Below are 53,956 nucleotides of genomic sequence, written 5' to 3'. Positions count from 1 at the left end.
GCATCCTGCACTGGGAACAGCTGGACGCCCTGTGGGCCACGCTGCGTGCCGGTGCCCGCGACGGCGAGTGGTACGTCTACGCGGTGGGGGAGGCGGTGCCGCAGGCGCCGGTCCGTGCGGCCGAGCTGGACCGTTTCCTTACCGAGGTCGATGCCCTGCTGCGCGCCGATCACGACGAAAGCTACTGCGGCATCGTCTACGTGGACGACCGCGAGAATCCTCGCTTCGTGAAGATCTTCGACCCCAACAACCTCGGATCCTCCTGCGGATCGTCGGGCCTGCGGGTACTGCCGGGCTGGATCCTCTCGACCGTGCCGCCGGAAGACCTGCAGGCGGCGATGCCCCCGCCGAACAGCCGCCGCCGCTGGTGGCAGCGGCTGTTTTCCTGAGGTTCTTTCCTCAAGACGCTGTTCTCAGGAGGAAGCGCTGAACACGTCGTCGATGTGGCGGGCGGTCAGGACGCGTTCCGACCAGATCAGCAGGGTATCGGCATCGGCGGATTCGATCCGCTCCCGGTGTTTTTCCGCGGCGTCTGCACCGAACTTGCGGCCGATCAGGCGCAGGAGGACCGCGGCTTCACCCTGCGTGACGCCTTCCTGAAGTCCCTGCTGTCGCCCCTGTTCCAGCCCCTGTTCCAGGCCCTGCTCAAGGCCCTTCTGCAGTCCTTTCTGCAGCCCCTGCTGCTCGTAGCGTCGCTGCCATTCCTTTACACGTTCGGCCAGCATGGTTTCCATCTCCCGCAGGTCGTTGTTCGGAGGCGCCAATGTTTCGCCGAAGCGGCCGGGGATGACCACTCGGCCCAGCCAGACGCTGAAGGCCCGTCGCAGGGATCGTTGCTCCGGGTGTTTCAGCCATTGCACCAGACGCCCGACGACCGCCTGCAGATCCTCGGGCTCGCGGCTGTGCTCCAGCCGGAAGACGGCCGCGGCCAGGTTGCGTGCCGGCAGATCGGCGTCCGCGAAGGCCCCCTCGTCGAGCAGAAGATACCGGAAATCCGGGCGGTAGGCCTCCAGTCCTCCGGGGATCGGTGCGATCAGCTCGCGCACTTCGATCGGGGCGCTCCAGCGTCGTTCACCATTATAGAGCACCAGTGGCAGTACTGGCGGCAACCGTCCGTCGGGGGTCAGTTCGCCGGTGCGCACCAGATCCTGGTAGAGCAGGCCGAGATAGGTCAGCAGGCGTACCGCCATGAAGCGGTCCACCGATGACTGGAATTCCAGAAGCAGGTAGACGTAACACCAGCCATCGCCCCATCGCAGGCGCCAGACGATGTCGTCCTCGCGCTCGCGCAGATCGTCGGAGACGTAGTGACCGTTGACCCGCTCCAGCGAATCCAGGTCGACCTGTTCGATCCAGGGTTCGTTGACGAACCCGCGCAGGAGATCGGCCACCAGTTCGGGGTGACTGAACAGGTGCTTGTAGCCGTGATCATGTTCCATGGTCCCTCCCTGGACCCGTAATTTATGCCCCTATGATGCCCTCCAGACGCTTCAGGCATTCGAGGTACTGCGCCTCGTCCGGTGGCTGGCCGCTGCGCTGGCTCTCCCACAGGGCCTGACCCAGACACTCCATCATCCGGTGTTCGGCGTCCAGTTCGCCGTAGCGGGCGCACAGGCGGCGGTGCAGGTCGCGGATGCCGGCCGGACGGTCCGTGGCGGCCTGTTCGCGCAGGCCCATGTGCATGGACATGTGCAGGAACGGGTTGGTGGTCCCCGACTCCGGCGGGAACTCGGCGGTCAGGGCCTTCTCGCGGTCGTTCAGCAGGGCATGGTATTCGGGGTGGTCGCGGATGATGCCGACCAGCACCTGTTCCATGTCGCTCAGGGGTTCCTCGTTGCGGGCCTTCTGCCAGGCATCCAGGAACTGGGTTCGCATGCGGTCGCGGTCGCCGTACATCGCATCAGGCCTCGGTCTTGTCCTTGTATTCGCACAGATCGCGGATCACACATTGCCCGCAATCCGGCCGGCGTGCGCGGCACACGTACCTTCCGTGCAGGATCAGCCAGTGGTGGGCGTCGCGCAGGAACTCCTTCGGGGTGAACTTCAGGAGCTTCTTCTCGACCTCCAGCACGTTCTTGCCGGGGGCCAGTCCGGTGCGGTTGGCCACGCGATAGATGTGCGTGTCCACCGCGATGGTGGGTTCGCCGAAGGCCGTGTTCAGGACCACGTTGGCGGTCTTGCGACCGACCCCGGGCAGGGCCTCCAGCGCCTTGCGGTCGCGCGGCACCTCGCCGCCGTGCAGTTCCACCAGCATACGGCAGGCCTTCATGATGTTCTCGGCCTTGGCGTTGTACAGGCCGATGGTGCGGATGCATTCCTTCAGGCCGTCGAGTCCCAGGTCGAGGATGGCCTGCGGGGTGTTCGCCACCGGAAACAGCCGCCGGGTCGCCTTGTTCACGCCCACGTCGGTCGCCTGCGCGGACAGGATGACCGCCACCAGCAGCTCGAACGGGGTGTTGTATTCCAGCTCGGTGGTGGGCTCGGGGTTGGCCGCCCGCAGGCGTTCGAAGATCTCGCGGCGCTTGGCGGCATTCATGGGGCGGGGCTTCCGACGGTTTCAGGGGTTGCAAACGAAACCGGCCCCGCGAACGGGGCCGGACGAAGCGCGGGATTGCGGCGCGATCGTGCTCAGACGTGGCGGTATACGCCCACTTCCGGCGCCGGCTCGCGCGGCTTTTCTTCCGCTTCCTTCTCGAGGTCGGCCAGCAGCTTCGAGTGCTTTTCCTCGAGATCGTGCATCGCCTTCTCGTCCATCTTGGGGAAGATGATGTCACGGATGAACGAGCCCAGCTCGGCCAGGCACTCCGCCCAGTACTTGTCGTTCAGATGGAACGAATGCTCGGCGTGGGTACCCATCGGGTAGCTGTTGAACCGGGTGATCATCGTGACGGACAGATCGCTGTCCTTCTCGACGAAATCCTTGGCGAAGTCGTACCACCACTTGTAGTACTTCTCCTGCAGCTCCTCACCAAAGCCGTGATTCTCGAAGAATGCGGCGATGGTGCCGCGCGGGGCCTGGCCGTAGCGCGTACCGCGCTTGCCGGCGAACGGGAAATGTCCAGCCATGCCTGCTCTCCTGGGACGATTGGAATTTTTGTAGCGGGGGCAGTGTACCCGCTGGGCGCCGGGAATCAAGGCCGGGGCCGCGTTACACTGCGCCCGAACACGCCCGCATGGAGTCCGCACCATGGCCGAACCCGACCCGGTCCGTCCCCAGGACGGCGACACGGGCCCCGAACCCGCCGAATATACCCCGCTGCCGCGCAGCTTCCTGATTGGATCGCTGATCGCGCTGGCCCTGTTCATCTGGGGCGTGAGCCTGCTGTGGCCGCACATGGAGGACTGGCTGGGCGAGCTTTCGATCCTGCAGATCGGGCTGCTGGCCAGCTTCGTGGCCGGGTTGTTCACCGCGGTCGGGGCCATCCCCATCTTCTTCCTGCGCCGCCTGAAACAGTCGGTGGAGGACGCGATGATGGGCTTCGGCGCCGGGGTCATGCTCTCGGCGACCGCCTTCGAGCTCGCGCTGCCGGCGGTGGAGCAGGCCGAGGCCCAGCACGGCAGCGTGGCCATGGCCATCTTCGTGATGGCCGGCGGCATTGCCCTGGGCGGGGGCTTCCTGCTGCTGCTGCACAAGGCCGTGCCGCACGAACACTTCGTGATCGGCCCGCAGAGCGGCGCCGACCCGGCCAAGATTCGCCGGGTGTGGCTGTTCATCTTCGCCATCGCCCTGCACAACCTGCCCGAGGGCCTCGCGGTGGGCGTGGGCTTCGGCGGCGACGACGTCAGCGACGGCATCGCCCTGGCCGTGGCCATCGGCCTGCAGAACATGCCCGAGGGGCTGGTGGTGGCCATTGCCCTGCTCTCGCTGGGCTACAGCCGCGCCGCCGCCTTCGGCGTGACCCTGCTCACCGGCCTGGTGCAGCCGATCGGCGGGCTGATCGGCGCCGGGGCCATCACCCTGATGGAGTTCCTGCTGCCCTGGGGCCTGGCCTTCGCCGCCGGTGCCATGCTGTTCGTCATCAGCCACGAGATCATCCCCGAGTCCCACCGCAAGGGCCACGAGGCCCAGGCCACCGCCGGGGTGCTGGTCGGGTTCGTCACCCTGCTGGCCATCGACCTGGCGTTGTAGGATCGTTCAGAGGAGGGTTCGCCATGCGTCTGAGTCCCGAACAGCAACACGCCATCCACCGGGCCGTGGGCGAGACCTTCGGTCCGGAGACCACGGTGTGGCTGTTCGGCTCCCGGACCGATGACTCGGCCCGGGGCGGCGACATCGACCTGCTGATCGATACCCCGATGCGCGATCCGGACCGCATCGTGCAGGCGGAAATCGCCCTGCGCGCACGCCTGGAGGCGGAACTTGGCGAGCAGAAGATCGACCTGCTGGTCGACTATCCGGGCCGGCGCCGGCATCCCTCCATCTTTCAGGTCGCCCGCGAGGAGGGCATCCCGTTATGAATTCGACCGCCACCGCCATCCAGCGCCTGCGGGATGCCATCGAGGAATGCCGTCGGCACCGCCACCACATGCGCCACGCCCTGTCTTCGCTGGAACCGCGCCTGCCGCTGGACGGCGAAGCGATCTTCGACCGCATCGAACAGCGGCCGGGCGCGGAGACGGAGTGGGGGGCAGGTCCATCGGGCCCCTCCGTTTGGAGGGGGCGAGGCATGCGGAAAGGCGGCACCATGCCCGGCCTACGGGGTCCGGCCCCGCTTCACGCCTGCGCGGGGATGGCCTACATTGAGAAGTGGTTGGCAATCCGCGACGATGGATGCCGCGCCTTTACACCATGACGTCCGATCCGGAGGAACCTTATGCGAAATCTGAAACGCTCCATCCTGCTGGCTATGGGCGGTGCTTCGCTGGTCGGGGCGGGACCCGTCCTCGCGGATACTACCGAGGTCGAAGTCAACGGCGAGCGATGGACGCTCGGTACCGAAATCACCTCGTATTCGGAAAATCCGGATCTTCTTGAGGACCAGCCGTGGTGGAACGACCCGGATCTGGCGCTGGAGCTCGCGGAAACCGTGGAATATGACCTGGGCCTGGCTTTTGAAGGAGAGGGCGGCGGACCGGGCGCGTTGTTCGCGTATGGACTGAGCGTTGAATACCCGGACCGTGAAGGCAATTACTACAACGGCGAGAACGGGGAACCTGGCCCGACGGAGGGTGACGGCAGCCTCGAGGTAGGAAATGGCGAGGTGCGTAACGGTGAAATAACGGATCCTGAGACGGGGGAGTTCGTCGCGATCACATTCTGGGAAAACGGTGACGTGTATGACTGCCCGCGTGGTTGTCCGCGAGTGGAGGATCCGTATCGTTATGCCATTCTCAAATCCGTCCAGCGGATGATGTCGCTGGCGTCGGTCTCCGAGAGCCTCGAGTCCAGCAGCCGCGCGGTGGGAGCCGCGCTTTCCACGACCACGCTGCATGTCCATGGTGCGCACGGGCGGCCGATGTCCCGCTACGTGGACGAAGGTGAGAGCACCGTGTGGGTGCTGGGGGACTACGGCGTGCGCCGCCATGGCGACCAGGACGGCAACACCGGCATCGCGGGCGTGGGTGCGGGGCACAACTTTGGCCTCATGCAGTTCAACTATTCCCTGGGGCGCACCTGGACCGAGGAGGATCTGGTTCAGGGCGGTGAAGTCGACACCGATACGTTTTTCCTGATGCTCGAAGGCATTGTGCCGGTTCATGAAGAAGCCGGTCTGTTCCTCACCGTCGGGGGCTTCCACCAGTGGGGTGAAGCGGACATCCGCCGCGGCTACCTCAATTCGAGCGGTCAGCGCGATTTCTCCACGGCGTCCCCTTCGATGCACGGCCAGGGCGCCCGGGTGCGCATGGACTGGGTGGATGCCTGGAGCGCTTCCCGCGTCAGTCTGAGCCCCTATGCCGATCTCAGTTACTCGCGGATCCGCATGGAGGGGTACGAGGAGAGCGGGGGTGATCTGCCCGCGCGTTTCAGCAGCCGCAGCGACAGCGTGACCGAACTGCGCGTCGGTTCGGAACTGGCCATGCCGATCGCGGAATCCGGGTTTGATTTCGTGGCCACCGGTAACGTGACGCATCGTTTCGACAGCGATGGCGTGCGCACCCGCGGTCGCATGCTGAACGATCCGTTCACGGTCAACCAGTTCAACATCGACGGCCGGGACTACGACCAGACCTGGGTTCGCGCCGGCGTGGGCGTCGAAGGCGCTGTGGGCCCCGGAGATGTTTCGGTGATGCTGAACGGCACCTCCAGGGGTGAAGAAGAGGCCGGCTGGCTGGCCGCCTCCTACAGTGTGACCTTCTGATCCAGCCCCTTCGCCCCTGCCTTGTGTCGCGGCCCGGCGCTCGTTACGAACGCCGGGCCGCTTGCTGACCGGCCCCTGCCGAACCGGGCGGCTTCCCGGTCGCGGTCGCTCGCGATCCGTCGCAGCCGTCTTCGTCCCCCGGGGGCGTCTCTGCCCCCTGACCGTCTTCTCGAATGCACCGCCCCGTCCGTCCCCGGACGTGCCGGGTGTTGTATCGTGGCAACACCGCCTTGCTGAACGCCGCCATTGGGAAGCGTGTTGCATATTCGCAACGTTCACCGGTCCGCATCCGGACGCGGAAATCCGGCGCAGCCGCAGCGGCCCCGGCCATGTGGAGGGGCGAGAAGACGATCGGCGTCCCGGTGTATTCGGAATTTCTAAATGCCCATGTTGTCAATGGCTTGCGATCGCTCCGGCGTTTTCGGTGGGGCTGTCTCGGGAGATCGCGTGAAGACCGAAGTGTATAAGCGTGATCGAATACGGGTTTTTTTCCGCCACAAGGGTTGAAATACGACACCGTGGCGTATATAAAACACAGGACATCGCGGGGCCGACGGGCTCCGGGGTGCAACAGACAGCAAGAACTCACCTCCTGGGAGAAAGCATCATGCAGAAGAAGATTCTCGCAATGGCCGTCGCCGGCGCCTTCGCCGCCGCTCCGGTCTTCGCCTCCGCCGACGATTCCGTGACCCTGTTCGGTCAGCTGAAGTACGAAGTGGGTGCCGTCGACGGTGCCGGCACCGCTACGCGTTCCGGTAACCGTGACCTGGTCCACTCCAATGCCGGCAGCCGGTTTGGCGTGCGTGGTTCGGAAGACCTGGGTGGCGGTCTGACCGGTATCTTCCGTCTTCAGGGCAACTTCGGTGGCGCCGGGGGTGTCTATGGTGGCCCGCTGACCACCAACGAAGAGACCTGGGTCGGTGTTGACGGCAATTTCGGTCAGGTCCGTCTGGGCCGCTCCGACACCGCGATGAAGAACGCGATGAAGCCGTTCCGCGCCTTCACCGACACGCTGGCGGACAACGCCACCCGTCCGGGTACGTTTGTTGGCGTGAACAACGGGATCAACAGCTGGTCGCGTGCGGATGGCATCCATTACCAGAGCCCGGACTTCCAGGGCTTCACCTTCGGGGCCACGATTTCGCCGGTGGGTGAAAAGACGGACAGCTACTACTCCATCAACGCCATCTACGAGATGGGCCCGATGAACTTCTCGGGTGCGTATGAATCGCAGACCAGCACCAGCGACGGCTACGGGATCCTGGATACCGGCATTCCGACCTTCTTCGGTGCGGGCACTGCTGCAGACATCGACTCCTGGCATGCCGGTTTCAGCTTCGACTTCGGTCAGGGTGATGTCGGCGTGAAGTACCACCAGTGGGACTACGACGGCAACATCGAAGAGAAGCTGGAGCAGGTCGTGGTGCCGGCCAACTTCCGCGTGACCGACCAGATCAACCTGCGTGCTGCGGTGCAGTACAACACGCTGGATAACCGTCGTGCCGGTCTGGGCAGCGGCGAGTCCTCCTGGACCAACGTGGCGTTCGGTGCGCAGTACCACTTCAGCAACCGCACCGAAGCGTTCGTGAACGTCTGGAACGATGGCATCGAAGGTGTGACCGCCAACAACACGAATGATGACGTGTCCGACGACGGCACCCACATCGGCGTGGGCCTGCGTCACAGCTTCTAAGCGCGATTGCGCATGAAGTGATAACAACGGGCGTAAGCCCGTTTTGCGGGGCCCTCCGGGGCCCCGTTTTTTATTGGGGGCCGCGCATTTGGTGTGCGGCCCTTTTCGTGGGTGCATGCGGTTGGGTGGCGCGGCCGGCGGGGCTACGATGGCCGTCATCCGCGTTGCAGCATTCATCCCGACCGATCAGAACGATCGAAACGATCCGAGGAGGCAACATGAAGATCGAAGTGGAACATCGGCCGGAGCGCGACCGGCTGGAGGCACTGGGCGTGTTCGACTGGCCGGTGTGGGAAAAGGAGGCGTCCCGCTTCCCGTGGCATTACGACGAGACGGAGACCTGTTACATCCTCGAGGGGCAGGTGACGGTGACGCCGGAGGATGGCGAGCCGGTCACGGTCGGCGAGGGTGATCTGGTGACCTTCCCGGCAGGCATGGGCTGCACCTGGGAGATCCACCGGGACATCCGCAAGCACTACCGCTTCGGGTAGCCGGCTATCGCTTCGGGTAGTCGGCACGTAGGAGGCCAGCCCCCTGGCCGATCCGGCACGCTGTCGGAGTGTGAAAAAGAGAAAAGACCGAACAACATCCCTGTTGATCGGCCCTTTCGGTTGGAACTTCCCTGTTCCTGATTGGGGATATTATCGGCGCCCCCGGGCTGAAACAATATCGATTATGTGTTTTTGTGATGAAAACCACAAAAAATGGATTGGAATCAGTCTAAATCTTCGGCAGAATCAGAGAGATTGGGTCGAAAAGTGCCGAATAAACAGGTCTTTATGAAGGTTCGTCGGGCCTCTGGTGGGAGTTGTGGGAGTTGTGGGAGTACGGGGTGGGCGGGGAAGAACGCCGGGGTGAGGGAAGCCAATTGTTCGCGTGCGAGCACGCTCCCACCAGGCCCCGGGCCCACCAGGCCCCGGGCCTCCGGGTCGAGTGAAGTGCGGGTGGGGGCGTCAGTCGGCCCAGAGTCCGCCGAGGGGGATGGGGACGGCATCGAAGGGGGCGACGGACACGGGGTCGTCGTTTTCGAACGCATTGAGCAGGAGCCAGTGCCCTTCGTGGTTGGCATAGGCCTCCAGGGTGCGGAGCATGGGGTCGACGAGCCAGACGTGGCCGACACCGTGGGCGGCGTACACGGGCAGTTTTTCCACCCGGTCGACCCGGGCGGTGGATTCGGAGAGGACTTCGCAGACCCAGTCGGGGGCCAGCTCGAACCAGGCGGTCTCGGGCAGGGCGGGCATGCGTTCGCGGCGCCAGCCGGCCAGGTCGGGGACCAGCACATGGCTGCCCAGGTGCACTTCGGGTTCGTCGAAGATCCACCAGCCGCCAGGGCCGCCATGCCCCTTGTCGTATGGTCCTCCGAGCTCTACGCCCAGCAAGGAGCTGGCGCGGGCATGACGCGGCGCTGGTCGGGGGGTGGTGACAAGCTGCCCATGAATGAGCTCCGCCACCAGGTGGTCCTCGACCTGGAGGAGGTCTTCGTAGGTTGCGTCTCGGGTAGCCGGGTCCGGCATGGGTGTCTGCCTCCTGTTTCCGGGTGACGCCGCGCTTGTTGTTCCATCGTACGGGTTGCGATGCGGGGCGGGAAGACGGGGTCTTCGCGTGCGAGCACGCTCCCACAGGGGTGGGGTGTCAAGGAGTGGGCGGGCACCGGTGCTGTGGGAGCGGCCCTGGCCGCGAAGAGGGCGGGGCGGGGTGGTTCAACGGGCGAGCCACTGGGCGTCGAGCCGGGTGGCTTAGTCGCTCCGCCAGGAGCGCGCCCCGGTGCCACCGGCGACGCAGTGCGCCTCGCTGTCCCCGAGGACGGACCAGTCAGCGACCAGCGCCCCTGCCCTGTTCGCCTTCGCCGACGCGGTCAAGCACCGTGCGTATGACGTCGGCCGCGATGCGGAACTCCGACTGGTGAAGCCGTTCGAAAACCGCGCGTGCGGACGGGATCAGACCCTGGCGGCGCGCCATCCCGATCACGGCGGCGGTCCCCGCCACACGAATACCGGCCTCAAGGGCAAGGGCGCGGCCCATCCGTTCATCCATGAGCACCAGGGCGGGTTCATCGTGGCCGAGGGCCATCCGGATACAGGCTGCTTCGCCTTCATCCAGTTCGGGTAACGGTGTTGATGAGCGCGGCCCTTCCCGGAGGCACAGCCAGCCGGCGTCCATCGCGGCGGCGATGGCGGATTCCCCGGGCCTTCCCTGGCCGGGCAGCACCTCGCGGGCGACCTCCTCCGGAATCCCGACCGTCCCGAACAGACGGGGCAACCATTCCAGCCCATCGACGAACGAAAGCCCGATCAAAGGGCTGGCGTCGCTCAGGACGAGGCGAGCCATTCGTCGAGGGTATCCATATCGTGGTCCGCTTCCGTGCCATTCAGGTCCACGACGGGAATCCCGAGCCGGGAAAGATGGCGCGCGAAGTCGGCCGTGGCGAACTCGGCGAGACGCGCCGCACGCGCCAGGGAGAGGTGCCCGTCACGGAACAGGGCGGTGGCCAGGGCCACCTTGACACCCGGCGCGTCGAGTTCCCCCGCATCGTTCAATCCCAGGATGAGGGCATCGGGACGGTCCCGGTTCATGACCACCACCGGCGTTTCGTGGGACTTGCGCAGGGCGCCGGTGGGATTGTTCTTGAGGCCGCTAACGTTCACGACTTCCATGGGAATCCTCCATGGGAATGGTAGTCAGGATCAATACTAGTCCTGTCCATGCTTCCCGGCAATCCGCTCAGCTTCTCGCTGTGGTAGTCCTCGATGGCGAGGTTGCGCACCCGGGAGCTGGCGCGGAAATGACGCGGCGCTGGTCGGGGTGGTTCAGCGGGCGAGCCACTGGGCGTCGAGCCGGGTGGCGAAAGTCTCCTCGACCCGGCGCAGGTAGTACATCATGTCCACCGGCAGGTTGATGCCGTCGTGCATCTGCAGGGGGTAGAGGTCGGCGGCGATCACGCAGTCGGCGATGGACGGGTGGCCGAGATAGAAACCATTGGCGGCCAGGTGGCGGGCGAGCTCGGGCAGGCGGCTCAGCCGGGCCAGCTGCTGGTAGCCGTCGTAGCGGTCGTTGGCGAGTTCCTCCACGCTCATGCCGAAGCGGTGTTCCACGTTCGCCTTGAAGTCGGCGAGGGCATCGGCGTCCTGGCCGATGCCGTGGTAGCCGGGGGCCAGCGGGGCGTACAGGCGTTCGAGCACGACGTCCACGCGGGCACGCCAGTCGAGCAGGGCCTGCCAGGCGTCTTCGGCGATGATCCCCGCGGACAGCGGTTCGCCGCTCGGGAACAGCTCGTCGATCGCGCGCAGGGCCGCCGTGGTGTCGGTATGCAGGGCGCCGTCGTCGGTGGCGAGCACCGGGGACTGCCGCGCGATGCCCAGCTCGAAGAAGGTCTCGTCGTCGAACCAGTCCACCGCGCGGGTCTCGAGCGCCGCGCCCTTGTACCCGCAGGCCAGGCGGATGCGGTCGGCCTTGGGGTCGTGGGCGAAGTGGTAGAGCGTCGCCATCAGGCGGAGCCCCGGTTTGTTCCACCTCGGGTCTGTCCGCGTTTCGCGTTGGCGAGGATGAAATCCCACTGATCCTCGGTCAGCGGCATCACCGACAGGCGGTTGCCGCGGCGCACCAGCGGGCAGTCGGCCAGCTCCGGCTGCTGCTTGAGCCAGTCGAGGGTGAGGATGTCGTCGAATTTCTCCTCGAAGGCGACGTCCACCCGCAGCCAGCGCGGGTTGTCGGGATCGCTCTTCGGGTCGTAGTGCTTGTCCTCGGGATCGAACGCGCAGTAGTCCGGGTAGGCCTCGTTCTCGATGCGCATGATGCCGACGATGCCCGGGGGTTTGGCATTGGAGTGGTAGAAGAAGGCGAGATCGCCCTTCTTCATCTCGTCGCGCATCATGTTGCGCACCTGGTAGTTGCGGATCCCGTCCCAGGGCTCCACGCCCACGCGTTCGAGATCGTCGATGCCGAACTCGTCGGGTTCGGATTTCATCAGCCAGTAGCCCATGTCGTCGCGTTCCTTGAATCAGTCGTTGTCAGGTGTCTGCAGGGTAGCAATGGCCTGTCCGTGCCGGGGGAATACATGCCAGCCGGTCTCGGTGACCACGGCATCCAGCGGCACGTCCCAGGGCTGCACCGGCAGGGCCTCGACCTGCTGCAGGCCATGGGCCACGCCGATCAGGCGCGGGCGGTGGATGCCGAAGCGCCGCCGGGCGAAGTAGCGGTCGTAGTAGCCGGCCCCCATGCCCATGCGGTTGCCGTGGCGGTCGAAGGCGACCAGCGGCATCAGCACCACCTGCATCTCGCGGCGCCAGACCCGCGGCGCACCGGGGCAGGGCTCGGCGATGCCGAAGCCGTTGTGGCACAGGCGGTCTTCGGGGTGCCATTCGTGGAAATGCATGCGGCCGTCGCGGCGGGTGTCCATCACCGGCAGGGCGATGCGCGTGCCGCGCCTGGCCAGGGCGCAGGTCAGCGCGGTCAGGTCGACCTCGCCGCGCAGGCCGCGGTAGGCGCCGATGCAGCGCGGTTGCCAGCGTTCCAGCCATTTCAGCAGGTGACCGCTGATCGCGCGGTTGTGCGAGTCCAGGCGAGTGTCGGACAGCGCGGCACGCCGACGGCGCAGTTCGCGCCGGAGCCGGCGGGCGTCCTCGCGGGCGAGGGCGTCGATATCGGGGGCGTGCGCGGTGGTGGACATGGCCGTGAGGGTCATGGGGATGGGCAGGAAAAAAGAGGACGCGCCCCGCGGGCGCCGTCGTGGCCTTCGACCTTGAACCAGCGGTTCAGGTGGGAGAAGTCTCCGAATCTTTAGGCTTTCCGCTCGGGGGCGGACCTGCACAGCGAAACGGAAGAACTCGGTCCCTGGGTGTTGCATTAAGGCTCAAGGGTACCACCCGGCCACGTTCGAACGCCGCAGCGACGCGTCCGGGATCATTATGGACCAGATGCCCGGGGCGTGCTCAACCCGGCCCCGCGGAAGGGGAATCCGGTGGCGGGAATCAGGGCTCCGAGCGGGTGGTGCCGGTCTCGGCCTGACTGCCGGTGCCGGCGTCCGTGCCACGGTCCAGGTTCTGTTCGATGCGTTCGGCCAGCGCGTGCAGGCGTTCGGGGGCGTCGGCCCCGCCCTTTTTCATCCGTTCCAGCTCTTCCTGGCACTCGAGCTTTTCGTGGGCGAGGTTGAGCGCGACCATCACCGCGATGCGCTCGGCCCCGACCACGCGCCCGCCGTCACGCAGTTCGCGCATGCGCTCGTCGATCAGGGACGCGGAGGCGAACAGGTCGGCGCGCTCCTCGGGCGGGCAGGCGACGTGGTACTCCTTGCCCATGATGGTGATGCGGACCGGCTCGGACTGGCTCATTCGGACTGCTCCATCGCCCGCAGGCGGGCGATCATGGTCTCGACCCGGTGGCGGGCCTGCTCGTTGCGTTCGCGGTAGGTCGCACGTTCGGTACGCAGCTGGCGCACCTGTTCGTGCAGCGCCCGGTTTTCCTCGCGCAGTTCGGCGTTGTCGTCCAGCAGGCGCAGGATCGCGGCCTCGAGACGGTCGAGGGCATCGGGCGCGTGGCTGCCGGAAGAAGCGCTGTCGGACATGGCGGGGCGGGCCTCGGGCTTGAAAAACGGGAGCGAAGTCCCTGAATCCCGGAGTCTAGGAGGGGGTCGGCGGAACCGTCAACCGAAACACCGGCGGGTTGTGTTGCGACCCGCGCAGGGGGTGGCCAGAATATGACCCATGACACAGCCTCCCGAACCCGCACCCGACGCCACGATCATCGAAGGCACGGCCCACAACGGCAAGCCGTGCCGGGTGGTGGACAACACCGGCACGATCCCGCGCGGCGAGCTGGAACAGCTGCTGGAGGACCTGATCCGTGACAAGCGCTTCGGCCTGACGGCGCTGTCCGCGACCGGTTCCAGCGAGATCCGCCTGGGTGAGCCGCAGTTCACCCATCTGCAGCTGGGCGATGATCTTTACCGCTTTCTGCTGTTTCCTTACGAAGCCCGTCTGGAGGCCTTCTGATGGCGCAGTCCTGGGAAGAACGTCTGGCCCACGGCCTGCGCACCATGGGGTTCGCGCAGACCCCGGCCTCGGCCCATGGCCTGATCACCGGCTGCCTGGTGGCGGACCCCGAGGCCGGCAATGACCTCCTGATCAAGTCGCTGGGCGAGGCGCTGCCGCTGACCGAGAACCCCGCCGAGGCATTCGACCGGCTGGTGGACGAGCTGCGCCGGCATCTGCTGGCGCAGCTGTACGACATCGAGCTCGGTTTTGCTCCGCTGGTGCCGGAGGACGCGGAGATCGAGACCCGCGCCCAGGCGCTGTCGGAATGGGCCGACGGTTTCATCAGCGGGCTGGGGCAGACGCCGCGGCTGGGCGGGCTCAAGCCGTCGGCAGAGTCGGCGGAGATCCTGCGGGATCTGGCCGAGATCGCGCGCATGGATCCCGAGCCGGAGGACAGCGAGGCCTCGGAGAAGGACTTCGAGGAGCTGTCCGAATACGTGCGCGTGGGCGTGCTGCTGATCGCCGACGAGCTGGCCCCCGAGAACCCGACCCGGATCCCGATGCAATGAGCCGCGCGCCGCAGATCCCCGCCGGTGAACTGGCCCGTCGCCGCCAGCGCCTGATGCGCGCGGCCGGGCGCGATGCCCTGATCGTGATCCCGGGCGCGGTGGAGACCACTCGCAACCGCGACGTCGAGTACCCGTTCCGGCAGAACTCCGATTTCCTCTATCTGACTGATTTCGAGGAACCGGACGCCATCGCGGTGCTGGCCCCGGGGCGCGAGGCCGGGGAATACATCCTGTTCTGCCGCGATCGGGATCCGAAGATGGAGACCTGGACCGGGCGCCGCGCGGGGCCCGACGGGGCGATGGAGCACTTCGGGGCCGACTGCGCCTTCCCGGTGGACGACATCGACGAGATCCTGCCCGGACTGATGGAGAACCGCCGCGAGCTGTGCGCGCCGTTCGGCCGCGACGAAGGCTTCGACCGGCGGCTGTTCGGCTGGTTGCAGCAGGTGCGCCGGCGCGCGGCGCGCAGCGGGGTGCGGGTGCCGCACGAGTTCGCCGCGCTGGAACACCACCTGCACGAGCAGCGCCTGTTCAAGAAGGCCCCGGAACTGAAGATGATGCGCCACGCCGCGGCGATCTCGGTGGGGGCGCACAAGCGCGCGATGCAGGCCTGCCGCCCGGGCATGACCGAATACCAGGTGGCCGCCGAGATCACCCACGAGTTCCATCGCCACGGTACCGAGGCGGCGTATCCGTCCATCGTCGGCGGTGGCGAGAACGGCTGCATCCTGCACTACATCGAGAACCACGACGTGCTGCGCGACGGCGATCTGCTGCTGATCGACGCCGGTTGTGAGCACCGCGGCTATGCCTCGGACATCACCCGCACCTTCCCGGTGGGCGGGCGCTTCGGCGGGCGCCAGCGCGAAGTCTACGAGATCGTGCTCGACGCGCAGCGCGCCGCCATCGACGCGGTGCGGCCCGGGCATCACTGGAACGATCCGCACGACGTCGCGGTGCGCGAGCTGACCCGCGGGCTGCGGGATCTGGGCGTGCTCGAGGGCGAGCTGGATGCGCTGATCGAGGACGAGGCGTATCGCCCGTTCTTCATGCACCGCACCGGCCACTGGCTGGGGCTGGACGTGCACGATGTGGGCGACTACCGCGTGGGCGAGGCCTGGCGGCAGCTGGAGCCGGGGATGGTGATGACCGTCGAGCCCGGGCTGTATTTCGGCCCGTACTGCGAGGCCCCGGAGGACCTGCGCGGGATCGGCGTGCGCATCGAGGACGACGTGGCCGTGACCCGCGACGGGCACGAGGTGCTGACCGAGGCCTGCCCGAAGACCGTGGAGGCCATCGAGGCCTGCATGGCCGACGGCGCGGCCGGGCGTCGCTGAAACCGGGGCAGAGGGACGCGCATGGAGGCCACCGTGAATCGCGGAACGCAAACTCAAACGCAAACCGAGACCGACATCGCCGTGGTCGGTGGCGGGCCGGTGGGCGGGCTGGCGGCCTGTACCCTGGCGCGCGCCGGCTACACGGTAAGGCTGTTCGAACGCGGCCCGGCGCCGGATCCGGCCGTCCCGCGCGAGGACACCCGCGGCTATGCCCTGGCGGCCGGCTCGGTGACCCTGCTGGACGATCTCGGCTACTGGGCGGAGCTGGCGACCACCGCCGCGCCCATCCGGCGCATCGTGGTCAGCCGCCGCGGCGGGCTGGGCCGGGTGCGCATGGATGCCGCGCAGATGGGCCGCGAGGCCCTGGGGCAGGTGGTGCCGGCCGCGGCGCTGGATCCCCTGCTGGCGCGGGCCCGGGATGCGGCGGGGGTGGCCAGTCATCACGCCACCACCCTGGCGGGCGTGGAGGCGGCCGCGGACGGCGCGCGCCGCCTGCACCTGGAGGGGCCCGACGGGGCGTGGTCCTGCCGCGCGCGGCTGCTGATCGCCGCCGACGGCGTGGGCTCGCCGACCCGCGAGGCGCTGGGCATCCCGGTGCAGCGCCACCGCTACGATGCCGATGCCCTGGTGTTCGACGTGCGGCCCTCGCGTGCGCACGACGGCGAGGCCTTCGAACGCTTTACCGACGAGGGGCCGGTGGCGCTGCTGCCGCAGGCCGACGGGCGCATGAACGTGGTCTGGGTGGCCCCGCCGGAGGTCTGTGACGCCCGCCTGGAGCTGGATGAATCGGCGCGCATGGCGGCGTTGCAGGGAGGCTTCGGCTGGGCGCTGGGGCGGCTGCACCCGGCGGGGGGCGTGCTGCGTTTCCCGCTGCAGCGGATGCATGCGCCGCAGCCGTTCGCCGAGCGCGCGCTGCTGCTGGGCAACGCGGCTCACTCGGTGCATCCGGTGGCGGGGCAGGGGCTGAACCTGGCGCTGCGCGACGTGGCCGATCTGCTGGGCGTACTGCGCGAGGGCGCGCAGCCCGACGGGCGCCCCGCGTTCGTGGCCGATCCCGGCGGGCGGCACGTGCTGGAGGCCTGGGCGCGCCGGCGCGAGGGCGACATCCGCCGCATCGTCGGGGTGACCGATTTCCTCGCCCGCGGGATGCGCCATGTTGACGGGCTGCTGGGCCATGCCCTGGGGCTGGGCATGATGACGGTCGACCGGGTGCCGCCGCTGCGCGATGCCTTCGCGCGCGGGGCGATGGGGCTGCGGCCGGTGCCGCGGCATACCCTGTCGCGGCTGCCGGAGACGCGGGCATGACGCGCGCCGGCGAACCGCTGGACGTGCTGGTGGTAGGCGGTGGCGCCACCGGCCTGGCCACCGCTCTTGGTTGCGCCCGCGCGGGCATGCGGGTGGCGGTGCTGGAGCGCGGACCGGCGCCGGCGTTCGATCCGGCGACCGCGCCGGTGACCCGGGTGGTCACGCTCAACGCCGCCGCCATGGGCCTGCTGGATTGTCTGGGGGTGCAGGAAGCCCTGGCGGCGAACCGCGCCCATGCGTTCTCCGGCATGCAGGTGTGGGACGCGCACGGCCCTGCGCATATCCGCTTCGACGCGGATGACCTGGGCGTGCCCGAGCTGGGCTGGACGGTGGAGAACGCGGCGCTGGAGGCGGTGCTGTGGCAAGCCCTGCGCGAGCGCGGCGTGGCGCTGTGGTCGGAGACCGCGTGGCGCAGTGTGGACCTGCGGCCCGATCGGGTGGATGTCTACGCCGAGGGCCATGCGCCGCTGGCCTCGGCGCGCCTGGTGGTGGCGGCCGACGGGGCTCGTTCGGCCCTGCGCGAACGCGCGGGCATCGCGGTCAGCGAACGCCCGTACCACGCGCGCGGGGTGGTGGCCACGGTGGAGACCGCGCAGGGCCATGGTGACACCGCCTGGCAGCGCTTCGACGACGAGCGCATCCTGGCCTTCCTGCCGCTGGGTGACGGGCGCTGTTCCATCGTCTGGTCGCTGCCGGAGCCCGAGGCCGATGACGTGATGGCGATGGATGATGCGACCTTTATCCGCGAGCTGTCGAACGCGATCGACGGCGGTCCCGGCCCGGTGACCGGCACCTCGCCGCGCGCCAGCTTCCCGCTGGTGGCGCGCCATGCGCGCGACTATTTCGCCGGGCGGGTGGTGCTGGCCGGGGACGCGGCGCACACCATCCATCCGCTCGCGGGGCAGGGGCTCAATCTGGGGCTGGCCGATGTCGATGCGCTGCTGCGCCAGCTTGCCGGCCCCAACCGGCGTGATCCCGGCGATCCGCGCGGGCTGCGCGCCTACACCCGCGCGCGGCGCCCGGAGAACGCGATGATGCAGCGCGCGATGGACGGCTTCCGCCTGCTGTTCGGCACCCGCCGTGCCGGTCTGCCGGAGCTGCGCGGCGCCGGGGTGCGGCTGGTGAACGGGCTGGTCCCGGTCAAGCGCCAGCTCGCGCTGCGCGCGTTCGGGCTGGACGGCATCCGCCGCTGATCCATGGACCCGATCCCATGGACCCGGCGTGAATCGGGGCATTGGGTTCCGGCGCCGGATCGCCTATAATTGATCTTACGCCAGCGGGGCACGAAACGCTCCGCACATCATCCTGGAAGAGTTCTGCCGCGCCGCGCCTCGGGCGCGCGCCGCAGACGCCGAAGGCGCAACATCCGCCCGGAATCGCTCAGGCTTCAGGACCGGGATGGTGAAACGGCGAACTCTGGAGAGCGGCCGGCAGACGGCCCACCGAAGGGGGCGATCGCCCGGGTCCACAGGACCGCGGGGCGCGCAAACTCTCAGGTTTCAGGACAGAGGGGCGGCTGGCAGTTAATCCTGTCGGCCGCCCTTTTTTTATGCGCGGATGACCGCGACGCCATCGACGCCGGAACAACTGCAGGACGAAAAGCATGACGCTGAAGAAAACCCCGCTCCATGCCGCCCATGAACGTGCCGGCGCCAAGCTGGTCGATTTCGCCGGCTGGGAGATGCCGCTGCATTACGGCTCGCAGATGGAAGAGCACAAGAAGGTTCGCGCCGGCGCCGGCATGTTCGATGTGTCGCACATGCGCGTGGTCGACATCCACGGCCCGCAGGCGCAGGCCTTCCTGCGCTATCTGCTGGCCAACGACGTGGCCAAACTGAAGACCGAAGGCCGCGCGCTGTACAGCTGCATGCTGAACGAGCGCGGCGGCGTGATCGACGACCTGATCATCTACTGGCTGGGCGGGGATGCCTACCGCGCGGTGGTCAACGCGGGCACCGCCGACAGCGACATCGCCCACATGCAGGCGGTGGCGCAGGACTTCGATGTCAGCGTCGAGCCGCGCCCGGAATTCGCCCTGATCGCGGTGCAGGGTCCGCAGGCCGTGGACAAGACGCTGCCGCTGCTGCCGGAAGACCTGCGCGGCGCGGGCGAGCTCAAGCCGTTCTCCGCCGTGTGGAACGACGAGTGGTTCGTTGCGCGGACCGGCTACACCGGCGAGGACGGCTTCGAGGTGATGCTGCCGGCCGCGGAGGCCGAGGGCTTCTGGCAGGCGCTGCTGGACGCCGGGGTCGACCCCATTGGCCTGGGCGCCCGCGACACCCTGCGTCTGGAGGCCGGGATGAATCTCTACGGTACCGACATGGACACCGAGACCAGCCCGCTGACCGCCAACCTCGGCTGGACCGTGGCGCTGAAGGATGCCGAGCGTGATTTCATCGGTCGTGCGGCCATCGAACGCGAGAAGGCCGCGGGCGTGCAGCAGCGCCTGGTGGGCGTGGTGCTGGAAGGCCGCGGCGTGCTGCGCGGCGGGACGCGTATCGTGACCGACGCCGGCGACGGCGAGGTGACCTCGGGCAGCTTCGCGCCCAGCCTGGGCGTGTCCGTGGGCTTCGCGCGGGTGCCGGCCGCCGCGGCCGATGCCGAACGCCTGGAGGCGGAGATCCGCGGGAAGCACCTGCCCGTGCGGGTCGTGCGCCCGGGCTTCGTGCGCAACGGCGAACCGCTGATCGAACTGCCCTCCGGCTGATGCGAGCCATACGATTTTAGTGCGCTACACTGCGTACCGGGTTTCAACGCTATAAGGAAGACGCCATGAGCGAAGCACCGAAGGATCTGAAGTACACCAGGAGCCACGAATGGGTTCGTACCGAAGACGACGGCACCGTGACCGTCGGCATCACCGATCACGCGCAGGAGCTGCTGGGTGATCTGGTGTTCGTCGAGGCCCCCGAGGCCGGCAGCAGCCTGGAGGCCGGCGCGGCCTGTGCCACGGTCGAGTCGGTCAAGGCCGCCTCCGACATCTACGCCCCGATCACGGGCGAGGTGACCGAGACCAACGCGGAGCTGGAAGACAGCCCCGAGAAGGTCAACGAGTCGCCCTTCGAGGATGGCTGGCTGTTCCGCATGAAGCCGGCGGATGCCGGCGAGCTGGACGGCCTGATGGACGCGGACGCCTACGCCGCGCACGTCGAAGCCGAATCCTGAAGCCACCGGTGGCGGCCGTACCCCGGTGTCCGACTGGCACCGGGGCGCCGCCGAAGAACTTCGCGTCAGCGAAAGCGAGAAAGTCATGCCGTTTATCCCGCATACCGAAGAAGACATCCGTTCGATGCTCGAGTCCATCGGCGCCGATTCCGTGGAGGATCTGTTCGACGAGATCCCGGCCGGGCTGCGCGCGCCACCGCTGGAGGGCATCCCCGAGGGTCTCAACGAAATGGGGATCTCCCGCCTGATGCAGGAGCGGGCCGCCCGCGACGGCATGCCCTCGAATTTCATTGGCGCCGGGGCGTACGAGCACCACATCCCGGCGGCCGTGTGGCAGATCGCCACCCGCGGCGAGTACTACAGCGCCTACACGCCCTACCAGGCCGAGGCGTCGCAGGGCACGCTGCAGCTGATTTACGAGTACCAGACCATGATGGCCCGTCTGACCGGCATGGAGGCCTCCAACGCCTCGCTGTATGACGGTGCCTCCGCGCTGGCCGAGGCCGTGCTGATGGCAGTGCGCGTCAACCGCCGGTCGAAGAGCAAGCGGGTGCTTGTCCCGGGTGCGCTGAATCCGGTGTACCGCCGCGTGATCGACACCCTGATCGGCAATCAGGGCATCGAGCTGATCGAGGTCCCGTTCGACGAGACCACCGGACAGACCCCGGTGGAGGCGCTGGCCGCGTACGCCGACGACGACATCACCGCGATGATCATCAGCCAGCCGAACTTCTTCGGCATCCTCGAGGACGTGGATGGCCTGACCGGCTGGGCCGAGGAGCGCGAGATCCCGGTGATCGCGGTGGTCAATCCGGTCTCGCTGGCGCTGCTGAAGCCGCCGGGCGAGTGGGGCGGCAACGGCGTCGACATCGTGGTCGGCGAAGGCCAGCCGCTGGGCGCGCCGCTGTCCTCCGGAGGGCCGTATTTCGGCTTCATGACCACGCGCAAGAAGCACATCCGGCAGATGCCGGGGCGCATCGTCGGGCGCGCCGAGGATGCCGACGGCAAGCCGGGCTTCGTGCTGACGTTGCAGGCCCGCGAGCAGCACATCCGCCGCTCCAAGGCCACCTCCAACATCTGCACCAACCAGGGGCTGGTGGTGACGGCCGCGACCATCCACATGTCCATGCTGGGTGACGAGGGCCTGACCCGCGTGGCCGAGGCCTGCTACGCCAACACCCATGCCCTGGTGGAAAAGCTCGCCGCCAAGGGCATCAAGCCGCGCTTCACCGGCGAATACTTCCACGAGGTGGCGCTGGACTTCGGTGGCAATGGCGCCGGGCAGCTGCAGGCGATGGCCGACGCCGGCGTGCTCGCCGGGCACGACCTGGGGCGCGACTACCCGGCGCTGGATGGCTGCGTGCTGGCCTGCGTCACCGAGACCAAGAACGAGAACGATCTGGAGCAGTACGTGACTGCCTGCGAGCAGGCCCGCGCGGCCTGAGCGGGGAGTCACTCCACGCGACGTGCCATACCCCAACCGCCGAGGAGGCTGACATGGCCGAGACCAAGCTAGAGGGCAACACGATCCACACCAACGGCGACCTGCCCCACGTGGGTTCGCCGGCTCCGGACTTCAACCTGACGGGCAAGGACCTCAATGATGTCTCGCTCGCCGATTTCGGCGACAAGCGCAAGATGATCTACATCGTGCCCAGTCTCGACACGCCGGTGTGTGCCGAGTCGACCAAGAAGATCAACCAGTTCGTCGAACAGCGCCCCGACGTGCATGCACTCATCGTCTCCGCCGATCTGCCCTTCGCGATGGACCGTTTCTGCTCCGTGGAGGGGCTGGAGCGCGTCACGGTGCTGTCGATGATGCGCGATCGCAATTTCGCCAGGGACTACGGCGTGCTGATCCAGGACGGACCGCTGGCCGGGATCACCGCCCGCGCGATGCTGGTGCTGGATGCCGACAATCTGGTGATGCATGCCCAGCTGGTCCCCGAGATCGGCGACGAACCCGACTACGACGCGGTCTTCGCCGCGCTGGACGACCGGGCGACGCTGAGCCCCACCCAGTAACGCGACAGGCCTCCGGCGGGCCCCGCGCGGTGCAGATCCGCCGGGGCCCGCCGTCTACCCGAATACCGAAGCGAGAAACCGCCATGAACACCACGGAAACCAAGCTGATCTTCGAACATTCCCACGCCGGTCGCTCCGCCGTGGCCCAGGCGCCGCAGGAACACGCGGCCACGGCCATCCCCGCGAACCTGCGGCGGAAGTCGGCGCCCGGCCTGCCGGCCGCCTCGGAGCTGGACGTGGTGCGTCACTACACGCGGCTGTCGCAGAAGAATTTCTCCATCGACACCGAGTTCTATCCGCTGGGCTCGTGCACGATGAAATACAACCCGCGCGCCTGTAACAGCCTGGCGATGCTGCCCGGGTTCCTGAACCGCCATCCGCTGGCCCCGGCCAGCCACAGCCAGGGCTTCCTGCAGACCATGTACGAGCTGCAGGAGATGCTGCGCGAGGTCACCGGCATGCAGGGCGTGTCGCTGGCGCCGATGGCGGGCGCGCAGGGCGAGTTCACCGGCGTGGCCATGATCCGCGCCTACCACGATGCCCGCGGCGACACCGAGCGCCGCGAGATCATCGTGCCCGACGCCGCGCACGGCACCAACCCGGCCACCGCGATCATGTGCGGCTACGAAGTGCGCGAGATCCCCACCGATGCCAGCGGCGACGTGAACCTCGAGGCACTCAAGGAGGCCGTCGGTCCGCAGACCGCCGGGATCATGCTCACCAACCCGTCCACCGTGGGCGTGTTCGAGCGCCGCATCGAGGAGATCGCGAAGATCGTGCACGAGGCCGGCGGCCTGCTGTATTACGACGGCGCCAACCTCAACGCCATCCTCGGCAAGGTGCGCCCGGGCGACATGGGCTTCGACGTGATCCACATGAACCTGCACAAGACCTTCTCCACGCCGCACGGCGGTGGCGGTCCGGGTTCCGGCGCGGTGGGCGTGGGCGAGCGGTTGCTGCCGTACATGCCGGTGCCGCTTGTGGAAGAAGACGGGCAGGGCGGCTACCGCCTGGCCGACGAGGCCGACCGGCCCGAGACCATCGGGCGGCTGTCCGCGTTCATGGGCAACCCCGGCGTGCTGCTGCGTGCCTATGTGTACATGCGCATGCTGGGTCGCGAGGGCATGGTTCGGGTCGCCGAGTTCGCGACCCTCAACGCCAACTACCTCGCGAGCGAGCTCAGGGCCGCCGGATTTGATCTGGCCTATCCGGAACGCCGCGCGACCCACGAGTTCATCGTCACCCTGAAGAAGCAGGCGAAGGAGACGGGGCTGACCGCCGGCGACGTGGCCAAGCGGCTCCTGGATCACGGCTTCCATGCCCCCACCACCTACTTCCCGCTGCTGGTGCCGGAATGCCTGCTGGTGGAGCCGACCGAAACCGAGGCGAAGGAGACCCTGGACGCCTTCGTCGAGGCGATGGCCTGCATCCTCGCCGAGTCGGCGGACGACATCGACACCATCAAGTCGTCGCCGCACAACCTGCCGAACCGCCGTTTCAACGAAGTGGCGGCGGCCAAGGCGCTCGACCTGGTGTACCAGGAACCGACCGGCGACGCCGCCGGCGCGCAACCGCGCAGCGGCACCCACGGCTGACGCGCCATCCGGGCGGGCCTGCTTTCGGGCCTGCCCGATCCGCCCGCCCAGGGAACCGGTCCGGAGGTTGTCACGTCGCCTTCGGCTCCTCGCAACGACGAGCACGAATTCCCGTCATCGCGAGCAGGCCGGACGAACGAGGACGGCGAGACGGTGATCACCTCGCAACGACGAGCATGGATTCCTGTCATCGCGAGTCGCGCAGCGACGTGGCGATCTTCGGTCGCAGCCCCTGATCCTGCGTGCAGGCCGCTTCGGCGGATTGCCACGTCGCCTTGCGGCGACTCGCAATGACGGGGGCGATGGCTGCGCGACTCGCGAATGGCTGGGTGAGCGGCCCTGGCGGATGGGGCTTATTCGCGCTTCATGCAGTCGAGGAAGCCGTCGGCCAGGTCTTCCATCAGTTCGAACCAGGCGTCCGGGCCGGGCCGGATGTCGACACCGACCGGGTCCAGTTGACCCAGGCGCGTCGCGTGTCCTTCCACGATGGTCTCGGCCAGCGCCGGGCGGAACTGCGGTTCGGTGAACAGGCAGGTGACATCGTCCGCGGACAGGCGATCACGCAGTTCGCTGATGCGCCGTGCCCCGGGACTGCGGGACGGGTCGACGGTGATGGAGCCGGCTGCGTTCAGGCCGTAATGGGCCTCGAAATACTGGTAGGCGTCGTGGAACACTACGAAGGCCTCGCCGCGCACCGGTTCCAGGCGCTCTTTCAGTTCGGCATCGAACTCGTCGATGCGTTCCAGCATGCGGTCACGGTTGTCTTCCAGGGCGCTGGCCTTGTCGGGGAAATTCTCCCCGAGTCGGTCCGCAAGCTGCGTCACGATCGCCCGGGCGTTGTCGGGCGACAGCCAGATGTGGGCGTCCTGGTGGCCATGTGCGTGCTCCTGGTCATGCCCGTGCTCCTGGTCATGCCCGTGGTCATGGTCATGGCCGTGGTCGTGGTCATGTCCGTGGTCGTGGTCATGTCCGTGGTCGTGGTCATGTCCGTGGTCGTGGTCATGTCCGTGGTCGTGGTCGTGGTCATGTCCGTGGTCGTGGTCATGTCCGTGGTCGTGGTCATGGCCGTGGTCGTGGTCATGGCCGTGGTCGTGGTCATGGCCGTGGTCATGATCATGCCCGTGCTCGTGGTCATGCCCGTGGTCGTGGTCATGGCCGTGGTCGTGGTCATGGCCGTGGTCGTGATCATGCCCGTGCTCATGGTCATGGCCGTGGTCATGCTCTCCGCCATGTCCTTCTTCGCGGGCCTCTTCATGCGCCGCATCATGATCGTGACCGTGGTCGTGCGGTTCCCAGACCCCGCCCGAGCGCGTGGGCAGCAGATCGAGGTCCATGTCCTCCATCAGGGTCACGACCGTGGTACCTTCTCCCCGATTGCGCAGGGGTGATTCGAGGAAGGTCTCCAGGTCGGGCCCGACCCAGACCACCACGTCCGCATTCTGCAGACGCCGGGCTTCGGACGGGCGCATGGAGTAGCCGTGCGGTGAGGCATCCGGCGGCAGCAGGACATCGGCCTCCATTACGTCGTCCACCAGGCCCGCGACCAGGCCGTGGATCGGGAGGATGCTGGAGACCACCCGCGGGTCGTCCGCCTGTGCGGGTACGGCCAGCGTGGCGATGGCAACCAGGGTGCCGGTGAGCAGGGGGAAACGTTTGCGCATCATGACCGGGGCTCCGTCTGGGATCTGGATGTTATACAATACCATCATGTTCGCGAGCGTCCACAACTGGTTACGCGGTCACCGCGCGGGCCGCCATCCGCGGCCGCGCCCGGAGCGGGGTTCCGGGCCGCTGGTGGCGGCCCGCGAGGTGACGGTGGAGCGGGGCGGACGGACGATCCTCGACCGGGTGTCGATGGCGGTGCACGCGGGCGAGGCGGCGATGATCATCGGCCCCAACGGCGCGGGCAAGACCAGCCTGCTGCGTGTGTTGATGGGACTGTGGCAGCCGGACGGCGGCCACGTGGAACGCGCCCCGGATCTGCGGGTCGGTTACATGCCTCAGCGGCTGCAGATCGAACCGGTGCTGCCGCTGTCGGTATATCGTTTTCTGCGCATGCGCCAGCGGCTGCCGCGGCGTGAACTGCTGGCCAAGCTGGAGCGGGTGGGGGTCGGCCACCTCATCGATTCGCCGATCCAGTCGCTGTCCGGCGGCGAGACCCAGCGGGTGCTGCTGGCGCGGGCATTGCTGGGCGAGCCCGATCTGCTGGTGCTGGACGAACCGGCCCAGGGGGTCGACGTGGTGGGGCAGGGCGATGTGTTCGCGATGCTGGACGACATCCGCCGCGAGTCCGGCTGCGGGGTGCTGATCGTCTCGCACGACCTGCATTTCGTGATGGCCGGTGCCGAGACGGTGATCTGCCTGAACCAGCATGTCTGCTGCACCGGAAACCCCGAGGAAGTCTCGCGCCATCCGGAATACCGGCGCCTGTTCCCCAGCGTGGATCTGCGGGGTCTGGCGGTCTACACCCACGATCACAATCACGTGCACGGCCTGCACGGCGAGGTGCGCCCGCTGGATGGAGAGGGCACGGACACCTCCTGCAACGATCCGCAACACGGTCCGGGGTGCCGTCACTGATGGACATCGCCGGCTGGCTGGACGACTTCCTGGTGCGCGCCGTGCTGGCGGGCCTGATGGTGGCGGTGGTCGCGGGGCCGCTGGGCGCCTTCGTGGTGTGGCGGCGCATGGCCTATTTCGGCGACACGGTGTCGCACTCGGCACTGCTGGGGGTGGCCCTGGGCTTTCTGCTGGGGCTGAATCTCAACCTGATGGTGACGCTGGTGTGCATCGCCATCGCGGTGCTCCTGGTGATCCTGCAGCGCTATCAGGAGCTGGGCTCGGACACCCTGCTGGGGATCCTCGCCCACAGCGCGCTGTCGCTGGGGATCGTGGCCGTGGCCTTCGTCGAGGGGCTGCGGGTGGACCTGATGGCCTATCTGTTCGGCGACATCCTCGCGGTGGGGCGTGACGACCTGCTCGCGATCGCCATCGGCGGGCTGATTGCGCTGGTGCTGCTGATCGCGCTCTGGCGGCCTCTGCTGGCGCTGACCGTGCACGAGGAACTGGCGCGGGTGGAGGGCGTGCGGGCCCTGCCGGTGCGCCTGGGCATGATGCTGCTGATCGCGCTGGTGATCGCGGCGGCGATGCAGGTGGTCGGCGTACTGCTGATCACGGCGCTGATGATCATCCCGGCGGCGACCTCGCGACGCTTCGCCCGCACCCCGGAGCAGATGGCGATCCTCGCCGGGGTCCTGGGCATGCTCGCGGTGGGCGCGGGGATCGCGGGGTCGTTCCAGTGGGATACCCCCACCGGGCCGAGCATCGTGGTCGCGGCCCTGCTGGGCTTCATCCTGGTGCAGCTGCTACCCGCGCGGCTGCTGCCGCGCTTCGGCACGCGCTGATCCGGCTCAGCGCCGCTCCAGACGCTCGAAGGTGAACGCGCAGGCGTGCTGCTCGTCGGCCGGGTGGTATTCCGACTCGGTCAGCGTCCATTCTGCGGGATCGATGGCGGGGAAATACGTATCGCCGGGATGGCGTTCGTGCACCCGGGTCAGGTGCAGGACCCCGGTGCGCGGCAGGGCCTCGGCGAACAGCCCGGCCCCGCCGATGACGAACGCCGGACCCGAATCGATATTCGCCAGCGCTTTGTCCAGGTCGGAAAAGACCTCGACGCCCTCGGGCTGCTGCCAGTCGGTCTGCCGGGTCAGGACCAGGTTGCGGCGCTTCGGCAGCGGCCGGCCGATGGATTCGAACGTGCGCCGGCCCATGATCACCGGATGGCCGGCGGTCACCCGCTTGAAATGCCGCAGGTCGTCCGGCAGCCGCCAAGGCAGGTCGTTGTCGCGCCCGATCACGTGATCCGGGTCCAGCGCCACGATGATATGGATCTCGGGTCCCCGGGCTTCAGGCTGCATCGATTCGCACGGTTTCGCTGGAATGGTGCGGTTCGGGAATCGGCTCGCCTTCGTCATGCAGGGCTTCCAGGTGCATGGTGATCGCCTCGCGAATCGCGGCCATGACTTCCTCGCGGCTGTCACCGGTCGCAATGCAGCCCGGGAGGTCCGGAACATAGGCTCCCCAGCCGCTGTCGCCCTGCTCGATAATGACCGTGTATTGCTTCATGGTCGCCTCCCGGTCCTCAGAACCAATCTAGCGCATGGCGGGCTAGATGGCGATGGGGGCGCGGATGGCGGGGTGGGACTGGTAGTCGCGGACCTCGATGTCCTCGAAGCGGAACGCGAACAGGTCGCGCACCTCCGGGTTGAGGTGCAGGGTCGGCAGCGGCAGCGGTTCGCGCTCCAGCAGGGTGTCGACCTGCTCGGCGTGGTTGGCGTAGAGGTGCGCATCGCCCAGGGTATGGACGAATTCGCCGGGTGCCAGGTCGACCACCTGCGCGATCATGTGCGTCAGCAGGGCATAGCTGGCGATGTTGAAGGGCACGCCCAGGAACACGTCGGCGCTGCGCTGGTAGAGCTGGCAGGACAGCCGGCCGTCGGCCACGTAGAACTGGAACAGGGCATGGCAGGGGGCGAGGGCCATAAGGCCGGCGGCCGCGTTCTCCTGCGGGGCACGGGTCTCGTCCGGCAGGTCGGCGACGTTCCATGCGGAGATCACGTGGCGGCGCGAGTGCGGGCGGGTGCGAAGGTTGTCCAGCAGCTCCGTCAGCTGATCGTGGGTGCCTCCGTCGGGCAGTGGCCAGGAACGCCACTGGGCGCCGTAGATCGGGCCCAGTTCACCGCCCTCGGTGGCCCATTCATCCCAGATGGTTACCTTGTTGTCGCGCAGGTAGCCCACGTTGGTGTCCCCCGCGAGGAACCAAAGCAGCTCGTGGATGACCGAGCGCAGATGGGTCTTCTTGGTGGTGACCAGGGGGAAGCCCTGCGCCAGGTCGAAGCGCATCTGGTAGCCGAACACCGAGCGCGTCCCGGTGCCGGTGCGGTCCGGGCGGTCGCTGCCGTGGTCGCGGATGTGGCGGACGAGATCCAGGTATTGCCGCATGGTGCGTCCTCAGGGCTTCCCGGAGGTGTCCGGGCGGGGTTCGGGCAGGGGGTTGCGGCGCGACCAGACGATCAGGCCGAGGCCGAACAGAATCACCGGCAGCGACAGCACCTGCCCCATGGTTACCCAGCCGAAGGCGAGATAGCCGATGTGCGCGTCCGGTTCGCGCACGAATTCCACCACGAAGCGGAACGCGCCGTACAGGGTCAGGAACAGGCCCGAGACCAGGCCGGTCCGCCGCGGCTGGCGCGACACCAGCCACAGCACCACGAACAGCACCACGCCTTCGAGAAAGGCCTGGTAGAGCTGCGAGGGATGCCGGGGTACGTAGTCGGCCGCGGGGAAGACCATCGCCCACGGCAGGTCGGTGGGCTTGCCCCACAGCTCGCCGTTGATCCAGTTGCCCACGCGCCCGGCGCCCAGGCCGATGGGGATCAGCGGGGCGATGAAATCGGTCAGGCGGAAGAACGGCTGGTGCAGGTGCCGGGCGTACAGCCAGGCGGTGACCAGTACGCCGATCAGCCCGCCGTGGAAGGACATGCCGCCCTCCCACAGCCGGATCAGGCTCAGCGGGTCGGCCAGCACGCCGTCGAAGTTGTAGAACAGCGCGTAGCCCAGGCGCCCGCCGATGATCACGCCGATTGCGCCCCAGAACAGCAGGTCGCCGACCTGGCGTGGCTCCAGCGGATCCCAGTTGCGCGCGCGCGCGCGCCAGACCCCCAGCCCCCAGAAGGCCAGGAATCCGATGACGTACATCAGCCCGTACCAGTGGATGCTGACCGGGCCCAGGGAGAGTGCGACCGGATCGATAAACGGGTGAACAGGCATGGGCGCTTGCGGTGGCCGAAACAGCCGCACATCCTACCGGTCCTGCAAGGCATTCGCACGCATCGGGACCGTCTTCGTCCCGGCTTTCGCCACCCACGTTTCCAGGGAGGTCGCCATGAACCGTCTCGCCGGCGCCAGCAGCCCGTATCTGCAACAGCACGCGGACAATCCGGTCGACTGGTATCCGTGGGGCGAGGAGGCCCTGGAGCGGGCGCGGACCGAGGACAAGCCGATCCTGCTGTCGATCGGGTACTCCGCCTGCCACTGGTGCCACGTGATGGCGCATGAATCCTTCGAGGATCCGGCGACCGCGGAGGTGATGAACCGGCGCTACGTGAACATCAAGGTGGATCGCGAGGAGCGGCCCGATCTGGACCGCATCTACCAGAACGCGCACATGCTGCTGGCGCAGCGCCCGGGTGGCTGGCCGCTGACGGTGTTCCTGACCCCGGACCAGGTGTCGTTTTTCGCCGGGACCTACTTCCCGAACACGCCGCGGCACGGCCTGCCGTCGTTTGTCGACCTGCTCAACCGTGTGGCCGATTTCCTCGCCGAACACCCGGAGGAGATCCGGCGCCAGAACGATTCCCTGCAGCAGGCGCTCACGCGGATCTACAACCCGGAGGGCGGCAGCATCCCGGCGCTGAGCGTGGTGGACAAGGCCCGCGCGGAACTGGCGCAGAGCTTCGATGCGGAGCATGGCGGTTTCGGCGATGCGCCCAAGTTTCCGCATCCGGCCTCGCTCGACTGGCTGGCCTGGCATGCGGCGCGCCACGGCGACGGCGAGTCCCGGCGCATGCTGGACGCCACCCTGGACGCGATGGCCGCCGGCGGGCTGTTCGACCAGGTCGGCGGCGGGTTCTGTCGCTATTCGGTGGACACCCGCTGGATGATCCCGCATTTCGAGAAGATGCTGTACGACAACGGGCCGCTGCTGGGGCTCTACGCCGAGCGCGCGGCGCGCGGCGACACCCGTTCGCGGCGGGTCGCGGAGCAGACAGTGGCCTGGCTCGAGCGCGAGATGCGGGATGCCAGCGGCGCCTTCTGTTCCAGCCTGGATGCTGATTCCGAAGGCGAGGAAGGGCGCTTCTATGTCTGGGACCCGGAGACCGTGGAGGCGCTGCTGCCAGCCGAGGAATGGGCCGTCGCGGCGCGCGTGTGGGGCCTGCAGGGGCCGCCCAACTTCGAGGGTCGCTGGCACCTGCACGAAGTGGTGCCGCCGGACACCGTCGCGGATGCCCTCGGAATCACCCCGGAGGAGGCGGCGTCCCGCCTGGACCGGGCGCGCGAACGGCTGCTGGAGGCACGCGAACAGCGCGTGCGCCCGCACCGCGACGACAAGCTGCTGGCGGGCTGGAACGCGCTGATGATTACCGGCCTGGCACGCGCCGCCCGCGCGCTGGATCGTCCCGACTGGCTGGCGCTGGCACAGGACGCAATGGCGGCGGTGCGGCGCCTGCACTGGCACGATGGCCGCCTGTACGCCAGCTATCGCGAGTGGGCGACCTCGGCCATGCCGCGCGCCTGCCTCGACGACTATGCCGCGCTGCTGGAGGCGACCCTGGCGCTGCTGGAGACCGAATGGGACAGCGAGCTTCTGGACTGGGCCGTGACCCTGGCCGGGGCCCTGATGGAGGATTTCCACGATGATGCCAGCGGCGGCTTTTTCTACACCGCGCGCGACCACGAGGCCCTGATCCAGCGGCCCAAGGTGTATTCCGACGATGCCATGGCCGCGGGCAACGGGATCGCCGCGCAGTGCCTGATCCGGCTGGGCCATCTGCTGGCCGAGCCGCGCTATCTGGAGGCGGCCGAGGGTACCCTGGCCAATGCCGGGCCGATGATCGAACAGGCCCCGATGGGCCACATGAGCCTGCTGGTGGCGCTCGACATGCATTATCACGCCCCGCCGCTGGTGGTCCTGCGCGGGCAGGGCGAGGCGCTGGCCGACGCGCGCCGGACGATCGCTGCCGCCGATGGCGCGGCGCGGGTCTTCCCCGTGCCCGACGATGCCCGCGATCTGCCCGACGCCCTGGCCGGCAAGGCGCCGCGCGAGGGCGGACCGCGCGCCTGGCTGTGCCGCGGTCTGCATTGCGAACCCCCGGTGGACGACCCGGCGGCGCTGGCGGAACGTCTGGCGGCGGGCGAATGACGCCCCCGAAGAAACACTGAGCCGGAGAAACACTGAGCTTGAAATCGGCGGCGAAGCCCTCAGACTGCAAGGGTTATCCGTTCAACCATCGAAACTTCACCGAACAAAAGGAATGCCCCATGAGCGAAAAGCTGATGAAGGATTTTGTCGCCGCGGCACGCGAGAACATCCGCGAGATCTCCCCGGAAGAGCTGCACGAGGCGATCCAGAAGGGCGAGGACTGGACCCTGGTCGACGTGCGCGAGCCCTATGAATACGAACGCGCCCACGTGCCGGATTCGCTGCTGATCCCGCGCGGTCTGCTGGAAGGCGCGGCCGACCCCAATACCCCGCATCGCATCGAGGCGCTGTACTCCGCGCGCGAGAAGCCCGTGGCCATCATCTGTGCCACCGGTGGTCGCGCCGCCCTGTCGGTCCTGCGCCTGCAGGAGATGGGCTTCACCAACGTGGTCAACGTCGCCGGCGGGATGAAATCCTGGGAAGGCGAGGACCTGCCGGTCGAATCCGGCGCCTACACCGGTCAGCTGCCGTAGGCCCGAGCCGCCCCTTCCTGCCCGACCGGGCCGCTGCCGCCAGCCGGCGGTTGCCTCCGGCCCGGTCACTCAAACGTCACGCGCCGGTCAAGGCGCTGCAAGCCGATGGCCGTAGTCTCCCGGGATATGACCCGTGGAGACTTCGCCATGTCCGATTCGTCCCTTCATGCGACACATTCCGCCGACCCCGGTTACGAGTGGCGCGTGGCCAGCGACCGCGAAGAACTGCGGGCAGCCCAGCGTCTGCGCTTCCGGATCGCGGCGGAGCATCGCGGTCGCTGTCTGCCGGCGCGTCTGGCCGGGCTGGATCGTGACCCGCTGGATGCCTGGGGCCACCATCTGCTGGTATTCGCTCGCGGCACGCGCGAACCGGTGGCCTGTGCCCGTCTGCTGGTGGAGGAGACCGTGGCTGCGGCTGGCGGCTTCCCGGGCCTCGAGGACTTCGATCTCGGCCCGCTGATGGCCCTGTCCGGGCGCGGTGCGGAGCTCGATCGCGTCCGTTTCCTGCCCGGGTTCGAGGAGCGTGAAGCGGCGGTCGCCGCGCTCTGGCGCGGGGTGACCCGTCTGCTGGAAAGCCTCGACTGCCGCTACCTGATCGCGCGCACGTCGCTGCCTCTGGATCGCCATACGCCGGCCAGCCTTGCCTGGTTGCGCAATTTCCGTCGCACCCCGTCGCGGTGCCGCGTGAGCCCGCGCAAGCCGCTCCCCAATGCCCTGACGATCTGGCACGGCATGCCGTCGGCGGAGGGCCTGCCGCCGCTGGCCCGGTCGTGGCTGGCGTTCGGGGCGAAGGTCGCCGGCGAGCCGTCGCATGACGTCAGCGGGGATGCGGCCAGCCTCCTGATGCTGCTGCGGCGCGCGGACATCCCGGCCCGCTTCCGCTCGGCGGAGCCGTGGCATTCCGGGGCCGGCAGCGACGCCGCCGGCCCGGGTCGCTTCGCCTCGGGGGAATGGTGATCATGGCGGCGAGCCCGCGCGTGGCCGTGGTGACCGAGACCTGGCCACCCGAGATCAACGGCGTGGCCCTGACCCTGCACCGCCTGGTGGAAGGGGTCCGCGAATGTGGCTGGCAGGCCGAGGTCGTGCGTCCCCGTCAGGCGGTGGACCGGGCGCGCGGTCCGCAGCCGATGGCGGAGGAAGACGAATACCGGGTACCGGGGCTGCCGCTCCCGGGCTATCCGGGCCTGCGCATGGGGTTGCCGGTGCGTCAGCGTCTGCTGCGACGCTGGTCACGCCTGCGGCCCGATGTCGTGCATGTGGCCACCGAGGGCCCGCTGGGACACGCGGCAGTGAGCGCCGCCCGCCGCCTCGGCATCCCCGTCAGTTCGGCCTTTCACACCCGATTCGATGGCTACGCCCGGCATTACGGCATGCGCTGGGCCGAGCCTCTGGCGCTGGCGGTGCTGCGGCGCTTTCATAATCGTTGCCATGCCACCCAGGTCCCGACCCGGACCCTGGCCAGAGAACTGGATTCGTACGGCTTTCACGGTGTCCGGGTGCTGGCGCGGGGGGTGGATTCTGCGATGTTTCACCCCGGCCGGCGGTCATGGCCCCTGCGCCAGGAATGGGGTGGCGGCGTGGACGCGCCGGTGCTGATGAGCGTGGGCCGGCTGGCGCCGGAGAAGTCACCCGAAGACGTCATTCGCGCCTGGGAAGCGGTCCGCACCCGCCTCCCGAATGCGCGTCTGGTGATGGTCGGGGACGGACCGTCGCGTCCCGCCCTGGAGGCCCGCCACCCCGAGGTGATCTTTGCCGGCATGCGTACCGGCGAGGACCTGGCGGCCCATTACGCCAGCGCCGACCTGTTCGTGTTCGCCTCGCGATCCGAAACCTTCGGCAACGTGGTGATCGAGGCGATGGCCAGCGGTCTGCCGGTGCTGGCCTTTGACCGCGCCGCGGCGCGCGAACACCTGCGCGACGGCGAGAACGGTGCGCGGGTGCCGGTCACCGGTCATGCGGATCGGGACAGCGAGGCGTTCGCCGGAGTGGCACTGCGTCTGGCGGAAAAGCGTCGGCGTGACCGCCTGGCCTGGAAGGGCATGGGCGAGGCCGCCCGCCTGCGGGCCGAGGGACTGGACTGGTCCTGCATCGTGGCCCATTTCGCCGCCCAGCTGGAAGAACTCCTTGCGGAGGAGGGGCGGCATGCGTCTGCTGCAGCGGGTTGACCATCTCGACGGCCGTGTCGCTCGCCACTGCAACCGGCTCGCGCGGCATCCGCTCGTCAGTCGGTTCTTTGCCGTCGTCTCGCGACTGGGCAATGGCGGGGCCTGGTACGCGATCATGCTTGCACTGCCGGCGATCCACGGGATTTGGGCGTGGACGGTCAGCCTGCACATGATGGCCGTGGGTCTGGTGTCGATGCCGCTCTACCGGGTACTCAAGCAGGGGGCCGGCCGGGCGCGGCCTTACCGGCGCCACGACGACCTGCTGCCGGGGGTGCCTGCGCTGGACGAGTTCAGCTTTCCGTCCGGGCACACCATGCACGCCGTGGGTTTCACGGTCGTGCTGGTGGCCTGGCTGCCGGCCTGGGCCTGGCTGGTGGTGCCGTTCGCGCTGCTGGTGGCCATGTCGCGCCTGGTGCTGGCGCTGCACTACCCCAGCGACGTGGCGGTGGGGGCCCTGATCGGCGCATTGATCGCCGGTGCCAGCCTGGCGCTGGTTCCGTGGTTGCCCCTGCCGCTTCGGGTCTGAAGCGCACGGGCGAGCGCGCTGTCCAGCGACACCAGCAGGGCCGTCAGCGCCAGTGTCAGGCCGGCGCGTTCCAGGACCGGGGCCGCGGCCAGCGCAAGTCCCGGGTGGCCGCGCAAAACGAGTCGTTCCATCCAGTCGAGCCCGCCGCACTCCCTGCCGCTTCCGCGACGGGATGCCGGGATCGGGTCCTTCCTGAACCGCTTCGATAACGCCTGCAGTCCACCGGTACGGCAGGTCTCGTTTACCATGAGCGGCGCGACCCGGGCGCACGCCATCCGGCCGTGGCCCCGCAACACAAGGGAAGGGCATGACAGGTACCGCAAGAGGGATATTCCGACTCGTCCGGATTCTGGGCCATCTGCTGGTCGGGGTCTGGGTCACCTGGCGGCTGCAGCGACAGGGCGCCGGCCCCGAGGCGCATTCGCAGGTGCGGCGCGCCTGGTATCGCAGGGCACTGCAGCTGGCGGGCGTGTACTGCGAGGTCGCGGGGGAACCACCCCGCGAGGCGTCGCTGGTGGTCGCCAATCATGTGTCCTGGCTGGATATCCCGTTGCTGGGCGCGGCGGTGGACCCCTGTTTCCTGTCCAAGGCCGAGATCGCCCGCTGGCCGATCATTGGCTGGCTGGCGCGACGCCACGGTACGCGCTTCATCCGTCGCGGCGGACACGAAGCATCGGCGCACGTGGAAGCGATGCGCGAAGGGCTGGACGCGGGGCGGCATTTCGTGGTGTTCCCCGAGGGCACGACGACCCGGGGACACGGGCTGCGCCGCTTTCATCCACGGCTGTTCGCCGCGGTCACGGGGACCGCGCATCCGGTGCAGCCGGTGGCGCTGGATTACGAAAGCTACAGCGACGGTACGGTGCCGGTGGCTTTCGCCGGACATGATCGTCTGGTGCCCAACGTGTGGCGGCTGCTGTGCCGCCCGCGCACGCGGGTGAGCGTGCATGTGCTGGAGCCGCTGCAGGGGCATGATCGCCCGCGCCGCGAGCTCGCCGAGGCGGCGCGTTCGCAGATCGTGGAGGCGCTGGGCGTGCCCGCGGAGCCGGTCGACGATCCCCGCCCCGGGCGGGGCTGACGAGGTCTGTCCGGGGCTTCTCAGGTCCCCGGGCAGGAGACCTGTTCCACCGCAGCGGTCTGCGGCGTGGCACCGTCCAGGCGTGCCAGGCTCATCGCATTCCCCCAGACGCAGCCGCTGTCCAGCGCCAGCCAGTCGGGGCCGCGGCGGTGACCCAGCGCGGCCCAGTGGCCGAACACCACCGGGGTGCCGCGGCTGCGGCGTGCGGGGTGTTCGAACCACGGGACCAGCGTCGCCGGGGCTTCTTCCGGCGGGCCGTTGCTGGCGAATTCCAGCGCGCCGCCGGGACCGCCGCCGACCATGCGCATGCGGGTGAAGCCGTTGATCGCGAAGCGCAGGCGATCGTAGCCCTGAAGGGCCGGATCCCATTGCGCCGGCGTGTCGCCGTACATCACCTCCAGCAGGGCACGACGCCGGCGCGGTTCGCCCAGTTCGGCCTCTACTCGCCGCGCCTCGGCGGCGGCGGTGTCGGTGTCCCATACCGGCGGGATGCCGGCGTGGACCAGCGTCCAGTCGTTGTCGGGATCGCGATGCAGCAGCGGCTGGCTGGCCACCCATTCCAGGAGCTCCGCGGCATCCGGGGCGTTCAGCACCTCCTGCAGGGTGTCGCGTCGACCGGGTTCGCGCAGGCCCTCGCTGGCAGCCAGCAGATGCAGGTCGTGGTTGCCGAGCACGGTGGTCGCGGCCGCGCCCAGCGAGCGCACCCGCCGCAGGCAGCCGGCCGAGTCCGGCCCGCGGTTGACCAGGTCCCCGACCAGCCACAGGCGATCGCGGGACGGGTCGAAGCGTACGCGTTCCAGCAGGCGCTCCAGCGGATCCAGGCAGCCCTGCAGGTCGCCGACGGCGTACAGTGCCACGCCGGCCTCAGTGCAGCGTGCGGGGAACGGACAGGGTGAACGGCGGGATGGTGGCCTCGAAGGTGTGCCCCTTCTCGTCGCGCATCTCGTAGCTGCCTTCCATCATGCCCACCGGGGTCTCGATCACCGTGCCGCTGGTGTACTCGAAGGAGTCGCCCGGGGCGATATGGGGCTGCTCGCCGACCACGCCCTCGCCGCGCACTTCCTGGGTCTGGTCGCGCCCGTCGCGGATGATCCAGTGGCGGTTGAGCAGCTGCACGCTGCGCTCGCCGGCGTTGCGGATCACCACGTGGTAGGCGAAGACGTAGCGGTCCTCTTCGGGTTCCGACTGGTCTTCGACATAGGCGCTGGAGACCTCGATCTCGACGGGATTTTCCTGCTGCATGGTCATGGGGCGGATGCTCCGTGGGGGCCGGCCCGGGAAGCGGCGACCGCGGCTCCCAGCAGGCCCGGTTCGGGATGAATGATCAGTTCCACCGGCAGGCGTTCCAGCAGGTCTTCCATCGGCGGGCGTGCACGGAAGGCCTCGCGGAAGGCCGGGGCGAGAAAATGGTCGGCCCAGCGCGGGGCGATGCCGCCGCCGATGAAGACGCCACCGCGCGGCAGCGCGGTCAGCGCCATGTCGGCCAGCTGCCCGGCGTACAGGGTCACGAAGCGGCGCACCACCCGCAGTGCGGCCGGGTTACCGGTGTCCGCCAGCGCGCTGATGGCGGCGGCGGGTTCCGCGGCGGCCAGCGCGCGCCCGAGTTCGGGGTCGTCGCGGCGCTGCAGCTCGAAGCGCCCGATGCGCGCGATGCCGCGGCCGCTGAGCAGGTGTTCGCGAGTGCACAGGCCGGCCTCGGCGGTGACGAAAGCGGCCAGTTCGGTCTCGTCGGCGTCGGTCGGAGAAAAACGCGCGTGGCCACCTTCGCCGGGATGGATCGCCGGCGGGGCATCTGTGCCCGCGGGCGGGGTGACCAGGCAGGTGCCCAGCCCGGTGCCGGCCCCGGTGACCAGCCTCGGTCCCGCGGGATCCGCCTCGCCGTCCTGCAGGATCAGGCGGTCTTCCGGGGTCAGGGCCTCGAGACAGGCGCCCACCGCGGCGAAATCGTTGAGCAGGGCGACCGGCACGCCGGCCACCGCGGCCAGTTCGGCGGTCGCGAGTTCGGGCCAGCGCAGGTTGGTGACCCGGGCGCGCCCGGCGTGCACCGGCCCGGCGACGGCCATGCCCGCGCCGCTGAAGCTCATCCCGGACTGTTCCGGGCGCGCCAGCCAGTCCTCGAGGATTGCACCCAGGCCGGCGTACTCGCGGCTCGCATAGCGGGTGGTCGCGTGCAGTTGCCACGTACCCCGGGCGTATTCGGCCTGCGCCAGGCGGGTGTGGGTCCCGCCGACATCGGCGACGATCAGCTGCATGCGGTCCCTGCCAGTCATGTGCCCATGGTAACGCGAGCGGGGCGTGGAGGGAGAAAAACGGACCCGGCGCGGGGCCGTGCCCCTGCCCGGGTCACTCCGCGCCGGCGGATTCGGGGATCCGCCGGGCGAGGGCGTCGAAACCGGCGACGTCGACGGTCTCCGGACGCTGGCCCGGGTCCAGGCCGGCGGCCTCGATATCGGCCGCCTCCAGCAGGCCGGCAAGCCCGCGCCGCAGGGTCTTGCGCCGATTGGAGAACGCGCGGTTGACCAGCGCGGCGAAGGCGGGCAGCCGTGCAGCGGGTACCCGCGGCTCGGCATCCGGGACGATGCGGACCACGGCCGAATGCACCTTCGGCGGCGGGTGAAATGCCCCCGGCGGGACTCCCAGCAGTTCGGTGGCGCGGGCGCGCGCGGCGACCATCACGCTCAGACGGCCGTAGCGCTTGCTGCCCGGCACGGCGGTGATGCGTTCCACTACCTCGCGCTGCAGCAGGAAATGCATGTCGCGGATGTGCTCGCTCTGCGCCAGCAGGTGGAACAGCAGCGGGGTGGAGATGTTGTAGGGGAGATTGCCCACCACGCGCCAGCCGGCGGGCGGGGTTTCGCCGACTGCGGCCAGGTCCAGTTCCAGGGCGTCGCCGGTGTGCAGGGTCAGGCGTTCGGGCGGGAAGTGACTGCGCAGCGCTGCGGCCAGATCACGGTCGATCTCCACTGCGTCCAGTTTCTGCAGGCGGTCCAGCAGCGGGGCCGTCAGGGCGCCGCGCCCCGGGCCGATCTCCAGCATGCGATCGTCCGGCTGCGGGTCGATGGCCCGCACGATGCGATCGAGGATGCCGGGGTCATGGAGGAAATTCTGGCCGAAGCGGCGGCGGACCGGGCCCGGTCCCTCGTCGGCTGCGGCCGGGCGCCGGGTGCGTCGGGTCATGTCGGGATCCCCGCCGGGGGTGCCCCGCGGTGGCCCGCGAGACGGGCGGCCAGGTTCTCCGCCGCGGCCAGACTGCCGACCTCGGCGCGTCCGCTGCCGGCCAGATCCAGCGCGGTGCCGTGATCCACCGAGGTGCGCACGAAGGGGAGGCCCAGGGTGACGTTTACCGCCTCGCCGAAGCCGGCGTGCTTGAGCACCGGCAGGCCCTGGTCGTGGTACATGGCGAGCACCGCGTCGACCCGGGCGAGGGCACGCGGGGTGAAGGCGGTGTCGGCCGGCAGCGGCCCGGTCAGGTGCATGCCGCGTTCGCGCAGGCGGGCGAGCACCGGTTCGATCACGAGCTCTTCCTCGCGTCCCAGCACGCCGCCCTCGCCGGCGTGCGGGTTGAGCCCGAGCACGGCGATGCGCGGCCGCGCCAGGCCGAAGTCGCGGCGGAGGTCGTGATCCAGGATGTGCAGGGTCCGTTCCAGCACCGGCGGGGTAATCGCGTCGGGGACCTCGCGCAGGGGCAGGTGAGTGGTCACCAGGGCAACGCGCAGATCACCGGCGACCAGCATCATCACCGGTCGGCCGGAGCCGGCGCGCTCGGCCAGCCATTCGGTGTGGCCGGTGAAATCGTGGCCGGCCCGATGGATCACTCCCTTGTGGACCGGGGCGGTCACCATGGCGTCGAAGTGCCCGTCGAGGCAGCCGTCGGCGGCCGCGGCCAGCAGGTTGAGCACGTGCCCGGCATTGGCCGGTTCCAAGGCCCCGGGGGTCACCGGTGCTTCCACCGGGACCTCCAGCAGCTCCAGGGTGCCGGCAGGTGTAGGTTTGCGCGGTGCATCGGGGTCGTGCGCGCGCAGGGTGAGGGCGATGCGCAGATCGCGTGCGCGGCGTTCGAGGACGCCCGCATCGCCGATCGCGACGCGCTGGGCCGGACCGGCGTGGCGCGCCAGCATGGCCAGCAGGTCGGGTCCGATTCCGGCGGGTTCGCCGGCGGTCAGCGCCAGACGCGGAACCGGCTCCCCGGCCATCGGTTCAGGGCTCGAGGCCGTCGACGCGGTATTCGACATAGGCGCCCTCGCGCAGGCGGCGCAGCCACAGCTCCATCTCGTCCTGGCGCTTGCGGTTCTGCAGGACTTCGCGGGCGCGGGCGCGGATCTGCTCGCGGGTGGTGTCGACTTCGCGGCGGTCCAGCACCTCGATGATGTGCCAGCCGAACTCGCTCTGCACCGGCTCGCTGATCTCGCCCGGCTCGAGCCGGTTCATGGCCTGTTCGAAGCCGGGCACCAGCTCCCCGGGACTGATCCAGCCCAGGCGGCCGCCCTGCGCGGCAGACCCCGGGTCGTCGGAGTTGCCGCGGGCGAGATCGCCGAAGTCCTCGCCCTCCTGCAGGCGGTTGTACAGGGCGCGGATCTGGCGCTCGGCCTCTTCCTCGCTGCGGACCTCGTCGGGACTCTTGAGGATGTGACGGACTTCGGTCTGTTCGACCAGGGTCTGGTCACCGCCCTCGCGGTCCTCGAGGCGGATGATGTGGAAGCCCTGCGGTGAGCGCAGGACGTCGCTGACCGCGCCGGTACGCATCAGGATGGCCTCGCGGGCCAGCACCGTGGACAGCTCGCCGGGGCTGCGCCAGCCCAGGTCGCCGCCCTGCAGGGCCTGCGGTCCGTCGGATGCTTCCATCGCCACCCGGGCGAATTCCTCGCCTTCACGCACCCGGGAGCGCAGCTCCGCGGCCTTTTCCCGCGCCTCGCGGATCTCGTCGCTGCTCGCGCCCTGCGGCACCGCGACGAGGATGTGCGAGAGGCGGTAGCGCACGTCGCGGTCGATGGCGCCGCTTTCCGAGGCGATGAGGTCTTCGATCTCTTGATCGGAGACCCGGACCCGGTTGTCGACCTGGCGGCTGCGCAGCTGGTTGATGGTCAGCTCGGTGCGGATCTGTTCACGAAACGCCTCGAAGTCCACGCCGTCCTGCATCAGGGCGCGGCGCAGCTGGGGCAGTGTCATGCGGTTCTCGCGCGCGATCTGCTCCATGGTTCGGTTCAGTGTCATCTCGTCGATGCTGATGCCGATCCTGCGGGCTTCCTGCAGCTGCACGCGTTCGGTAACCAGCTGTTCCATGACCTGGCGGGCGAGGGCATCCTGGCCGGGCGGACGCTGCCCCTGTTCGGCCATCTGCTGAGCCACCAGGTTCATGCGTTCCACCAGCTCGCGCTGGGTGATCACGTCTTCCTCGACGATCGCGAGGATGCGGTCGGTGAACTGGTCTTCCTCCGGCGGAGTGATTGCCGGGGCGGGCGCGCCGGCATCGGTGGCGGCACCCGGGGTGACCGGGGCCTGTACCCCCGTTTCGGCGCCGGGGCCCGCTCCGGCGCCCGCTCCGGTGCCCGTACCTTCGGGCATGGAGAGCGGGTCGTGCTGGGCCTGGGCCAGCGGCGCCAGGGCCAGGGCAAGCCCGGCCAGGAGCAGGGGGCGGGCAAGCATGCCCGCGCGGCGACCGGCGCTTTTAGCGGTCGGGGTGCGCATCATATCCGGCAATACCTTCGCTCAGGAGGCTGTCGACTCCGCCGTCGAAACGGGCCAGTCCGTCCAGCGTGATCTGGAAATGGATCGAGTTGTCGTAGCGCTGGTCGGAATCCAGCGAACGCCGGGCGACCACGCGCAAACCATAGCAGCAACTACGATACTGGAGACCGGCCAGAAGTTCGAGGTCGCGTTCACTGCGCAGGCTGTAGTTCCAGCGTCCGACCAGGTCCACGCGGTCGCCGGCCGGCCACAGTACGGACACGTCGGTCTGTTCCAGCTGATCGGCCCGCTGGCGGTAGCCGAGGTTGATGCGCCGGCGCTCATCCGGGCTCCAGGACACGCCGAGCGCGGCCAGCGAGGTGTCCTTGTGCTCGCGGTTGTAGAGCACCGAGCCGCGGCCGTCCCAGGCGTCGCCGATACGCAGGCGCCCCTCCACGGCGAGGTCCGAATGGCGGTCCTCCAGTGCCGGCGCGGAGGGGCTGCGGCGTACGCGGCGGTCGCGGAAATAGCGGATCTCGCCGACCGACAGCCGGGCGCGTTCCTGTCCGGTGGTCGTATCGAGGATGCGGCTGGTCAGGGCGGCGGTCAGCTGGTGGGTGTCGCCCACGCGGTCGGCGCCGGTAAAGCGCTGCAGACTGAACAGGTTGTCGAAGCTGAACTCGCGCTCGCCGGTGTCGAACACCGGGATGTCGTCCTGGTCGCGGTAGGGCACGTAGCCGTAGAACAGCCGGGGCTCCAGGGTCTGCAGCCGTTCGCCGTCGGCCAGGTCGCGTTCGAAGATCAGGCCGCTGTCTACCGCGGCGTGCGGTACGGTGCGGCGGATGGACTCGGGGCCGGGCTCGCCGCGGCGGTCCAGCTCGTAGGCGGTGTAGCGCACCCCGGCGCGGGGTTCGACAAAGATCCCGCCGGTGTCGAAACGCCAGGCCAGTTCCGGGTCGAGGTCGAAACGCAGGCCGGTGGGACGGTCCGAGGCGCGCTCCTGACGGGCGAAACGCACCAGTTCGGCGTCCAGGTCCCAGGTGACTCCGCCGCCGGCCCATTGTCCCGCGTATTCGCCGGCTTCCAGGGTGATCTGCGGCAGGCGCTGGTAGGGCTCGCGCCGGTCGGCCAGCTCGGTGTCGACGATCTGATAGTCCTCGACCCGGGTGCGCAGGCGGTAGCGCGGTTGACTCCAGGTCAGGTCGGCCCGGCGACGCAGGTCGCGCACCGAACTCGAATAGCGGTCGGCGGAGCCGAAATCGCGGAAATATTCACTGTCGGAGACGTCCGCGGCATCGATGTCCAGGCGCAGGCCCGGGGCGATGCGGGTGCGGTGCTGCCAGGCCACGAACTGCCGATCCTCGCCGGTCTCGCGATCGTCCGGCAGGTAGCGAAAATCGACCTGTCCTTCGTGGGCAGGCTGCAGGTAGCGGAATTCGGTGCTCAGCTTGATCCCGCGGTCGGCCATGATGCGCGGTGTGAACGTGGCGTCGTAATTGGGCGCGATGTTCCAGTACCACGGCAGGGACAGATCCGCGCCGGTGCGTCCGCCGGTGCCGAAGCTGGGCAGCAGGAAGCCGGACTTGCGCCGGTCGTCCAGGGGGAAATCGATATACGGGGTGTAGGCCACGGGTACGTTGCGCACGCGCAGCACGGCGTGGCGGGCGACCCCGCGTCCGCTTTCCTGGTCGAGGTCGAGGCGTGCGGCGTCCAGGCGCCAGGAGTCGCGGTTGACCGGGCAGGTGGTGTACTGCGCCCGTTCGAAGCGGTGCCGGTCGGGGTCGAGCTGCGTGCCGGCCCCGGCCTGTCCGCGTGCGGGCACCGAGCGCACCATGTAGTCGATGCGGCTCAGCTCCCCGGTATCTTCGTCGAGCTGGAAGCGGCCGTCTTCGCCTTGCAGCAGCAGGTCGCCGTCGAACAGCCGGACCGCTCCCTCGGTCCGTGCCAGCCCCCGGGCGCGGTCGTAGTCGAGGACCTCGGCGTCCAGCCGTTGACGGTCTGCGTACAGCTGGACATCGCCCTCGGCGCGCACCTGGTCGCCCTCGCGACGTACATGATCCGCCTCGATCTCGCGCACGTCGGGCGGCAGTTTGCGCAGGGCGGGCCAGACGGCGTCGGGCGCGAATTCGCAGCCGGCGGGACGATCCCCGCCGAAGGCCGTCTCCGCGCCGGCCGCCGGGGCGGTGGCGACCAGCGCGAGGCACACCGCCGCGGCACGCGCCGGCCGCATCGCGGATCAGTCCAGCAGGCCGCGGATCTCGTCGAAGATCCGTTCCATGTCGCGGGTGCCGTCGACGTGCTTGAGCAGACCGCGGGTGTCGTAATACTCGATCAGCGGCTGCGTCTGTTCCTCGTACACCTGCAGGCGGCTGACCACCGTCTCCTCGGTGTCGTCCGCGCGGTGGACCAGGTTGCCGCCGCACTGGTCGCAGATGCCTTCCTTCTGCGGCGGGAAGGTGTGGGTGTTGAACACCGCGCCGCAGCTTTCGCAGGAGACCCGGCCGGTCAGGCGCTGCTTCAGTTCCTCGAACGGCACGTCGATCTGGACCGCGCGGTCCAGCGGACGCTCGATGTCGCTCAGCATGCTGTCCAGGGCCTCGGCCTGGGCGCAGTTGCGCGGGAACCCGTCGAGGATGAAGCCCTTTTCCGCGTCCGGTTCCTGCAGCCGGTCACGGATCAGACCGAGCACCAGGTCGTCGGGAACCAGCTGGCCGGCATCCATGGCACTCTTGGCCTTCAGGCCCAGTTCGGTCTCTGCGGCGACGGCCGCGCGCAGCAGGTCGCCGGTGGAGATCTGGGGGATGCCGAAGTGGCTGACCATCTTCTTGGCCTGGGTGCCCTTGCCGGATCCGGGGGCGCCCATCAGGACGATTCGCATAATTGACTCCTGCCGTGTGCCGTTCGCGCCCGCATCGGCGCCGGCACGTGGATTGGGTATCGAAAGCGCACGCGGTCTTATACCGACTGGCCGGGGGGCTCGCAAGCCGCCCGGGATCGTTCACCTGTCGCGCAGTCCCGTTATAATGCCGCGCCAACCAATCAAGCGGAAAGAGACGATGGATCTGAATCAGATTGAAGCCGGGAAGGATCTGCCCGATGACATGAACGTGGTCATCGAGATCCCTGCCCACGGTCAGCCGGTCAAGTACGAGGTCGACAAGGACAGCGGGGCGCTGGTGGTCGACCGTTTCATGACGGTCGCCATGTTCTACCCCTGCAACTACGGGTTCGTGCCGCAGACCCTGTCGGAAGACGGCGATCCGGTGGACGTGCTGGTGATCACGCCGGTGCCGCTGATGCCGGGCTCGGTGGTGCGCGCGCGGCCGGTGGGCGTGCTGCAGATGTCCGACGAGGCCGGGCAGGATGCGAAGATCCTCGCGGTGCCGGTCACCAAGCTGCATCCGGGGTACGAGAGCGTGAAGGGCCCGGAAGACGTGTCGCAGGAGCTGCTCGACAGCATCAAGCACTTCTTCGAGCACTACAAGGAGCTCGAAGCGGGCAAATGGGTGAAGGTGGAAGGCTGGGCGGACGCCGAGGCCGCCAGGACGGAGATCCTTGCCAGCTACAAGCGTTTCCAGAAGAGCAAGATCTGAAGCCTTTCGCGCAGCCATGGGCGTGCCGTGCGTGCCCCGGGGGAGCCGGTCTCCCGGGCGCGTCGCTGCGCGTGCCCGTCCGCGACCCGATGGAGCGGTCCTGATGGCCGCGGGCGGGCGGCCCCATGGATGAGCGCGACGCCTATGGACAGGAACAGCACGATCACCGGCGTTTTGTCGCGCGGGTGGTGCTGTCCCTGGTGCTGCTGGCGGGGGTGCTGGGCCTGATCGGCTGGCACACCGCCAGTCTGCAGGTGGGTGCGCACGAGCACTACACCACGCTTTCCGAGAACAACCGGCTGCGCATCGAGCCCATCGCCCCCAGCCGGGGCGTGATCCGGGATCGCAACGGCGTGCTGCTGGCCGGCAACCGGGCTTCCTATCAGCTCGAGGTCACGGTGGAACAGGCCGACGACCTTGACCGGCTGCTGGAGCGGCTCGAGGAGTTCGTGGAGCTCTCCGATGCCGACCTCGAGCGGTTCCGCCGCGGGGTGGAGCAGCGGCGCCCGTTTCAGCCGGTGTTGCTGAAGGCGGGGCTGGACGACGAGACCGTCGCACATCTGGCCGTTTCCCGGCATGAGCTCCCCGGGGTCGAGATCGAAGCGCGTCCGATGCGCTATTACCCGGCCGGCGAGGCGTTCACGCATGTGGTGGGCTACGTGGGCCGGATCACGCGCGAGGACCTGCAGCGCGTGGACCGGCGTGCCTATGCCGGTGTGTCCCACATTGGCAAGACCGGGATCGAGCAGCATTACGAGGAGCTGCTGCACGGCCGCCCGGGCCACCGTCAGGTGGAGGTGAACGCCCAGGGCCGGGCGATCCGCGAGCTGGAGGTCAGCCCGCCGACGGCCGGGACCGACATCCATCTGACCCTGGACTACAACCTGCAGCTGGCGGCCCGCCGCGCACTGGGGGACCAGCGCGGGGCGATCGTGGCCATCGAGCCCGCCAGCGGAGACGTCCTGGCCATGGTCAGTGCCCCGGGATTCGATGCCGAGCCGTTCGTGAAGGGGCAGTCGCAGGAAGAGTTCTCGGCACTGCGCGACCATCCGGGGCGGCCGCTGTTCAACCGGGTGCTGCATGGCCAGTATCCGCCGGGGTCCACCATCAAGCCGATCGTGGCCCTGGCCGGCCTGCACGAGGAGGCGACCACCGCCGACCGCGAGATGTTCGCCCGCGGCTACTACCAGATCCCCGGGCACGAACGCCGCTATCGTGACTGGCGCCGGGAGGGCCATGGCCTGGTCGACATGTCGCGCGCGATTGCGGTGTCGTCGGACGTGTATTTCTATGACCTCGCCCACGACATGGGGATCGACCGGATCACGCCGATGCTGGAAGCCTTCGGTATCGGCGAACCCACCGGCATCGATCTCAGCGGCGAACGCACCGGCATCCGGCCGGGACGCGACTGGAAACGTGCCACCCACGGCACCGTCTGGTATCCCGGCGAGACCCTGATCACGGCCATCGGTCAGGGGTACATGCTCAGTACCCCGCTGCAGATGGCCGATTTCACCACCACGCTGGCGAATCGGGGCGAGCGCGTGCGCCCGCGCCTGCTGCGGGCGATGGGGGATGGCCGGGAACGGGAAATCGGCGAGACCCTGCTGCCCGATTACCGCCAGCCGGTGGCGCTGGACGAAGCCCACTGGGACGTGATCCACGAATCCCTCGTCGAGGCGGTGCACGAACCGCATGGCACCGCCTGGGGCAGTATCGGGAGCACCCGTCCGGAGTACACCATCGCCGGCAAGACCGGGACCTCGCAGGTCTTCAGCCTGGGCGAGGACGAGGAGTACGACGAGGACGAGCTGGCCCGCCATCTCTGGGATCACGCCCTGTTCACCGGCTATGCCCCGGCGGATGACCCGCAGATCGCGGTTGCGGTGCTGGTGGAGCACGGCGGCAGTGGTGGCCGCGTAGCGGCGCCCAAGGCGCGCGAGGTCATGGATGCCTGGCTGCTGGGCGGTGGCGGCATGAGATTGCCCGTCGAGGAGGCCGGGGAATGATCAGCGTGACCGGACGTGAGCTCTCCGCCGGGCAGTGGGCCCTGCGCAGCCTGCGGATGGATGGCACGCTGCTGATCCTGCTGTCGCTGCTGCTGATGCTCGGTCTGGTGGTGCTGTTCAGCGCGACCGGCGAGAGTCTGGTCGCGCTGGAGAACCAGGTGTTGCGGATCGGTTTCGGGGTCGCGGCGATGCTGGTGATCGCGCAGATCCCGGTGCGCGTACTGCGGGTCATGGCCCCCTGGCTGTTTGTCACCGGCCTGGTGCTGCTGGTCGCGGTGCTGTTCTTCGGCGAGATCGGCAAGGGGGCCCGGCGCTGGCTGGACACCGGGCTGGTGCGTTTCCAGCCTTCGGAGATCATGAAACTGGCCGTGCCGATGATGACCGCGTGGTACCTGTCGCTGCGCCAGGGTGCGCCGCGGGCGCGCGATCTGGCCGTTGTGCTGCCGATCATCCTGGTGCCGGTGTGGCTGATCATGGAACAGCCCGATCTGGGCACCGCGATGCTGGTGGGCGTGGCCGGGTTGCTGGTGGTCTTCCTCGCCGGGCTGTCCTGGCGCTGGTTCACCGGGCTCGGGGCCCTGGTGGCCGCGGCGGCGCCGGTGCTCTGGCTGCAGATGCATGACTACCAGCGCCAGCGCGTGCTGACGCTGTTCAATCCCGAGTCCGATCCCCTGGGGACCGGTTATCACATCATCCAGTCGCAGATCGCCATCGGCTCGGGCGGGTTCTACGGCAAGGGCTGGCTCAACGGGACCCAGTCGCAGCTGGACTTTCTGCCGGAACGGTCGACCGATTTCATCTTCGCGGTGTATGCCGAGGAATTCGGCTTCATGGGGGTGGTGCTGCTGCTGGCGCTGTATTTCGCCATCGTCGCGCGCGGGCTGTGGCTGGCATCCCTGGCGCAGGACCGCTTCGCCCGTCTGCTGGGTGGCAGCATCAGCCTGACCTTTGCGGTGTACATGGTGGTCAACATCGGCATGGTGACCGGGCTGCTGCCGGTGGTGGGGGTTCCGTTGCCTCTTGTGAGCTATGGCGGAACTTCGCTGGTGACGCTCATGGTGGCCTTCGGTATTCTCATGAGCATTGCCTCCGAAAAACGCCTGGTGAATCGATGAACCCCGTAAATCCGTGTCGCTTCGCGACGACTGTTGCCGTCTCCTGCCTGTTTCTGGCCGCCACCGCCACGGCGTCCAACTCCGAATACCGGGCGGGCGAGACGCCCTATCTCGAACGCGAGGAGGTGCAGGAATTCATCGACGAACGGGCGGAGGCGGGATTCGATCGCGAATGGCTGGAAGAACTGTTCGAGGAGGCGCAGCCGCGCCAGGACATCATCGACAGCATCTCCAGCCCCGCCGAGGCCCTGCCATGGAAGGACTATCGACCGATCTTCGTGAATGATCGCCGGGTCCGCCGCGGGCGCGAGTTCATGGAAGAGCAGGCCGAGTGGCTGAAACGCGCCGAGGAACGCTTCGGTGTCGAGCCGGAAATGATCACCGCGATCATCGGCATAGAGACCGATTACGGACGCAACACCGGCAGCACCCGCGTGCTGGATGCGCTGGTGACCCTCGGGTTCGACTACCCGCCACGGGCGGCATTCTTCCGCAGCGAGCTGGGCCATCTGCTGGAGCTGGCGGAGGAGGAGGATCTGGAGATCCTTGATCTGCATGGCTCCTACGCCGGAGCGATGGGTTACGGCCAGTTCATCTCCTCCAGCTACCGTCATTACGCGGTGGATTTCGATGACTCCGGGCGGCGCGATCTGCTGAATTCCTGGCCCGACGCGATCGGCAGCGTGGCGAACTACTTCGCCGAGCATGACTGGCGCTGGGGGCAGCCGGTGGTGGCCCGCGCCGAGGTCGACGACCATCCGGAAGAACTGGTCGAGCAGGGCTATACCGCGCGCTTCGACCTGGACGAGCTGGCCGAGCACGGCGTGCGTCCGGCCGAAGGCGAAACCGTTGACCCGGACGGTGATTATTCGCTGGTGTATCTGGAGGCCGACGAGGGCGATGTCTATTATCTGGGGTATCCGAATTTCTACGTGATCACGCGATACAACCGGAGTCCGCTGTATGCGATGGCCGCCCATGAGCTGGCGCAGGCGCTGTACGACTGACGGGCGTGCGATCGGCGGGGCCGCCCTGCCGGTTGCGCTGCTGGCCGGTATGATCCTTGCCGGTTGCTCGGGTACGCCCGAGCGCGACCGCCCGCTGGGGGACGCCGCCCATGACAGCTATCCCGATCCCGACGAAGTACCGCGGGATCTGGCACTCCTGCCGGATGCCGAACCCACCGACGAGCCGCCCAGTCGTTACGGCAATCCGGCCGAGTACGAGGTGTTCGGTCAGCGCTACGTGACGCTGTCTTCTTCCGAAGGTTTCGAGGAGGAGGGGATGGCGTCATGGTACGGAACGAAGTTTCACGGCCGCCGGACCTCCAGTGGCGAGCCCTATGACATGTACGCCATGACCGCGGCGCACAAGAAGCTGCCGCTGCCCAGCTTCGTCGAGGTGACCCATCTGGAGAACGGGAAGCAGGTGGTGGTCCGGGTGAACGACCGCGGCCCGTTCGTGGATGACCGCATCATCGATCTGTCCTATGCCGCGGCCCATCGTCTGGGCATGACCGACGCGGGCGTGGCGCCGGTGCGTATCCGCGCGGTCGGCCCCGGGGACGTGAACGGCGAGGTGCGTACGGCCGAACGCGATCGCAAGGGTGCCGACACCCTCGCGGAGCCGGAGCCGCTGGCGGCGGACGCGAACGACCCGGACGCAACGCGGGAGATGGCCGGGACGGTCGACGGCGACGGGGCGTATAACGGTGACCCGGTGTCCGGACAGGGGGGCAGCCAGGAGCCCGCGCGCTATATCCAGGTGGGCGCCTTCGGTGAACGGATGACGGCCGAGCGCCTGCGCGAAAGCCTGCAGGCGGACGGATTCCGGGTGGCCGAACTTGGTCGCGTGGAGACCGCCGGCGGCGAGGAGCTGCACCGCGTGCGGGTGGGCCCGCTGCACGGCGAGGACACCGTGCGCGACACGGCCCGGCGGCTGGAGGCGGTGGCGCCCGGGGATTTCCGTATCGTGACCGATTGAGAACCCGGACGGCGTGCCGGTCTGGTATCTTTGGCAACCTTCGGTGTCCGGCCGCCGTGTGCGCCCGCAAGCCCCCGGTCCTCATCCATGGAGACTCCTTCGGTTCATGAAGTCATTACTTCGCAATTCCCTGATCACCGTCAGTTTTCTGCTGTTCCTGCCCGTGGCGGCCAGCGCCGTGGAACTGGAACTGCCACGCGCCGGAACCGGGCCTTCGGCCCCCGGCAGCATCCCTTCGCCGCCATCGGACATCACCGCGGCCAGCTATGTGCTGAAGGACTTCGAATCGGGTGTGGCCCTGGCGGAGCGCGATCCGTCCGCGCGGCGCGAGCCGGCGAGCCTGACCAAGCTGATGACGGCCTACGTGGTGTTCGGCGAGATCCGGGACGGCCGACTGTCCCTGGAGGAAGAAGTCACCATCAGCGAGCGGGCCTGGCGTACCGGGATGGAGGGCGCTTCGCGGATGTTCATCGAGGTCGGCGAGGAAGTCCGGGTCGAGGATCTGCTGCGCGGCATGATCATCCAGTCCGGTAACGACGCCTCCACCGCGCTGGCCGAGCGCGTGGCCGGCTCGCAGGGTGCCTTCGTGGACATGATGAACAACCAGGCCCGGCGCCTGGGCATGCAGGATTCCTACTTTGCCAACCCCCATGGGTTGCCGGAAGAGGAGTCGCAGTACACCACGGCGGCCGACATGGCAACCCTGGCGCGGGCCCTGATCCGGGAATTCCCGGATCTGTACAACCTGTATTCCGAGCGCTCGTTCGAATACGCCGGCATCGAACAGAACAACCGCAACCTCCTGCTTTGGCGCGATGCCGGTTTCGACGGCCTGAAGACCGGCTGGACCTCGGCGGCGGGCTACAACCTGGTGTCGTCCGCCGAACGCAACGATCGTCGCCTGGTGGCGGTGGTGATGGGCATCGACGCCCCCGACCATTCGACCGGAGGCACGCGCCGCGCGAACGAATCCCAGGCACTGGTGAACTGGGGCATGCGCTTTACCGAAACCCGGCGCTTGTTCGGTGCCGGCGAGGCCCTGGGCATGCCGCGGGTCTACAAGGGGAGCGAACAGGAGGCACCGGTCGGCCTGGCGGAGGATTTCTGGGTGGTGATTCCGCCCGGCGAGGGGGATGACCTGTCGGCTTCCATGGAGATCGACCATCCGCTGGAAGCGCCGCTGCGCGAAGGGGCCCGGGTCGGGCGTGTGGTTGCGACCCTCGACGGCGAAGCCGTCCACGAACAGCCCCTGGTCGTGTTGCAGGAGATCGAGACCGGCGGGTTCATCCGCCGTGGCTGGGACAGCGCGGCGTTGTGGGTGCAGTCGGTGTGGCCGTTCTGAGGCGGACATGAGCATTGCCCTGTTCAATGGCGAATTCCTGCCGCTGGAGGAAGTCCGGATCTCCCCGCTGGATCGCGGCTTCCTGTTCGGCGATTCGGTGTATGAGGTCATCCCCAGTTACGCGGGCCGGTTCTTCCTGCTGGACGCGCATCTGGACCGTCTCGCGCGGTCGCTGGCGGCCATTCGTCTGCCGAACCCCTTCGGCCGCGAACAATGGGAACGTCATCTGGGCGATCTGCTCCGCCACAACGGCGCGGAACCGGCGGACGGGTCGACGCCGCCGGATCTGGGACTCTATCTGCAGGTGACCCGCGGGGTGGCCCCGCGGGATCACGCCTTCCCCGACGTCTCCGAACCCACGGTACTGGGGATGGTCAGCCCCATCCGTCCGCTGGGCCCGGCGGTGCGCGAGGCGGGCGTGAGCGCGGTGACCCGCACCGACGAGCGCTGGGGTCGCTGCGACATCAAGGCCACTACGCTCCTGGCCAACGTGCTCGCGCGTCAGGAGGCCGTGGAATCCGACGCGGTGGAGGCGCTGCTGTTGCGCAATGGTCGGCTGACCGAGGGGGCCGCCAGCAACGCGTTCGTGGTGCGCGACGGGACGCTGGTGACACCGCCACTGGACAGCGGGATGCTGGCAGGGGTGACCCGCGATTTCGTGCTCGGGCTCGCCCGGGGCGAGGGCGTGCCCGTGGAGGAGCGGGGCGTGACTGCCGCGGAACTGCGGGCGGCCGACGAGGTCTGGCTCAGCAGTTCCACCCGTGAATTGCTGCCGGTGACCCGTATCGACGGTGAACTGGTGGGCACCGGTCGGCCGGGTCCCCTGTGGGCGCGGCTGCACGCCGCCTACCAGGCCGCCAAGCCCGGTGCCGCGCACCGACAGTCGGAGGCCTTGAACCATGAGTGACGAAGAAGAACGCGAGACCCTGATCGAATTCCCCTGCCGCTTCCCGATCAAGATCATGGGGGACTCTCACCCCGAATTGATGGAAGCGGTGGAATCCTGCGTGAACGACCACGTGGACGAGCCCGGGGATGCGGTGATCCAGCAGCGAGCATCCAGTGGCGGGCGCTTTGTCGGGATCACGGTGACCATCACCGCCACCAGTCAGCTGCAGCTGGACAATCTCTACCGGGCCCTGGGGCAGTGCAACCGGGTACGGATGATCCTCTGAATACGCTGCGGGTTCATCGTCTGGGCGAACAGCCCTACCTGCCGGTATGGCGGGCGATGCGCCTGCATGCGGCGGAGCGCGGGCCGCACACGCCCGATCAGCTGTGGTGCGTGCAGCACCCGCCGGTCTATACCCAGGGGCGCAACGGCCGTGCCGAACACCTGCTCGATCCCGGCGTGGTGCCGGTGATCGCGATCGATCGCGGCGGCCAGGTGACCTGGCACGGGCCGGGGCAGCTGGTGGTGTATACCCTGCTGGACCTGCGACGCCGCGGGCTGGGGGTGCGGGCGCTGGTGGAGCGCCTGGAACAGGCAGTGATCGATGCCCTGGGAGAATGGGGCATCGTCGCGGGCCGCCGCGAGGGCGCGCCCGGGGTCTACACGGGCGATAAGAAGATCGCCGCACTGGGCCTGCGCGTGCGTCAAGGGGTCAGTATCCACGGGCTGGCGCTCAACGTGGATCCGGCTCTGTCGGCCTTTGGCCGTATTCATCCCTGTGGTTATGCCGGACTGGCGACGACCTCGGTGGCTGCGGAGGGGGGACCCGCGAACCCCGAGCGGGTGCGGCGCGTGCTCCTGCGGGCGCTGGCCGTGCAGCTGGCCACCGGGGGGCAGGAAACGCCGTCGGCCTGCGAGGAGGTGCCGACGCTGCCCCCGGAACTGCTGCGCTGCCTGGCGCGGCCGCTGGCTCCGGTGGCCTGAACGCCGCCGGGTGGGCGGCGATTCAGCGGGGTGTTCAGACGGCTTCGGTTTCTTCGGTAACGCCCTGCGCCTGCAGGTCCGCGTGGTAGGAGGAACGCACCATCGGTCCGCTCGCGACCTGCCGGAAGCCC

At 68.6% G+C, this 53,956-nt stretch carries 60 protein-coding genes, 1 other RNA gene and 2 riboswitches (2 of these 63 only partly in view); of the genes, 34 read left to right on the top strand and 27 right to left on the bottom strand.

All coding sequences use genetic code 11. From position 1 onward, the window contains the following. Positions 1-389, top strand: partial view of a hypothetical protein gene (locus F790_RS0101385; RefSeq protein WP_019590653.1) — the 3' portion only. 73 nt of this gene lie to the left of the window's left edge; only the last 389 of its 462 coding nucleotides appear in the window; the start codon falls outside the window, past its left edge; it ends in the stop codon at positions 387-389. A gap of 24 nt (positions 390-413) precedes the next feature. Here F790_RS0101385 and F790_RS0101380 read toward each other — a convergent pair whose 3' ends face one another. The 4 genes from F790_RS0101380 to F790_RS0101365 form a co-directional block, all read right to left on the bottom strand. Beyond that, positions 414-1,439: an Rpn family recombination-promoting nuclease/putative transposase gene (locus F790_RS0101380; protein ID WP_019590652.1), complete on the bottom strand. Its 1,026-nt coding sequence runs from the start codon at positions 1,437-1,439 to the stop codon at positions 414-416. 22 nt (positions 1,440-1,461) lie between these two features. Next, positions 1,462-1,896 (bottom strand): DUF1841 family protein, encoded by a 435-nt coding sequence (locus F790_RS0101375; protein WP_018871454.1) that lies wholly within the window; start codon positions 1,894-1,896, stop codon positions 1,462-1,464. Between the two features lie 4 nt (positions 1,897-1,900). Continuing rightward, entirely contained in the window at positions 1,901-2,536 is a 636-nt protein-coding gene (gene nth, locus F790_RS0101370; protein WP_019590651.1) for an endonuclease III, read from the bottom strand. Positions 2,537-2,628: 92 nt separating this feature from the next. Then, entirely contained in the window at positions 2,629-3,066 is a 438-nt protein-coding gene (locus tag F790_RS0101365) for a hypothetical protein (protein ID WP_018871456.1), read from the bottom strand. Positions 3,067-3,187: 121 nt separating this feature from the next. Between F790_RS0101365 and F790_RS0101355 the strand changes: the two genes are divergently transcribed. The 6 genes from F790_RS0101355 (at position 3,188) to F790_RS0101330 (ending at position 8,483) form a co-directional block, all read left to right on the top strand. Beyond that, entirely contained in the window at positions 3,188-4,129 is a 942-nt protein-coding gene (locus F790_RS0101355; RefSeq protein WP_019590650.1) for a ZIP family metal transporter, read from the top strand. A 23-nt stretch (positions 4,130-4,152) separates the two neighbouring features. After that, positions 4,153-4,458: a nucleotidyltransferase domain-containing protein gene (locus tag F790_RS0101350; protein ID WP_019590649.1), complete on the top strand. Its 306-nt coding sequence runs from the start codon at positions 4,153-4,155 to the stop codon at positions 4,456-4,458. Next, the gene (locus tag F790_RS0101345; protein ID WP_019590648.1) at positions 4,455-4,793 is read left to right on the top strand and encodes a hypothetical protein; all 339 of its coding nucleotides are present in this window, start codon (positions 4,455-4,457) and stop codon (positions 4,791-4,793) included. The genes F790_RS0101350 and F790_RS0101345 overlap by 4 nt, the downstream gene beginning before the upstream one ends. Positions 4,794-4,814: 21 nt before the next feature. Then, positions 4,815-6,299 carry an autotransporter outer membrane beta-barrel domain-containing protein gene (locus F790_RS14760; protein WP_019590647.1) on the top strand — a complete coding sequence of 495 codons (1,485 nt, stop codon included), beginning with the start codon at positions 4,815-4,817 and terminating at the stop codon, positions 6,297-6,299. A gap of 607 nt (positions 6,300-6,906) precedes the next feature. Continuing rightward, positions 6,907-7,992 (top strand): porin, encoded by a 1,086-nt coding sequence (locus F790_RS0101335; protein ID WP_019590646.1) that lies wholly within the window; start codon positions 6,907-6,909, stop codon positions 7,990-7,992. A 218-nt stretch (positions 7,993-8,210) separates the two neighbouring features. Then, complete coding sequence (locus tag F790_RS0101330) at positions 8,211-8,483, top strand: cupin domain-containing protein (RefSeq protein WP_019590091.1); 273 nt, start codon at positions 8,211-8,213, stop codon at positions 8,481-8,483. Positions 8,484-8,945: 462 nt separating this feature from the next. On the opposite strand, the gene F790_RS0101325 is transcribed toward F790_RS0101330, so the two are convergent. The 9 genes from F790_RS0101325 to zapB form a co-directional block, all read right to left on the bottom strand. Next, positions 8,946-9,506, bottom strand: a complete 561-nt coding sequence (locus F790_RS0101325) for a Uma2 family endonuclease (protein WP_019590645.1) — start codon at positions 9,504-9,506, stop codon at positions 8,946-8,948. Between the two features lie 298 nt (positions 9,507-9,804). Next, entirely contained in the window at positions 9,805-10,320 is a 516-nt protein-coding gene (locus F790_RS0101320; protein WP_019590644.1) for a DUF3368 domain-containing protein, read from the bottom strand. Next, positions 10,302-10,646, bottom strand: a complete 345-nt coding sequence (locus F790_RS0101315) for a UPF0175 family protein (protein ID WP_018871279.1) — start codon at positions 10,644-10,646, stop codon at positions 10,302-10,304. Before F790_RS0101315 ends, F790_RS0101320 begins: the two co-directional genes overlap by 19 nt. Before the next feature lie 153 nt (positions 10,647-10,799). Then, positions 10,800-11,477, bottom strand: a complete 678-nt coding sequence (locus F790_RS0101310; protein WP_018871278.1) for a glutathione S-transferase N-terminal domain-containing protein — start codon at positions 11,475-11,477, stop codon at positions 10,800-10,802. After that, positions 11,477-11,971, bottom strand: a complete 495-nt coding sequence (locus F790_RS0101305; RefSeq protein WP_018871277.1) for an EVE domain-containing protein — start codon at positions 11,969-11,971, stop codon at positions 11,477-11,479. The genes F790_RS0101310 and F790_RS0101305 overlap by 1 nt, the downstream gene beginning before the upstream one ends. Before the next feature lie 18 nt (positions 11,972-11,989). Next, positions 11,990-12,658, bottom strand: a complete 669-nt coding sequence (locus tag F790_RS0101300) for a 5-formyltetrahydrofolate cyclo-ligase (protein ID WP_019590643.1) — start codon at positions 12,656-12,658, stop codon at positions 11,990-11,992. Between the two features lie 39 nt (positions 12,659-12,697). After that, a non-coding RNA gene (ssrS, locus tag F790_RS14075) (6S RNA) lies at positions 12,698-12,883 on the bottom strand. A gap of 76 nt (positions 12,884-12,959) precedes the next feature. After that, on the bottom strand, positions 12,960-13,319 hold the full coding sequence (locus F790_RS0101295) for a cell division protein ZapA (protein WP_018871275.1): 360 nt from the start codon (positions 13,317-13,319) through the stop codon (positions 12,960-12,962). After that, the gene (gene zapB, locus F790_RS0101290) at positions 13,316-13,552 is read right to left on the bottom strand and encodes a cell division protein ZapB (RefSeq protein ID WP_018871274.1); all 237 of its coding nucleotides are present in this window, start codon (positions 13,550-13,552) and stop codon (positions 13,316-13,318) included. Before zapB ends, F790_RS0101295 begins: the two co-directional genes overlap by 4 nt. 139 nt (positions 13,553-13,691) lie before the next feature. On the opposite strand from zapB, the gene F790_RS0101285 reads away from it, so the two are divergent. From F790_RS0101285 to gcvPB, 10 genes are all read left to right on the top strand, one after another. Then, positions 13,692-13,979 carry a hypothetical protein gene (locus F790_RS0101285; RefSeq protein ID WP_019021130.1) on the top strand — a complete coding sequence of 96 codons (288 nt, stop codon included), beginning with the start codon at positions 13,692-13,694 and terminating at the stop codon, positions 13,977-13,979. Beyond that, positions 13,979-14,530, top strand: coding sequence for a UPF0149 family protein (locus F790_RS0101280; protein ID WP_018871272.1), 552 nt, complete (start codon positions 13,979-13,981; stop codon positions 14,528-14,530). The genes F790_RS0101285 and F790_RS0101280 overlap by 1 nt, the downstream gene beginning before the upstream one ends. Beyond that, the gene (gene pepP, locus F790_RS0101275) at positions 14,527-15,867 is read left to right on the top strand and encodes a Xaa-Pro aminopeptidase (protein ID WP_019590642.1); all 1,341 of its coding nucleotides are present in this window, start codon (positions 14,527-14,529) and stop codon (positions 15,865-15,867) included. The genes F790_RS0101280 and pepP overlap by 4 nt, the downstream gene beginning before the upstream one ends. A 21-nt stretch (positions 15,868-15,888) precedes the next feature. Then, entirely contained in the window at positions 15,889-17,172 is a 1,284-nt protein-coding gene (locus F790_RS0101270) for an FAD-dependent monooxygenase (protein ID WP_019590641.1), read from the top strand. Next, on the top strand, positions 17,169-18,365 hold the full coding sequence (locus F790_RS0101265) for an FAD-dependent oxidoreductase (RefSeq protein WP_019590640.1): 1,197 nt from the start codon (positions 17,169-17,171) through the stop codon (positions 18,363-18,365). The genes F790_RS0101270 and F790_RS0101265 overlap by 4 nt, the downstream gene beginning before the upstream one ends. A gap of 103 nt (positions 18,366-18,468) precedes the next feature. After that, positions 18,469-18,578: riboswitch (glycine riboswitch) on the top strand. Continuing rightward, a riboswitch (glycine riboswitch) is annotated at positions 18,579-18,690 on the top strand. An 85-nt stretch (positions 18,691-18,775) separates the two neighbouring features. Then, positions 18,776-19,879, top strand: coding sequence for a glycine cleavage system aminomethyltransferase GcvT (gene gcvT / locus F790_RS0101260; protein ID WP_019590639.1), 1,104 nt, complete (start codon positions 18,776-18,778; stop codon positions 19,877-19,879). Positions 19,880-19,944: 65 nt separating this feature from the next. Beyond that, a complete protein-coding gene (gene gcvH / locus F790_RS0101255) occupies positions 19,945-20,337 on the top strand; it encodes a glycine cleavage system protein GcvH (RefSeq protein WP_019590638.1) in 393 nt (130 codons plus the stop codon). A gap of 85 nt (positions 20,338-20,422) precedes the next feature. After that, the gene (gcvPA, locus tag F790_RS0101250) at positions 20,423-21,781 is read left to right on the top strand and encodes an aminomethyl-transferring glycine dehydrogenase subunit GcvPA (protein ID WP_026332815.1); all 1,359 of its coding nucleotides are present in this window, start codon (positions 20,423-20,425) and stop codon (positions 21,779-21,781) included. Between the two features lie 53 nt (positions 21,782-21,834). Continuing rightward, on the top strand, positions 21,835-22,362 hold the full coding sequence (tpx, locus tag F790_RS0101245; RefSeq protein WP_018871265.1) for a thiol peroxidase: 528 nt from the start codon (positions 21,835-21,837) through the stop codon (positions 22,360-22,362). Positions 22,363-22,445: 83 nt separating this feature from the next. Next, a complete protein-coding gene (gene gcvPB, locus F790_RS0101240; protein ID WP_019590636.1) occupies positions 22,446-23,957 on the top strand; it encodes an aminomethyl-transferring glycine dehydrogenase subunit GcvPB in 1,512 nt (503 codons plus the stop codon). A gap of 353 nt (positions 23,958-24,310) precedes the next feature. Here the strand turns inward: gcvPB and F790_RS0101235 are convergent, their stop codons facing one another. Further along, positions 24,311-25,621, bottom strand: a complete 1,311-nt coding sequence (locus tag F790_RS0101235; protein WP_019590635.1) for a zinc ABC transporter substrate-binding protein — start codon at positions 25,619-25,621, stop codon at positions 24,311-24,313. 25 nt (positions 25,622-25,646) lie between these two features. On the opposite strand from F790_RS0101235, the gene F790_RS0101230 reads away from it, so the two are divergent. Both F790_RS0101230 and znuB read left to right on the top strand, forming a co-directional pair. Continuing rightward, positions 25,647-26,537 (top strand): ATP-binding cassette domain-containing protein, encoded by an 891-nt coding sequence (locus F790_RS0101230; protein ID WP_019590105.1) that lies wholly within the window; start codon positions 25,647-25,649, stop codon positions 26,535-26,537. After that, positions 26,537-27,361: a zinc ABC transporter permease subunit ZnuB gene (znuB, locus tag F790_RS0101225; protein ID WP_018870875.1), complete on the top strand. Its 825-nt coding sequence runs from the start codon at positions 26,537-26,539 to the stop codon at positions 27,359-27,361. The genes F790_RS0101230 and znuB overlap by 1 nt, the downstream gene beginning before the upstream one ends. Positions 27,362-27,367: 6 nt before the next feature. Here the strand turns inward: znuB and F790_RS0101220 are convergent, their stop codons facing one another. Genes F790_RS0101220 through lgt form a run of 4 tightly spaced genes read right to left on the bottom strand, consistent with a single transcriptional unit; the run spans position 27,368 to position 29,786 of the window. Next, positions 27,368-27,874: a dihydrofolate reductase gene (locus tag F790_RS0101220; RefSeq protein ID WP_019021119.1), complete on the bottom strand. Its 507-nt coding sequence runs from the start codon at positions 27,872-27,874 to the stop codon at positions 27,368-27,370. Beyond that, a complete protein-coding gene (locus tag F790_RS0101215; RefSeq protein ID WP_018870877.1) occupies positions 27,864-28,082 on the bottom strand; it encodes a type II toxin-antitoxin system HicB family antitoxin in 219 nt (72 codons plus the stop codon). The genes F790_RS0101220 and F790_RS0101215 overlap by 11 nt, the downstream gene beginning before the upstream one ends. Before the next feature lie 42 nt (positions 28,083-28,124). Beyond that, positions 28,125-28,958 (bottom strand): thymidylate synthase, encoded by an 834-nt coding sequence (locus F790_RS0101210; RefSeq protein ID WP_018870878.1) that lies wholly within the window; start codon positions 28,956-28,958, stop codon positions 28,125-28,127. Between the two features lie 9 nt (positions 28,959-28,967). Further along, positions 28,968-29,786: a prolipoprotein diacylglyceryl transferase gene (gene lgt / locus F790_RS0101205; RefSeq protein WP_019021118.1), complete on the bottom strand. Its 819-nt coding sequence runs from the start codon at positions 29,784-29,786 to the stop codon at positions 28,968-28,970. A 115-nt stretch (positions 29,787-29,901) separates the two neighbouring features. Between lgt and F790_RS0101195 the strand changes: the two genes are divergently transcribed. The 6 genes from F790_RS0101195 (at position 29,902) to F790_RS0101170 (ending at position 36,240) form a co-directional block, all read left to right on the top strand. Then, positions 29,902-31,938, top strand: coding sequence for a thioredoxin domain-containing protein (locus F790_RS0101195; protein ID WP_019590634.1), 2,037 nt, complete (start codon positions 29,902-29,904; stop codon positions 31,936-31,938). Positions 31,939-32,057: 119 nt separating this feature from the next. Continuing rightward, on the top strand, positions 32,058-32,471 hold the full coding sequence (locus tag F790_RS0101190) for a rhodanese-like domain-containing protein (RefSeq protein ID WP_019021116.1): 414 nt from the start codon (positions 32,058-32,060) through the stop codon (positions 32,469-32,471). 147 nt (positions 32,472-32,618) lie between these two features. Further along, positions 32,619-33,428: a GNAT family N-acetyltransferase gene (locus F790_RS0101185; RefSeq protein ID WP_019590633.1), complete on the top strand. Its 810-nt coding sequence runs from the start codon at positions 32,619-32,621 to the stop codon at positions 33,426-33,428. Continuing rightward, on the top strand, positions 33,422-34,636 hold the full coding sequence (locus F790_RS0101180) for a glycosyltransferase family 1 protein (RefSeq protein ID WP_019590632.1): 1,215 nt from the start codon (positions 33,422-33,424) through the stop codon (positions 34,634-34,636). Before F790_RS0101185 ends, F790_RS0101180 begins: the two co-directional genes overlap by 7 nt. Then, complete coding sequence (locus F790_RS0101175; RefSeq protein WP_019570699.1) at positions 34,614-35,162, top strand: phosphatase PAP2 family protein; 549 nt, start codon at positions 34,614-34,616, stop codon at positions 35,160-35,162. The genes F790_RS0101180 and F790_RS0101175 overlap by 23 nt, the downstream gene beginning before the upstream one ends. Positions 35,163-35,469: 307 nt before the next feature. Further along, positions 35,470-36,240, top strand: a complete 771-nt coding sequence (locus F790_RS0101170) for a 1-acyl-sn-glycerol-3-phosphate acyltransferase (protein WP_018870885.1) — start codon at positions 35,470-35,472, stop codon at positions 36,238-36,240. A 20-nt stretch (positions 36,241-36,260) separates the two neighbouring features. Here F790_RS0101170 and F790_RS0101165 read toward each other — a convergent pair whose 3' ends face one another. From F790_RS0101165 to F790_RS0101130, 8 genes are all read right to left on the bottom strand, one after another. Further along, entirely contained in the window at positions 36,261-37,097 is an 837-nt protein-coding gene (locus F790_RS0101165; protein WP_019570700.1) for a symmetrical bis(5'-nucleosyl)-tetraphosphatase, read from the bottom strand. A 7-nt stretch (positions 37,098-37,104) separates the two neighbouring features. After that, positions 37,105-37,488, bottom strand: coding sequence for a Co2+/Mg2+ efflux protein ApaG (gene apaG / locus F790_RS0101160; RefSeq protein ID WP_018870887.1), 384 nt, complete (start codon positions 37,486-37,488; stop codon positions 37,105-37,107). After that, positions 37,485-38,492: a glucokinase gene (locus F790_RS0101155; protein WP_019590113.1), complete on the bottom strand. Its 1,008-nt coding sequence runs from the start codon at positions 38,490-38,492 to the stop codon at positions 37,485-37,487. Before F790_RS0101155 ends, apaG begins: the two co-directional genes overlap by 4 nt. A 91-nt stretch (positions 38,493-38,583) precedes the next feature. Next, positions 38,584-39,417, bottom strand: a complete 834-nt coding sequence (gene rsmA / locus F790_RS0101150; protein WP_019590631.1) for a 16S rRNA (adenine(1518)-N(6)/adenine(1519)-N(6))-dimethyltransferase RsmA — start codon at positions 39,415-39,417, stop codon at positions 38,584-38,586. After that, entirely contained in the window at positions 39,414-40,433 is a 1,020-nt protein-coding gene (gene pdxA, locus F790_RS0101145; protein ID WP_019590630.1) for a 4-hydroxythreonine-4-phosphate dehydrogenase PdxA, read from the bottom strand. Before pdxA ends, rsmA begins: the two co-directional genes overlap by 4 nt. Before the next feature lie 4 nt (positions 40,434-40,437). Next, positions 40,438-41,928, bottom strand: a complete 1,491-nt coding sequence (locus F790_RS0101140; protein ID WP_019570704.1) for a peptidylprolyl isomerase — start codon at positions 41,926-41,928, stop codon at positions 40,438-40,440. Beyond that, positions 41,906-44,134, bottom strand: a complete 2,229-nt coding sequence (locus F790_RS0101135) for an LPS-assembly protein LptD (RefSeq protein ID WP_019590629.1) — start codon at positions 44,132-44,134, stop codon at positions 41,906-41,908. The genes F790_RS0101140 and F790_RS0101135 overlap by 23 nt, the downstream gene beginning before the upstream one ends. 6 nt (positions 44,135-44,140) lie before the next feature. After that, the gene (locus F790_RS0101130; RefSeq protein ID WP_019570706.1) at positions 44,141-44,782 is read right to left on the bottom strand and encodes an adenylate kinase; all 642 of its coding nucleotides are present in this window, start codon (positions 44,780-44,782) and stop codon (positions 44,141-44,143) included. A gap of 178 nt (positions 44,783-44,960) precedes the next feature. Here F790_RS0101130 and ppa point away from each other — a divergent pair, with 178 nt between their 5' ends. From ppa to lipB, 9 genes are all read left to right on the top strand, one after another. After that, on the top strand, positions 44,961-45,497 hold the full coding sequence (gene ppa / locus F790_RS0101125) for an inorganic diphosphatase (RefSeq protein WP_018870894.1): 537 nt from the start codon (positions 44,961-44,963) through the stop codon (positions 45,495-45,497). Positions 45,498-45,622: 125 nt separating this feature from the next. Next, the gene (gene mrdA / locus F790_RS0101120) at positions 45,623-47,509 is read left to right on the top strand and encodes a penicillin-binding protein 2 (protein ID WP_019590628.1); all 1,887 of its coding nucleotides are present in this window, start codon (positions 45,623-45,625) and stop codon (positions 47,507-47,509) included. Further along, on the top strand, positions 47,506-48,624 hold the full coding sequence (gene rodA, locus F790_RS0101115) for a rod shape-determining protein RodA (RefSeq protein WP_019590627.1): 1,119 nt from the start codon (positions 47,506-47,508) through the stop codon (positions 48,622-48,624). The genes mrdA and rodA overlap by 4 nt, the downstream gene beginning before the upstream one ends. Next, complete coding sequence (gene mltB / locus F790_RS0101110; protein WP_018870897.1) at positions 48,621-49,631, top strand: lytic murein transglycosylase B; 1,011 nt, start codon at positions 48,621-48,623, stop codon at positions 49,629-49,631. The genes rodA and mltB overlap by 4 nt, the downstream gene beginning before the upstream one ends. Continuing rightward, positions 49,603-50,607, top strand: a complete 1,005-nt coding sequence (locus F790_RS0101105; RefSeq protein WP_019590626.1) for a septal ring lytic transglycosylase RlpA family protein — start codon at positions 49,603-49,605, stop codon at positions 50,605-50,607. The genes mltB and F790_RS0101105 overlap by 29 nt, the downstream gene beginning before the upstream one ends. 106 nt (positions 50,608-50,713) lie before the next feature. Further along, the gene (locus F790_RS0101100; protein WP_019570710.1) at positions 50,714-51,949 is read left to right on the top strand and encodes a D-alanyl-D-alanine carboxypeptidase family protein; all 1,236 of its coding nucleotides are present in this window, start codon (positions 50,714-50,716) and stop codon (positions 51,947-51,949) included. A gap of 7 nt (positions 51,950-51,956) precedes the next feature. After that, positions 51,957-52,856, top strand: coding sequence for a D-amino acid aminotransferase (locus F790_RS0101095; RefSeq protein ID WP_019590625.1), 900 nt, complete (start codon positions 51,957-51,959; stop codon positions 52,854-52,856). After that, positions 52,849-53,124, top strand: a complete 276-nt coding sequence (locus F790_RS0101090) for a YbeD family protein (RefSeq protein WP_018870901.1) — start codon at positions 52,849-52,851, stop codon at positions 53,122-53,124. The genes F790_RS0101095 and F790_RS0101090 overlap by 8 nt, the downstream gene beginning before the upstream one ends. Beyond that, a complete protein-coding gene (lipB, locus tag F790_RS0101085; protein WP_198004652.1) occupies positions 53,121-53,825 on the top strand; it encodes a lipoyl(octanoyl) transferase LipB in 705 nt (234 codons plus the stop codon). Before F790_RS0101090 ends, lipB begins: the two co-directional genes overlap by 4 nt. Before the next feature lie 34 nt (positions 53,826-53,859). On the opposite strand, the gene lipA is transcribed toward lipB, so the two are convergent. Next, positions 53,860-53,956, bottom strand: partial view of a lipoyl synthase gene (gene lipA, locus F790_RS0101080; protein ID WP_018946243.1) — the 3' end only. It continues 872 nt past the right edge of the window; only the last 97 of its 969 coding nucleotides appear in the window; the start codon falls outside the window, past its right edge; its stop codon occupies positions 53,860-53,862.

This window comes from Thioalkalivibrio sp. ALE20, from assembly GCF_000381405.1.
Lineage (GTDB): Bacteria > Pseudomonadota > Gammaproteobacteria > Ectothiorhodospirales > Ectothiorhodospiraceae > Thioalkalivibrio.
This window is presented reverse-complemented; position numbering and strand designations above follow the sequence as displayed.

Bases quoted from the DNA above. Each gene is read 5' to 3' on its own strand.
- F790_RS0101380 (WP_019590652.1), bottom strand. From the start codon at position 1,439: ATGGAACATGATCACGGCTACAAGCACCTGTTCAGTCACCCCGAACTG.
- F790_RS0101375 (WP_018871454.1), bottom strand. From the start codon at position 1,896: ATGTACGGCGACCGCGACCGCATGCGAACCCAGTTCCTGGATGCCTGG.
- nth (WP_019590651.1), bottom strand. From the start codon at position 2,536: ATGAATGCCGCCAAGCGCCGCGAGATCTTCGAACGCCTGCGGGCGGCC.
- F790_RS0101365 (WP_018871456.1), bottom strand. From the start codon at position 3,066: ATGGCTGGACATTTCCCGTTCGCCGGCAAGCGCGGTACGCGCTACGGC.
- F790_RS0101355 (WP_019590650.1), top strand. From the start codon at position 3,188: ATGGCCGAACCCGACCCGGTCCGTCCCCAGGACGGCGACACGGGCCCC.
- F790_RS0101350 (WP_019590649.1), top strand. From the start codon at position 4,153: ATGCGTCTGAGTCCCGAACAGCAACACGCCATCCACCGGGCCGTGGGC.
- F790_RS0101345 (WP_019590648.1), top strand. From the start codon at position 4,455: ATGAATTCGACCGCCACCGCCATCCAGCGCCTGCGGGATGCCATCGAG.
- F790_RS14760 (WP_019590647.1), top strand. From the start codon at position 4,815: ATGCGAAATCTGAAACGCTCCATCCTGCTGGCTATGGGCGGTGCTTCG.
- F790_RS0101335 (WP_019590646.1), top strand. From the start codon at position 6,907: ATGCAGAAGAAGATTCTCGCAATGGCCGTCGCCGGCGCCTTCGCCGCC.
- F790_RS0101330 (WP_019590091.1), top strand. From the start codon at position 8,211: ATGAAGATCGAAGTGGAACATCGGCCGGAGCGCGACCGGCTGGAGGCA.
- F790_RS0101325 (WP_019590645.1), bottom strand. From the start codon at position 9,506: ATGCCGGACCCGGCTACCCGAGACGCAACCTACGAAGACCTCCTCCAG.
- F790_RS0101320 (WP_019590644.1), bottom strand. From the start codon at position 10,320: ATGGCTCGCCTCGTCCTGAGCGACGCCAGCCCTTTGATCGGGCTTTCG.
- F790_RS0101315 (WP_018871279.1), bottom strand. From the start codon at position 10,646: ATGGAAGTCGTGAACGTTAGCGGCCTCAAGAACAATCCCACCGGCGCC.
- F790_RS0101310 (WP_018871278.1), bottom strand. From the start codon at position 11,477: ATGGCGACGCTCTACCACTTCGCCCACGACCCCAAGGCCGACCGCATC.
- F790_RS0101305 (WP_018871277.1), bottom strand. From the start codon at position 11,971: ATGGGCTACTGGCTGATGAAATCCGAACCCGACGAGTTCGGCATCGAC.
- F790_RS0101300 (WP_019590643.1), bottom strand. From the start codon at position 12,658: ATGTCCACCACCGCGCACGCCCCCGATATCGACGCCCTCGCCCGCGAG.
- F790_RS0101295 (WP_018871275.1), bottom strand. From the start codon at position 13,319: ATGAGCCAGTCCGAGCCGGTCCGCATCACCATCATGGGCAAGGAGTAC.
- zapB (WP_018871274.1), bottom strand. From the start codon at position 13,552: ATGTCCGACAGCGCTTCTTCCGGCAGCCACGCGCCCGATGCCCTCGAC.
- F790_RS0101285 (WP_019021130.1), top strand. From the start codon at position 13,692: ATGACACAGCCTCCCGAACCCGCACCCGACGCCACGATCATCGAAGGC.
- F790_RS0101280 (WP_018871272.1), top strand. From the start codon at position 13,979: ATGGCGCAGTCCTGGGAAGAACGTCTGGCCCACGGCCTGCGCACCATG.
- pepP (WP_019590642.1), top strand. From the start codon at position 14,527: ATGAGCCGCGCGCCGCAGATCCCCGCCGGTGAACTGGCCCGTCGCCGC.
- F790_RS0101270 (WP_019590641.1), top strand. From the start codon at position 15,889: ATGGAGGCCACCGTGAATCGCGGAACGCAAACTCAAACGCAAACCGAG.
- F790_RS0101265 (WP_019590640.1), top strand. From the start codon at position 17,169: ATGACGCGCGCCGGCGAACCGCTGGACGTGCTGGTGGTAGGCGGTGGC.
- gcvT (WP_019590639.1), top strand. From the start codon at position 18,776: ATGACGCTGAAGAAAACCCCGCTCCATGCCGCCCATGAACGTGCCGGC.
- gcvH (WP_019590638.1), top strand. From the start codon at position 19,945: ATGAGCGAAGCACCGAAGGATCTGAAGTACACCAGGAGCCACGAATGG.
- gcvPA (WP_026332815.1), top strand. From the start codon at position 20,423: ATGCCGTTTATCCCGCATACCGAAGAAGACATCCGTTCGATGCTCGAG.
- tpx (WP_018871265.1), top strand. From the start codon at position 21,835: ATGGCCGAGACCAAGCTAGAGGGCAACACGATCCACACCAACGGCGAC.
- gcvPB (WP_019590636.1), top strand. From the start codon at position 22,446: ATGAACACCACGGAAACCAAGCTGATCTTCGAACATTCCCACGCCGGT.
- F790_RS0101235 (WP_019590635.1), bottom strand. From the start codon at position 25,621: ATGATGCGCAAACGTTTCCCCCTGCTCACCGGCACCCTGGTTGCCATC.
- F790_RS0101230 (WP_019590105.1), top strand. From the start codon at position 25,647: ATGTTATACAATACCATCATGTTCGCGAGCGTCCACAACTGGTTACGC.
- znuB (WP_018870875.1), top strand. From the start codon at position 26,537: ATGGACATCGCCGGCTGGCTGGACGACTTCCTGGTGCGCGCCGTGCTG.
- F790_RS0101220 (WP_019021119.1), bottom strand. From the start codon at position 27,874: ATGCAGCCTGAAGCCCGGGGACCCGAGATCCATATCATCGTGGCGCTG.
- F790_RS0101215 (WP_018870877.1), bottom strand. From the start codon at position 28,082: ATGAAGCAATACACGGTCATTATCGAGCAGGGCGACAGCGGCTGGGGA.
- F790_RS0101210 (WP_018870878.1), bottom strand. From the start codon at position 28,958: ATGCGGCAATACCTGGATCTCGTCCGCCACATCCGCGACCACGGCAGC.
- lgt (WP_019021118.1), bottom strand. From the start codon at position 29,786: ATGCCTGTTCACCCGTTTATCGATCCGGTCGCACTCTCCCTGGGCCCG.
- F790_RS0101195 (WP_019590634.1), top strand. From the start codon at position 29,902: ATGAACCGTCTCGCCGGCGCCAGCAGCCCGTATCTGCAACAGCACGCG.
- F790_RS0101190 (WP_019021116.1), top strand. From the start codon at position 32,058: ATGAGCGAAAAGCTGATGAAGGATTTTGTCGCCGCGGCACGCGAGAAC.
- F790_RS0101185 (WP_019590633.1), top strand. From the start codon at position 32,619: ATGTCCGATTCGTCCCTTCATGCGACACATTCCGCCGACCCCGGTTAC.
- F790_RS0101180 (WP_019590632.1), top strand. From the start codon at position 33,422: ATGGTGATCATGGCGGCGAGCCCGCGCGTGGCCGTGGTGACCGAGACC.
- F790_RS0101175 (WP_019570699.1), top strand. From the start codon at position 34,614: ATGCGTCTGCTGCAGCGGGTTGACCATCTCGACGGCCGTGTCGCTCGC.
- F790_RS0101170 (WP_018870885.1), top strand. From the start codon at position 35,470: ATGACAGGTACCGCAAGAGGGATATTCCGACTCGTCCGGATTCTGGGC.
- apaG (WP_018870887.1), bottom strand. From the start codon at position 37,488: ATGACCATGCAGCAGGAAAATCCCGTCGAGATCGAGGTCTCCAGCGCC.
- F790_RS0101155 (WP_019590113.1), bottom strand. From the start codon at position 38,492: ATGCAGCTGATCGTCGCCGATGTCGGCGGGACCCACACCCGCCTGGCG.
- rsmA (WP_019590631.1), bottom strand. From the start codon at position 39,417: ATGACCCGACGCACCCGGCGCCCGGCCGCAGCCGACGAGGGACCGGGC.
- pdxA (WP_019590630.1), bottom strand. From the start codon at position 40,433: ATGGCCGGGGAGCCGGTTCCGCGTCTGGCGCTGACCGCCGGCGAACCC.
- F790_RS0101140 (WP_019570704.1), bottom strand. From the start codon at position 41,928: ATGATGCGCACCCCGACCGCTAAAAGCGCCGGTCGCCGCGCGGGCATG.
- F790_RS0101135 (WP_019590629.1), bottom strand. From the start codon at position 44,134: ATGCGGCCGGCGCGTGCCGCGGCGGTGTGCCTCGCGCTGGTCGCCACC.
- F790_RS0101130 (WP_019570706.1), bottom strand. From the start codon at position 44,782: ATGCGAATCGTCCTGATGGGCGCCCCCGGATCCGGCAAGGGCACCCAG.
- ppa (WP_018870894.1), top strand. From the start codon at position 44,961: ATGGATCTGAATCAGATTGAAGCCGGGAAGGATCTGCCCGATGACATG.
- mrdA (WP_019590628.1), top strand. From the start codon at position 45,623: ATGGATGAGCGCGACGCCTATGGACAGGAACAGCACGATCACCGGCGT.
- rodA (WP_019590627.1), top strand. From the start codon at position 47,506: ATGATCAGCGTGACCGGACGTGAGCTCTCCGCCGGGCAGTGGGCCCTG.
- mltB (WP_018870897.1), top strand. From the start codon at position 48,621: ATGAACCCCGTAAATCCGTGTCGCTTCGCGACGACTGTTGCCGTCTCC.
- F790_RS0101105 (WP_019590626.1), top strand. From the start codon at position 49,603: ATGAGCTGGCGCAGGCGCTGTACGACTGACGGGCGTGCGATCGGCGGG.
- F790_RS0101100 (WP_019570710.1), top strand. From the start codon at position 50,714: ATGAAGTCATTACTTCGCAATTCCCTGATCACCGTCAGTTTTCTGCTG.
- F790_RS0101095 (WP_019590625.1), top strand. From the start codon at position 51,957: ATGAGCATTGCCCTGTTCAATGGCGAATTCCTGCCGCTGGAGGAAGTC.
- F790_RS0101090 (WP_018870901.1), top strand. From the start codon at position 52,849: ATGAGTGACGAAGAAGAACGCGAGACCCTGATCGAATTCCCCTGCCGC.